The sequence below is a fragment of the Bacillus sp. FSL H8-0547 genome (genome assembly GCA_038002745.1).
GTDB lineage: Bacteria > Bacillota > Bacilli > Bacillales > Bacillaceae > Bacillus_P.
This window is the reverse complement of sequence record JBBODD010000001.1, coordinates 3,503,002-3,557,700: the sequence shown is the minus strand read 5'-3', so window position 1 is coordinate 3,557,700 and position 54,699 is coordinate 3,503,002. Positions and strand designations below refer to the sequence as shown.

The 54,699-nt window shown below is 44.4% G+C and carries 67 protein-coding genes, 1 other RNA gene and 1 riboswitch (2 of these 69 cut by a window edge); of the genes, 22 read left to right on the top strand and 46 right to left on the bottom strand.

What is annotated here, in order from left to right; all coding sequences use genetic code 11:
• A protein-coding gene (locus tag MHB63_17865; protein ID MEK3808390.1) for a formate--tetrahydrofolate ligase crosses the window boundary here: on the bottom strand, positions 1-1,633 show its 5' portion. 44 nt of this gene lie to the left of the window's left edge; 1,633 of the gene's 1,677 nt are visible here — the first part of the coding sequence; its start codon is at positions 1,631-1,633; the stop codon falls past the left edge of the window.
• 139 nt (positions 1,634-1,772) lie between these two features.
• On the opposite strand from MHB63_17865, the gene metA reads away from it, so the two are divergent.
• From metA to MHB63_17850, 3 genes are all read left to right on the top strand, one after another.
• The gene (metA, locus tag MHB63_17860; protein ID MEK3808389.1) at positions 1,773-2,681 is read left to right on the top strand and encodes a homoserine O-succinyltransferase; all 909 of its coding nucleotides are present in this window, start codon (positions 1,773-1,775) and stop codon (positions 2,679-2,681) included.
• A 331-nt stretch (positions 2,682-3,012) separates the two neighbouring features.
• A complete protein-coding gene (locus MHB63_17855) occupies positions 3,013-4,158 on the top strand; it encodes a diglucosyl diacylglycerol synthase (GenBank protein MEK3808388.1) in 1,146 nt (381 codons plus the stop codon).
• A gap of 43 nt (positions 4,159-4,201) precedes the next feature.
• Entirely contained in the window at positions 4,202-5,209 is a 1,008-nt protein-coding gene (locus tag MHB63_17850; GenBank protein MEK3808387.1) for a metal-dependent hydrolase, read from the top strand.
• Positions 5,210-5,257: 48 nt separating this feature from the next.
• On the opposite strand, the gene MHB63_17845 is transcribed toward MHB63_17850, so the two are convergent.
• Complete coding sequence (locus MHB63_17845) at positions 5,258-5,956, bottom strand: AIM24 family protein (GenBank protein MEK3808386.1); 699 nt, start codon at positions 5,954-5,956, stop codon at positions 5,258-5,260.
• Complete coding sequence (locus MHB63_17840) at positions 5,953-6,651, bottom strand: class I SAM-dependent methyltransferase (GenBank protein ID MEK3808385.1); 699 nt, start codon at positions 6,649-6,651, stop codon at positions 5,953-5,955. The genes MHB63_17845 and MHB63_17840 overlap by 4 nt, the downstream gene beginning before the upstream one ends.
• Positions 6,652-6,789: 138 nt before the next feature.
• Here MHB63_17840 and MHB63_17835 point away from each other — a divergent pair, with 138 nt between their 5' ends.
• Both MHB63_17835 and MHB63_17830 read left to right on the top strand, forming a co-directional pair.
• Positions 6,790-7,017, top strand: coding sequence for a DUF3892 domain-containing protein (locus MHB63_17835; GenBank protein MEK3808384.1), 228 nt, complete (start codon positions 6,790-6,792; stop codon positions 7,015-7,017).
• A 12-nt stretch (positions 7,018-7,029) separates the two neighbouring features.
• Positions 7,030-7,185: a hypothetical protein gene (locus tag MHB63_17830; GenBank protein ID MEK3808383.1), complete on the top strand. Its 156-nt coding sequence runs from the start codon at positions 7,030-7,032 to the stop codon at positions 7,183-7,185.
• Between the two features lie 435 nt (positions 7,186-7,620).
• Here MHB63_17830 and MHB63_17825 read toward each other — a convergent pair whose 3' ends face one another.
• From MHB63_17825 to MHB63_17815, 3 genes are all read right to left on the bottom strand, one after another.
• Positions 7,621-7,803 carry a hypothetical protein gene (locus MHB63_17825; protein ID MEK3808382.1) on the bottom strand — a complete coding sequence of 61 codons (183 nt, stop codon included), beginning with the start codon at positions 7,801-7,803 and terminating at the stop codon, positions 7,621-7,623.
• 73 nt (positions 7,804-7,876) lie between these two features.
• Positions 7,877-8,143 (bottom strand): phosphocarrier protein HPr, encoded by a 267-nt coding sequence (locus tag MHB63_17820; GenBank protein MEK3808381.1) that lies wholly within the window; start codon positions 8,141-8,143, stop codon positions 7,877-7,879.
• Positions 8,144-8,212: 69 nt separating this feature from the next.
• Entirely contained in the window at positions 8,213-8,464 is a 252-nt protein-coding gene (locus MHB63_17815; GenBank protein MEK3808380.1) for a hypothetical protein, read from the bottom strand.
• Positions 8,465-8,701: 237 nt separating this feature from the next.
• Between MHB63_17815 and cspD the strand changes: the two genes are divergently transcribed.
• On the top strand, positions 8,702-8,902 hold the full coding sequence (gene cspD / locus MHB63_17810) for a cold-shock protein CspD (GenBank protein ID MEK3808379.1): 201 nt from the start codon (positions 8,702-8,704) through the stop codon (positions 8,900-8,902).
• 57 nt (positions 8,903-8,959) lie between these two features.
• Here the strand turns inward: cspD and MHB63_17805 are convergent, their stop codons facing one another.
• A complete protein-coding gene (locus MHB63_17805) occupies positions 8,960-9,166 on the bottom strand; it encodes a hypothetical protein (GenBank protein MEK3808378.1) in 207 nt (68 codons plus the stop codon).
• Positions 9,167-9,357: 191 nt separating this feature from the next.
• Here MHB63_17805 and MHB63_17800 point away from each other — a divergent pair, with 191 nt between their 5' ends.
• Complete coding sequence (locus MHB63_17800; protein ID MEK3808377.1) at positions 9,358-9,624, top strand: DUF2564 family protein; 267 nt, start codon at positions 9,358-9,360, stop codon at positions 9,622-9,624.
• Positions 9,625-9,662: 38 nt separating this feature from the next.
• On the opposite strand, the gene MHB63_17795 is transcribed toward MHB63_17800, so the two are convergent.
• Together MHB63_17795 and MHB63_17790 are read right to left on the bottom strand one after the other, a co-directional pair.
• Positions 9,663-9,848 (bottom strand): zinc-finger domain-containing protein, encoded by a 186-nt coding sequence (locus MHB63_17795; GenBank protein MEK3808376.1) that lies wholly within the window; start codon positions 9,846-9,848, stop codon positions 9,663-9,665.
• Positions 9,841-10,509, bottom strand: coding sequence for a reverse transcriptase-like protein (locus MHB63_17790; protein ID MEK3808375.1), 669 nt, complete (start codon positions 10,507-10,509; stop codon positions 9,841-9,843). The genes MHB63_17795 and MHB63_17790 overlap by 8 nt, the downstream gene beginning before the upstream one ends.
• 275 nt (positions 10,510-10,784) lie before the next feature.
• Between MHB63_17790 and MHB63_17785 the strand changes: the two genes are divergently transcribed.
• The 3 genes from MHB63_17785 to MHB63_17775 are packed head-to-tail and all read left to right on the top strand — an operon-like array spanning position 10,785 to position 12,769.
• Complete coding sequence (locus MHB63_17785) at positions 10,785-11,462, top strand: queuosine precursor transporter (protein MEK3808374.1); 678 nt, start codon at positions 10,785-10,787, stop codon at positions 11,460-11,462.
• 12 nt (positions 11,463-11,474) lie between these two features.
• Positions 11,475-11,876, top strand: a complete 402-nt coding sequence (locus tag MHB63_17780; GenBank protein ID MEK3808373.1) for a reverse transcriptase-like protein — start codon at positions 11,475-11,477, stop codon at positions 11,874-11,876.
• Complete coding sequence (locus MHB63_17775) at positions 11,873-12,769, top strand: DMT family transporter (protein ID MEK3808372.1); 897 nt, start codon at positions 11,873-11,875, stop codon at positions 12,767-12,769. Before MHB63_17780 ends, MHB63_17775 begins: the two co-directional genes overlap by 4 nt.
• Before the next feature lie 27 nt (positions 12,770-12,796).
• Here MHB63_17775 and MHB63_17770 read toward each other — a convergent pair whose 3' ends face one another.
• From MHB63_17770 to MHB63_17745, 6 genes are all read right to left on the bottom strand, one after another.
• Positions 12,797-13,075 carry a DUF6123 family protein gene (locus MHB63_17770; GenBank protein ID MEK3808371.1) on the bottom strand — a complete coding sequence of 93 codons (279 nt, stop codon included), beginning with the start codon at positions 13,073-13,075 and terminating at the stop codon, positions 12,797-12,799.
• A 22-nt stretch (positions 13,076-13,097) separates the two neighbouring features.
• A complete protein-coding gene (locus MHB63_17765; protein MEK3808370.1) occupies positions 13,098-13,754 on the bottom strand; it encodes an NAD(P)H-binding protein in 657 nt (218 codons plus the stop codon).
• Between the two features lie 100 nt (positions 13,755-13,854).
• On the bottom strand, positions 13,855-14,754 hold the full coding sequence (locus tag MHB63_17760) for a 5'-3' exonuclease (GenBank protein ID MEK3808369.1): 900 nt from the start codon (positions 14,752-14,754) through the stop codon (positions 13,855-13,857).
• A 798-nt stretch (positions 14,755-15,552) separates the two neighbouring features.
• Complete coding sequence (locus MHB63_17755) at positions 15,553-15,678, bottom strand: hypothetical protein (GenBank protein ID MEK3808368.1); 126 nt, start codon at positions 15,676-15,678, stop codon at positions 15,553-15,555.
• Positions 15,679-15,746: 68 nt separating this feature from the next.
• Positions 15,747-16,022 (bottom strand): YpbS family protein, encoded by a 276-nt coding sequence (locus tag MHB63_17750; protein MEK3808367.1) that lies wholly within the window; start codon positions 16,020-16,022, stop codon positions 15,747-15,749.
• A 177-nt stretch (positions 16,023-16,199) separates the two neighbouring features.
• Complete coding sequence (locus MHB63_17745) at positions 16,200-19,775, bottom strand: dynamin family protein (GenBank protein MEK3808366.1); 3,576 nt, start codon at positions 19,773-19,775, stop codon at positions 16,200-16,202.
• A gap of 228 nt (positions 19,776-20,003) precedes the next feature.
• On the opposite strand from MHB63_17745, the gene MHB63_17740 reads away from it, so the two are divergent.
• Positions 20,004-20,396 carry a sporulation protein gene (locus tag MHB63_17740; protein ID MEK3808365.1) on the top strand — a complete coding sequence of 131 codons (393 nt, stop codon included), beginning with the start codon at positions 20,004-20,006 and terminating at the stop codon, positions 20,394-20,396.
• A 209-nt stretch (positions 20,397-20,605) separates the two neighbouring features.
• Here MHB63_17740 and MHB63_17735 read toward each other — a convergent pair whose 3' ends face one another.
• From MHB63_17735 to MHB63_17720, 4 genes are all read right to left on the bottom strand, one after another.
• On the bottom strand, positions 20,606-21,232 hold the full coding sequence (locus MHB63_17735; protein MEK3808364.1) for a metal-dependent hydrolase: 627 nt from the start codon (positions 21,230-21,232) through the stop codon (positions 20,606-20,608).
• 107 nt (positions 21,233-21,339) lie between these two features.
• Positions 21,340-21,861: a DUF2812 domain-containing protein gene (locus tag MHB63_17730; GenBank protein ID MEK3808363.1), complete on the bottom strand. Its 522-nt coding sequence runs from the start codon at positions 21,859-21,861 to the stop codon at positions 21,340-21,342.
• A gap of 3 nt (positions 21,862-21,864) precedes the next feature.
• A complete protein-coding gene (locus tag MHB63_17725) occupies positions 21,865-22,185 on the bottom strand; it encodes a PadR family transcriptional regulator (protein ID MEK3808362.1) in 321 nt (106 codons plus the stop codon).
• Between the two features lie 154 nt (positions 22,186-22,339).
• Positions 22,340-22,975, bottom strand: a complete 636-nt coding sequence (locus tag MHB63_17720) for an FMN-dependent NADH-azoreductase (GenBank protein MEK3808361.1) — start codon at positions 22,973-22,975, stop codon at positions 22,340-22,342.
• Positions 22,976-23,183: 208 nt separating this feature from the next.
• On the opposite strand from MHB63_17720, the gene MHB63_17715 reads away from it, so the two are divergent.
• Positions 23,184-23,471, top strand: a complete 288-nt coding sequence (locus MHB63_17715) for a hypothetical protein (GenBank protein MEK3808360.1) — start codon at positions 23,184-23,186, stop codon at positions 23,469-23,471.
• Positions 23,472-23,743: 272 nt separating this feature from the next.
• Here the strand turns inward: MHB63_17715 and MHB63_17710 are convergent, their stop codons facing one another.
• The 4 genes from MHB63_17710 to MHB63_17695 all read right to left on the bottom strand — a co-directional run bounded on the left by MHB63_17710 (position 23,744) and on the right by MHB63_17695 (position 26,856).
• Positions 23,744-24,304: an isoprenylcysteine carboxylmethyltransferase family protein gene (locus MHB63_17710; GenBank protein ID MEK3808359.1), complete on the bottom strand. Its 561-nt coding sequence runs from the start codon at positions 24,302-24,304 to the stop codon at positions 23,744-23,746.
• Entirely contained in the window at positions 24,304-25,404 is a 1,101-nt protein-coding gene (locus MHB63_17705; GenBank protein MEK3808358.1) for a 3-oxoacyl-[acyl-carrier-protein] synthase III C-terminal domain-containing protein, read from the bottom strand. The genes MHB63_17710 and MHB63_17705 overlap by 1 nt, the downstream gene beginning before the upstream one ends.
• 185 nt (positions 25,405-25,589) lie before the next feature.
• Positions 25,590-26,126, bottom strand: a complete 537-nt coding sequence (locus tag MHB63_17700; GenBank protein ID MEK3808357.1) for a GNAT family protein — start codon at positions 26,124-26,126, stop codon at positions 25,590-25,592.
• 76 nt (positions 26,127-26,202) lie between these two features.
• Positions 26,203-26,856 (bottom strand): MtnX-like HAD-IB family phosphatase, encoded by a 654-nt coding sequence (locus MHB63_17695; GenBank protein MEK3808356.1) that lies wholly within the window; start codon positions 26,854-26,856, stop codon positions 26,203-26,205.
• Positions 26,857-26,961: 105 nt separating this feature from the next.
• Between MHB63_17695 and MHB63_17690 the strand changes: the two genes are divergently transcribed.
• Complete coding sequence (locus MHB63_17690) at positions 26,962-27,720, top strand: L,D-transpeptidase family protein (protein MEK3808355.1); 759 nt, start codon at positions 26,962-26,964, stop codon at positions 27,718-27,720.
• A 67-nt stretch (positions 27,721-27,787) separates the two neighbouring features.
• Here MHB63_17690 and MHB63_17685 read toward each other — a convergent pair whose 3' ends face one another.
• From MHB63_17685 to MHB63_17620, 14 genes are all read right to left on the bottom strand, one after another.
• The gene (locus tag MHB63_17685) at positions 27,788-29,098 is read right to left on the bottom strand and encodes a nucleobase:cation symporter-2 family protein (protein ID MEK3808354.1); all 1,311 of its coding nucleotides are present in this window, start codon (positions 29,096-29,098) and stop codon (positions 27,788-27,790) included.
• The gene (locus MHB63_17680) at positions 29,095-29,685 is read right to left on the bottom strand and encodes a xanthine phosphoribosyltransferase (protein MEK3808353.1); all 591 of its coding nucleotides are present in this window, start codon (positions 29,683-29,685) and stop codon (positions 29,095-29,097) included. Before MHB63_17680 ends, MHB63_17685 begins: the two co-directional genes overlap by 4 nt.
• 90 nt (positions 29,686-29,775) lie before the next feature.
• Positions 29,776-29,877, bottom strand: a riboswitch (purine riboswitch).
• A 148-nt stretch (positions 29,878-30,025) separates the two neighbouring features.
• Positions 30,026-31,549, bottom strand: coding sequence for a carboxypeptidase M32 (locus MHB63_17675; GenBank protein ID MEK3808352.1), 1,524 nt, complete (start codon positions 31,547-31,549; stop codon positions 30,026-30,028).
• A gap of 864 nt (positions 31,550-32,413) precedes the next feature.
• A complete protein-coding gene (locus tag MHB63_17670; GenBank protein MEK3808351.1) occupies positions 32,414-34,351 on the bottom strand; it encodes an ATP-dependent DNA helicase in 1,938 nt (645 codons plus the stop codon).
• 142 nt (positions 34,352-34,493) lie between these two features.
• Positions 34,494-34,691: a hypothetical protein gene (locus MHB63_17665; protein ID MEK3808350.1), complete on the bottom strand. Its 198-nt coding sequence runs from the start codon at positions 34,689-34,691 to the stop codon at positions 34,494-34,496.
• A 55-nt stretch (positions 34,692-34,746) separates the two neighbouring features.
• Positions 34,747-35,898, bottom strand: coding sequence for a class I SAM-dependent RNA methyltransferase (locus MHB63_17660; protein MEK3808349.1), 1,152 nt, complete (start codon positions 35,896-35,898; stop codon positions 34,747-34,749).
• 446 nt (positions 35,899-36,344) lie between these two features.
• Positions 36,345-36,735, bottom strand: an RNA gene (gene rnpB, locus MHB63_17655) — RNase P RNA component class B.
• 69 nt (positions 36,736-36,804) lie between these two features.
• Complete coding sequence (gpsB, locus tag MHB63_17650) at positions 36,805-37,110, bottom strand: cell division regulator GpsB (protein MEK3808348.1); 306 nt, start codon at positions 37,108-37,110, stop codon at positions 36,805-36,807.
• Between the two features lie 76 nt (positions 37,111-37,186).
• Positions 37,187-37,753, bottom strand: a complete 567-nt coding sequence (locus tag MHB63_17645; GenBank protein ID MEK3808347.1) for a DUF1273 domain-containing protein — start codon at positions 37,751-37,753, stop codon at positions 37,187-37,189.
• 64 nt (positions 37,754-37,817) lie between these two features.
• Positions 37,818-38,240, bottom strand: coding sequence for a spore coat protein (locus MHB63_17640; GenBank protein ID MEK3808346.1), 423 nt, complete (start codon positions 38,238-38,240; stop codon positions 37,818-37,820).
• 94 nt (positions 38,241-38,334) lie between these two features.
• Positions 38,335-38,430: a hypothetical protein gene (locus MHB63_17635; GenBank protein MEK3808345.1), complete on the bottom strand. Its 96-nt coding sequence runs from the start codon at positions 38,428-38,430 to the stop codon at positions 38,335-38,337.
• Between the two features lie 154 nt (positions 38,431-38,584).
• A complete protein-coding gene (locus MHB63_17630) occupies positions 38,585-39,829 on the bottom strand; it encodes a ribonuclease H-like domain-containing protein (GenBank protein MEK3808344.1) in 1,245 nt (414 codons plus the stop codon).
• On the bottom strand, positions 39,820-42,105 hold the full coding sequence (locus MHB63_17625) for a DEAD/DEAH box helicase (protein ID MEK3808343.1): 2,286 nt from the start codon (positions 42,103-42,105) through the stop codon (positions 39,820-39,822). Before MHB63_17625 ends, MHB63_17630 begins: the two co-directional genes overlap by 10 nt.
• 103 nt (positions 42,106-42,208) lie before the next feature.
• Positions 42,209-42,712, bottom strand: coding sequence for a PTS glucose transporter subunit IIA (locus tag MHB63_17620; protein MEK3808342.1), 504 nt, complete (start codon positions 42,710-42,712; stop codon positions 42,209-42,211).
• 202 nt (positions 42,713-42,914) lie between these two features.
• Here MHB63_17620 and MHB63_17615 point away from each other — a divergent pair, with 202 nt between their 5' ends.
• The 4 genes from MHB63_17615 (at position 42,915) to MHB63_17600 (ending at position 43,921) form a co-directional block, all read left to right on the top strand.
• Positions 42,915-43,319, top strand: a complete 405-nt coding sequence (locus tag MHB63_17615; protein ID MEK3808341.1) for an Hsp20/alpha crystallin family protein — start codon at positions 42,915-42,917, stop codon at positions 43,317-43,319.
• A 61-nt stretch (positions 43,320-43,380) separates the two neighbouring features.
• Positions 43,381-43,536 carry a hypothetical protein gene (locus MHB63_17610; GenBank protein ID MEK3808340.1) on the top strand — a complete coding sequence of 52 codons (156 nt, stop codon included), beginning with the start codon at positions 43,381-43,383 and terminating at the stop codon, positions 43,534-43,536.
• Positions 43,536-43,787, top strand: coding sequence for a sporulation protein (locus MHB63_17605; protein MEK3808339.1), 252 nt, complete (start codon positions 43,536-43,538; stop codon positions 43,785-43,787). The genes MHB63_17610 and MHB63_17605 overlap by 1 nt, the downstream gene beginning before the upstream one ends.
• Positions 43,787-43,921: a hypothetical protein gene (locus MHB63_17600; GenBank protein MEK3808338.1), complete on the top strand. Its 135-nt coding sequence runs from the start codon at positions 43,787-43,789 to the stop codon at positions 43,919-43,921. Before MHB63_17605 ends, MHB63_17600 begins: the two co-directional genes overlap by 1 nt.
• Before the next feature lie 23 nt (positions 43,922-43,944).
• Here the strand turns inward: MHB63_17600 and MHB63_17595 are convergent, their stop codons facing one another.
• Both MHB63_17595 and MHB63_17590 read right to left on the bottom strand, forming a co-directional pair.
• Positions 43,945-44,247, bottom strand: coding sequence for a phage holin family protein (locus MHB63_17595; GenBank protein ID MEK3808337.1), 303 nt, complete (start codon positions 44,245-44,247; stop codon positions 43,945-43,947).
• Positions 44,248-44,281: 34 nt separating this feature from the next.
• Positions 44,282-44,731, bottom strand: a complete 450-nt coding sequence (locus tag MHB63_17590) for a YppG family protein (protein MEK3808336.1) — start codon at positions 44,729-44,731, stop codon at positions 44,282-44,284.
• Positions 44,732-44,903: 172 nt separating this feature from the next.
• Here MHB63_17590 and yppF point away from each other — a divergent pair, with 172 nt between their 5' ends.
• Positions 44,904-45,083, top strand: a complete 180-nt coding sequence (gene yppF, locus MHB63_17585) for a YppF family protein (protein MEK3808335.1) — start codon at positions 44,904-44,906, stop codon at positions 45,081-45,083.
• A 112-nt stretch (positions 45,084-45,195) separates the two neighbouring features.
• On the top strand, positions 45,196-45,372 hold the full coding sequence (locus MHB63_17580; GenBank protein MEK3808334.1) for a hypothetical protein: 177 nt from the start codon (positions 45,196-45,198) through the stop codon (positions 45,370-45,372).
• A 115-nt stretch (positions 45,373-45,487) separates the two neighbouring features.
• Here MHB63_17580 and MHB63_17575 read toward each other — a convergent pair whose 3' ends face one another.
• Both MHB63_17575 and MHB63_17570 read right to left on the bottom strand, forming a co-directional pair.
• On the bottom strand, positions 45,488-45,859 hold the full coding sequence (locus MHB63_17575; protein MEK3808333.1) for a DUF1798 family protein: 372 nt from the start codon (positions 45,857-45,859) through the stop codon (positions 45,488-45,490).
• Positions 45,860-45,917: 58 nt separating this feature from the next.
• The gene (locus tag MHB63_17570) at positions 45,918-46,166 is read right to left on the bottom strand and encodes a hypothetical protein (protein MEK3808332.1); all 249 of its coding nucleotides are present in this window, start codon (positions 46,164-46,166) and stop codon (positions 45,918-45,920) included.
• Positions 46,167-46,359: 193 nt separating this feature from the next.
• On the opposite strand from MHB63_17570, the gene MHB63_17565 reads away from it, so the two are divergent.
• On the top strand, positions 46,360-46,464 hold the full coding sequence (locus MHB63_17565) for a spore protein (protein ID MEK3808331.1): 105 nt from the start codon (positions 46,360-46,362) through the stop codon (positions 46,462-46,464).
• Positions 46,465-46,907: 443 nt separating this feature from the next.
• Here the strand turns inward: MHB63_17565 and MHB63_17560 are convergent, their stop codons facing one another.
• Entirely contained in the window at positions 46,908-47,879 is a 972-nt protein-coding gene (locus tag MHB63_17560) for a DUF2515 domain-containing protein (protein MEK3808330.1), read from the bottom strand.
• A gap of 146 nt (positions 47,880-48,025) precedes the next feature.
• Here MHB63_17560 and recU point away from each other — a divergent pair, with 146 nt between their 5' ends.
• The gene (gene recU, locus MHB63_17555) at positions 48,026-48,619 is read left to right on the top strand and encodes a Holliday junction resolvase RecU (GenBank protein ID MEK3808329.1); all 594 of its coding nucleotides are present in this window, start codon (positions 48,026-48,028) and stop codon (positions 48,617-48,619) included.
• A 44-nt stretch (positions 48,620-48,663) separates the two neighbouring features.
• Entirely contained in the window at positions 48,664-51,342 is a 2,679-nt protein-coding gene (locus MHB63_17550; protein MEK3808328.1) for a PBP1A family penicillin-binding protein, read from the top strand.
• A 75-nt stretch (positions 51,343-51,417) separates the two neighbouring features.
• Here MHB63_17550 and MHB63_17545 read toward each other — a convergent pair whose 3' ends face one another.
• From MHB63_17545 to asnS, 4 genes are all read right to left on the bottom strand, one after another.
• Complete coding sequence (locus MHB63_17545) at positions 51,418-51,951, bottom strand: YpoC family protein (GenBank protein ID MEK3808327.1); 534 nt, start codon at positions 51,949-51,951, stop codon at positions 51,418-51,420.
• Positions 51,944-52,606 carry an endonuclease III gene (nth, locus tag MHB63_17540; GenBank protein MEK3808326.1) on the bottom strand — a complete coding sequence of 221 codons (663 nt, stop codon included), beginning with the start codon at positions 52,604-52,606 and terminating at the stop codon, positions 51,944-51,946. The genes MHB63_17545 and nth overlap by 8 nt, the downstream gene beginning before the upstream one ends.
• Positions 52,607-52,628: 22 nt before the next feature.
• Complete coding sequence (locus tag MHB63_17535; protein ID MEK3808325.1) at positions 52,629-53,333, bottom strand: DnaD domain-containing protein; 705 nt, start codon at positions 53,331-53,333, stop codon at positions 52,629-52,631.
• 179 nt (positions 53,334-53,512) lie between these two features.
• Positions 53,513-54,699, bottom strand: the 3' portion of a protein-coding gene (gene asnS, locus MHB63_17530) for an asparagine--tRNA ligase (GenBank protein MEK3808324.1). Its footprint extends 106 nt past the window's final position; the window shows 1,187 of its 1,293 coding nt (coding positions 107-1,293); its start codon lies off the right edge, out of view; the stop codon is at positions 53,513-53,515.

The following is a 54,699-nucleotide window of genomic DNA, read 5'->3' as shown; positions in this document are numbered from 1 at the left end:
CGAGTGCCGCAGGCTTTTTCGGGAGTCCGGGCATTGTCATAATATCCCCTGTTAAGCATACGATGAACCCCGCTCCAATTGAAGGCTTCAGCTCTCTAATCGTAAGCGTGAAATCTTCCGGCCTTCCGATCAGTTCAGGCTGATCAGAAAGTGAATACTGGGTTTTTGCCATACAAACAGGGAGATGGGACCAGCCGTACCCGTCAAACTCCTTAAGCTGCTTTTTGGCTTTTGACGAAAATTCCACCGCTTTTGCCCCGTAAACGGTTTTTGCCACTTTTTCAACTTTGGCTTCAATACTGTCGGCAAGCTCATACAAATGCGAAAACTGATTTTTGTTTTCTGCAATCGTCTGAATGACTTTTTCAGCAAGTTCAATTCCCCCTGCGCCGCCTTTTTCCCATACTTCGGAAAGAGCTGCAGGATGGGAATGGTCTGCGCACCAGGTAAGGAGCGCATCGATTTCTTCATCGGCATCGGATGTAAAACGGTTAATGGCAACCGTATATGGCAGCCCAAACTGCTGGATGGATTCAATATGTTTTGCAAGATTCGATGCTCCTGCAAGCATCGCTTCTTTATCAGGCTCCTGAAGCTGGTCCTTATTTACTCCGCCGTGCATTTTAAGAGCCCGGACGGTCGCTACGATGACTACTGCGGCAGGTTCAAATCCTCCTGCCCGTGTTTTAATGTGGAGAAACTTCTCTGCGCCGAGATCTGCTCCAAATCCAGCTTCTGTTACAACATAATCGCCAAGCTTGGCAGCCATTTTTGTTCCGAGAAGGCTGTTGCAGCCGTGGGCGATATTTGCAAACGGGCCGCCGTGAATGATCGCGGGCGTATGTTCAAGCGTCTGAACGAGGTTAGGCTTCAGGGCGTCTTTCAGCAAGAGCGCAAGCGCTCCCTCGAATCCAAGCTCTCCGACTGTGACCGGCTCCTTGCTGTATGTAAATCCTACAACGATCTCAGCAAGTCTTTTCTTTAAATCGCCAAGGCCTGATGCAAGACAGAGAATGGCCATAATTTCCGATGCGACCGTTATGTCAAAATGATCTTCTCTCGGAGTTCCGTTAACAGGGCCTCCAAGCCCGACAATGACATTTCGGAGTGCCCGGTCATTCAAATCCATGACCCGCTTCCACGTAATCCTTCTTGGATCAATCCCTTTTTCATTTCCCTGATGAATATGATTGTCAAGTAAAGCTGACAAAGCATTGTTTGCCGTTGTAATGGCATGAAGGTCTCCAGTGAAATGCAGGTTGATGTCCTCCATCGGAATTACTTGTGAATAGCCCCCGCCTGCAGCTCCCCCCTTAATTCCCATCGTCGGACCGAGTGAAGGCTCTCTCATGGCAATAACTGCTTTTTTCCCAAGCAGATTCAGCGCCTGGCCAAGGCCCACTGTTACCGTCGATTTGCCTTCTCCGGCAGGTGTCGGATTAATGGCGGTAACAAGGATGATTTTCCCGTCCGGAGCATCCTGCTTTCTTTTAAGAAGGTCAAGTGACAGTTTCGCTTTATATTTTCCGTATTGCTCCAGTTCATCTTCTAAAATATCAAGTTTTCCCGCAATTTCCTGTATTGGTTTTATCGCAGCTTCCTGAGCGATTTCGATGTCTGATTTATGTTTCATTTTTAGCACACAGCGCCCTACTTTCTGCTTAATAGATTGATTTCACGCACAATTGTAACACAAAAGCAAATTGAATTATTATTCCAAACTTTCTATAATAGAGAAAACTCTGAAATGTACAGAAAGTTGAGGTTCATTCATGCCTATAAATATTCCATCTGACCTTCCCGCAAAAGAAATTCTTGAAAAAGAAAACATCTTCGTCATGGACGATAAGCGAGCGTATCAGCAGGATATCAGACCGCTGAACATTGTGATCCTGAATATTATGCCCGAAAAACAGAAAACAGAAGTACAGCTGCTGAGGCTTCTCGGAAATTCCCCTCTTCAGCTGAACATTACATTTATGAGGCCTGAAACCCATACATCCAAAACAACGAAGGAAGAGCATCTGCAGCAGTTTTACACGACTTTTTCAAAGATCCGCCACAAAAAGTTTGACGGAATGATTGTAACAGGCGCCCCGATCGAGCACCTTCCTTTTGAAGAGGTTTCCTACTGGGACGAACTGAAGGAAATCTTTGAATGGACAAACAAGCATGTCACGTCCACTCTTCATATATGCTGGGGTGCTCAGGCAGGACTTTACTATCACTACGGCGTAAATAAATATAGTCTGGAAGAAAAATGCTTCGGTGTATTTGAACATGTCATTTGTAATGATTCTGTAAAAATTGTCCGCGGATTCGATGATCACTACTATGTGCCGCATTCCCGGCATACGGATATAAAGAGACAAGATATTGCGGCAGTTGAAGAACTAGACATTATAAGCGAATCGAAAGAAGCAGGCGTATGTCTTGTAGCGTCAAAGGATGCAAAGCACGTCTTTTTGACCGGCCACCCGGAATATGATCTCCTAACCCTGAAACAGGAATATGAGCGGGACCGGGCTAAAGGACTCCAGACGGGAGTTCCGGCCTCTTATTTTCCAAATAACGATCCGTCTGAAAAACCTGTTCAAAAGTGGAAATCCCATGCCCATCTCCTTTTTGCGAACTGGCTGAACTACTGCGTGTATCAGGAAACGCCTTACGAGTGGGAATGAGAAAGAACAAAAGCGCAAGCTCCAAGGCCCGCTCCGATAGGCAGATAAGAATCCGTCGGAAAAGTCCGGTTCCTGCCTTTTTTGACGGATTTGTTCTGACAGAGGATCTAGGCGCTGGAGCTTGCCGATGATAACTTTGTTATGTTATCCACAGCCTTTTATTCCTTAGCAATGGAAAAAAAACATCACACGAATTGGCTTTATTTGTTAAAATTAAGGTGAATTTAATTTAATTTTTATCTAATCTTTATATTTTGTAAATATTCCTGTGATACGCTTTTAAAAGCAGGACATAAGCGTCCTGTTTATGATTATAGTTGAGGTGAATGCATTGTTAAAAAAACCGAAAGTGTTAATTTTAACCGCAAAATACGGGAACGGACATGTTCAAGTCTCAAAAACACTTGTTAAGCAATGCAAGGACATGGGAATTGAGGAAGTGGTTGTTTCTGATCTGTACGCTGAATCGAACCCTGTTTTTACAGAAATCACCCAATACCTTTATTTAAAAAGCTTCACAATCGGCAAACAGTTTTACCGTATGTTTTATTACGGCGTCGATAAAATTTACAACAAGAAACTGCTGACGCTGTACTTCAAGCTCGGAAATAAACGGCTTTTTGAACTGATTGAAAAAGAGCAGCCCGACCTGATCATCAATACATTCCCGATTATCGTCGTGCCTGAGTACAGAAGACGCACTGGCCATATTATACCAACCTTTAATGTGCTCACTGACTTCTGCCTTCACAAAATCTGGGTTCACCAGAACATCGATAAATATTATGTGGCAAGCAAACGGGTGAAAGAAAAGGTCATGAGCCTCGGCATTCATCCTGCTTCCGTCAAGGTGACAGGCATCCCGATCCGTTCCGTGTTTGAAGAAAATCTTGATAAAAATGAAATCTGCCGCAAATACGGGCTTGACCCCAATAAAAAAATTCTGCTTGTCATGGCAGGCGCCCACGGTGTTCTTAAAAACGTAAAAGAACTGTGCGAGTCGTTTCTTGAAGACCAGGATCTGCAGACGGTCGTCGTTTGCGGAAACAATGCGGTTTTGAAAGAAAACCTTGAAACGATAACCGGCAAAAATGTAAGAAACCTAAAGCTTCTTGGCTACGTCGAAAGGGTCGATGAGCTGTTCAGAGTCGCATCCTGCATGGTAACAAAACCAGGCGGAATCACGTTAAGCGAGGCCGCAGCTGTCGGTGTTCCCGTTATTCTTTTCAAACCTGTTCCCGGACAGGAAAAGGAAAATGCACTCTTTTTTGAAGAAAACGAGGCAGCTGTTGTAGTCAACCGCTCAGAAGAAGTGTATGAAACTGTCAGCAGCCTGTTGAAAGACGACAAGAAACTTAAGAGAATGAAACGCAACATAAAGCGTCTGCACCATCCGAACTCATCCTTAACCATTATGGAAGATATACTCAGAGAAGCTTCTCTTTTTAAAGAGAACAAATTTATTAAGGCTCAATAAGACCTTCCGGATGAAGGGGAATACACCCCCGGAGGCTAAAAAAATGGATACAAGCACGCACATCATCATGGGTTTCGGCCTTGCAGGACTCGCATACATCGACCCTGCTGTCGGACAGAATCCCGAACTTGCTGCGGCTGTAATGGCCGGCACCGTTCTTGGATCAAATGCACCGGATTTTGATTACGCGGTCAGAGTTTTTAAAGGTAAAGGAATGTACACCGAGCATCACCGCGGGTTATCTCACTCTGTGCCCGCATGGTTTATTTGGAGTTTTCTGCTCACTGCCATTATTCTCATTTTTTCACCTTCCTTATCGGGGCAGGACTGGATGCACCTTGCCGGCTGGACGTTCGCTGCGGTGCTGGTTCACGTCTTATTTGATCTTTTTAACGCATACGGCACTCAGGCAGCACGGCCATTCACAAAAAGATGGCTGTCTCTGAATTTCATCCCGCTGTTTGACCCGCTGATTGTCTTTTTGCATATTGCCGGCTTTTCATTATGGGCCGCTGGAGAGAGCCCTGGTCTTACTTTTTCTGTTATTTACACAATCATATTTGTTTATGTCATTGAACGATTCTTCAGTTCCAGAAGGGCTCTTGCACGAATCAGAAGCGAACTCCGTGAGTCTTCTGTTTTGACTGTCGTCCCTACAATCCGCTGGTCAGTATGGCAATTTGTGTCCGAAACAGAAACAGGCTTTACCTCAGGTGAACTGCGCTCAGGTCAGGTCAGGCCGGTTCATTCGTTCGAAAAAACAAAGCATGAGCTTATATCAGCTGCTGAAAAAGATCAAAACGTGCAGCACTTCCTGAAAAACTCAAAACATGTGCACAGTATTGTCATTCCTAATCCATCCGGATATGAAGTCCGCTTTTTTGACCTCCGTTTCCGGACGAAAAATCATTATCCCTACATGGCTGTCTGCCTGTTGGCCCGGAACGGAGCGATCCTCTCATCACAAACAGGGTGGATTCATCAGACAGGAAAGCTGCATAAAACCCTCCTTCCCCAGAACTCCTCAGGGGCGGCAGGTCTCGACGCATGATAAAACCCCCGGAATTCCGGGGGTTTGTTTTATATTATTTTGGCCGCGTCAGCCTGATGTCGTTTGACTGTAATAGACCTCTTCAAATGGCTGAACCACAACAAAGCCTTCTCCTTCGAACTTCATCTGTATAGACTCTCCGCTTCCTCTACCGAATAAGGTTTTCAGCGAGATATCGGTAACGAACTCCGGAGTCAAACTCCCTGACCAGGCGACAGTTGCATTCGGGTCGGTATAAACCGGATCACCCGGCTTGACAATCAGTGTCAGCGGTTCATAGTGAGAGGTAATCGCAAGCATTCCCCTGCCTTCAAGCCGCACGTTAAAAAGTCCCCCTGAAAGCATGCCCGCAATCTTCCTCATCATTTTGATATCCCATGAGATGGAAGGTTCAAACGCAAGCAGGTCATTGCCGTTCACAAAAATGGATTCTCCCTGCAGATTTATAATGGAAATCTTTTTTCCCTGGTCAGCTACATACAGCTTTCCTGCTCCAGTCGCTTTCATAAGAGCCGTGCCCTCGCCTGTAAGCGCCTTTTTAAACATTTTCCCAAGGCCGTGCTCAAGAATTCCTTCACGTTCATATTTGATCTGACCGCGGTAGGAGACCATTGCTCCGGCTTTTGTCCAGACTTGGCCATTCAAATTGATCTCAAGCAGCCTCTCCGTCTCAAGCTCGAACAGTCCCTGCCCTTTGTCCTGCTGCTCTGTTTTCTCCACAAATTCTTGAATGCTGTATCTGTTCATCGCTTATCCTCTCCCTTTTTCTGAAGCATAAACAGCCATAAAAATGAAAGTGACTGCTTTAATTCCGCAGAAAGTTTATGGACCATATCCTCTGTCACTCCCCGTTTGTATACACCCTGACTGTCAATCAATTCCCAGCCATTTTCAAGCGCCAGCCTTTCAAATTCCCACGGCATCATAGTGTTGCAGATGACATCTTTTCCATATAGCCTCTCGTAGCTGTTTTCTCTCGGATGCGCTGTCGGTCCAAGAACCGCAATGCACAAATAGCCTTCCTTTTTAACGACCCTCTTTAATTCCTGTAATCCGGCAAGCGGATCTGCTGTCCATTCAAGACAATTAATCGTCAGCAGCGCATCGGCCTGTCCGTCACTGAATGGCAGCGACATGATGTTTGCCTGTTCGAAGACAAGCCTGCCTTCTTTTTCATGCTGCTTTGCAAGCCTGATCATTTCAGGGGACAAATCAGCTCCTGTCACCTTCATGCCCTCCTGCATTAAAAGGAACGACCCATATCCGTCCCCGCAGCCGATATCGATCACAGTCGATCCTTCTGGTACATACTTTTTGAAAAAAGGGATAACCTTGCTCCTGCTTCCGGTATCCCACATATCCTTGCTGCTCTTATTCCAGAATGCAGCCCGTTCGTCCCACTTCTTTTCTGCTTCTTTTTCCCAGTCATATGTATTTACCACTTGAATCAGCTCCAGTTATCAGCATTCCTTATACATTTCTAGGAAATCAGCCAAATTCCTCTCTGCCGAATAAAAGTCACCAAAGAATAAAGACTAATAAAAGCAGATCTCTCTCTGCATGTGAAAGGAGTGCTTACAATGGAGAAGGAAACATTTATTGCTGTTCAGAAAAACAGCGAAGGCGACCTGTCCGCTTTTAAAACCTCTGGCGGCAGAATTCTTTCCTACGAACAGGCGCTTGCTGAAGCAGGAAGCGGCAAGATTGAAGGTGTCAGCACCTTTAAAGGAAAAGGCGGAGGCACATACATCCGAAGCAACCCTGACAACAGCAAAGCAAATAACCTTGACGCACTTCCACTATTTTAGGAGGAAAACACAATGACAAAAAAATACAACAAACAAGGCAGCGCAAACGGCAACTCCCCTGAAAAAGGACACTTCCAGGAAGAATTCGGCCAGGAAATCATTTCAGGAGACAACAGCAAGGGAAACAAACGCAACAAAGACCAGAAATCAAAGACTTCCGGGAAATAAGGATGATGAAACCAGCTGCCGCGGCAGCTGGTTTTCTTTCTGCATACTCTATTTTATGGCGCTTTTCACAGGCGTGATGCCACTTTTCTTCTCTTATGGAACCTGTTTGTGGCGCTACTCACCGGTGTGATGCCACTTTTCTTCTCGCATGGAACCTGTTTGAGGCGTCACTCACCGGAGTGATGCCACTTTCCTTCTTGCATGGAGCCTGTTTGTGGCGTCACTCACTGGAGTGATGCCACTTTCCTTCTCGCATGGAACCTGTTTGTGACGTCACTCACCGGAGTGATGCCACTTTCCTTCTCGCATGGAACCTGTTTGTGGCGTCACTCACCGGAGTGATGCCACTTTTCTTCATGTTAAAACCATTTGGAGGCACCACTCACCCGAGCGACGCCTCTCTTTTGCTGAAACCAATTTAATTTATATGCAACTTTACTTTTCAGGATCAGCCTGCTCATTTCTCCCTCTGTCAATCGTAATAGCCGCTGTTTCATTGTTCATATAGAGCGGGACTTGCATTTTGTCCCCGTTGTCATAGAATGCTTCATTGATGCCGTCATTGGCGCGTGTTGGTTCTTCACTTCCAAGGTAAGATGGGTATTTTTTATCCTTCATCTATTTCGCCTCCATTCAGGTATAGTATCTCCTGCCATTAAAAAAATCTCCTGTTTCCAGGAGATTTTCATGATCAGGCGCCAAGCTGTTCTGCAATGATGACACGCTCTACTGCTTCGATGGCTTCTTTTTCGTCGTCGCCTTCGGCTGATACGGTAATGGTTGTTCCTTTTCCAATGCCGAGTGACATAACACCCATAATTGATTTTAAGTTAACCTTGCGTCCGTTCGCTTCCAGGTTCACATCTGCTGTAAAAGAGTTGACTGCATTGACAAGAGATGTTGCAGGACGTGCATGTATGCCTGACTCGCTTGTAATTTCAAATTTCTTCTGCTGCATCTTTCTTTCCCCTCTCCTCATTCTACAAAGAAATATTATAATCATTTTTGACCAAAAGGGAACTGTTTTTTAAGCAAGCTTAATGATTTCTTCATTGGTAATGTAGCTGTGCAGATAAATGGTGCAGATTTGCGTGTTCTTTTTTTCCACGATGATGGTGTTCTGAAGGGCATCTTTAATGAGAATCAGTCTTTCATGCTCGAAGTCAAGCAGTGATTCAAGCGTCTCGAGCTGGCTGCATGCCTGCAGAAAACGGTCATCGCTCATTTTTCGGTCTTTTTTAAAAATAACCTGCATGTTTCCAATGTTTGTTTTGTACACGTTTCCCACATCCCTTTACAAGTTATTCCACCTATAAATAAAATATCTGAAATTTCCGTAAAAATCTATAGGCAACTTGACGACAAATTTCCAATAGTGTATATTAAAAGCATCATTTAGCTAATAGTTAGTGAAACATCGTTTTTCCAAACTTTGTTTGCGCATACATATTCGCTGATTGATAAAATATTTCCAGGTAGCAACACCTGTGCTACAGTATTAGGAGGATAAAGTACTATGCAAAACGGTAAAGTTAAATGGTTCAACAACGAAAAAGGTTTCGGTTTTATCGAAGTTGAAGGCGGAGACGATGTATTTGTACATTTCTCAGCTATCGAGGGAGACGGCTACAAGTCTCTTGAAGAAGGACAGGAAGTTTCTTTCGAAATCGTTGAAGGCAACCGTGGACCACAAGCTGCTAACGTAGTGAAACTATAATTACAAACGTACATTATAATTGATCATATACGAATGCAAGAAAGAGGCTGAGATATCTCAGCCTCTTTCTTTCGTTAAATCCTGGCTGACAATTAAAAATTCCACAGCCTTTAAGTTTTGCTTCAGCTTCCCTTCGATTCTTTTTACCTCAAACTGATTAAACACGCTGCCGTTTTTTGCCATGAACAAAAGCATATCTAAATCGCCATATATTTCGTAAAAAGCCTGCTTTATATCATCATTGATTTTGATTGTTGTCTTCATTGCTGTCACCCTCCCCTGCGGCATAGTCAAAAAGGTTCATCCTAATCTACAGTTATTCTTCAATAAAGAACAAATTCCTTCTTTTTAACGAATTTTTATTTTAGAGAAATTTCTTCCAGTTTCTTTCGTCCTATTTTTTCGATGTATATTTTAAGAAGGTTGTCGAACGATAAAGATGTGGAGGTGAGGACTTGGATCAAATTAATCACACAGGTCTTATCAGCGGTTTCAACAACTTAAAGCAGCTTGAAATGGCAGTTGCTGCTGCACAGAAAATGACGGGCTCTGCAACGATGAGCATGGATCCGGAAGCTATCCAGAACGCAGAAAAAGCTTTGCAGGATGCAAAAGCCATTTACCAGACAGCCGGAGAGACAGGCGTTGATCAGCCGTTTTTAAGCAATCAGCAAGAGCTTTTGCTGCAATGCGAGCATCAGCTCAATGAAGCGAAAAAATAAAAAAATCCGCTGAATTCAGCGGATTTTTCTCTGTTTTTCTATACAAGTTTTTTGCCGTACTCCTTCATCTTTTGCCCTACTGTGCATTCTCCGATGCAAAATGCATGGGCCGCTTTTTTCCCGCGTTCTTTTCTGAAGAGCTTTTTGAGAAGACAGTCTGAGCAGTATGTATCATTCAGCTCATCTATATCATGGACGATTTGTTTTTTGTCTCTCTCATTCATCTTGATCACCAGCCGTCCATTCACTTGCAACCTTTATGCCGCCCAGCCCCTGTCCTGCAAGTTTGTCTGCCTCGGCATTGTCTTTTCTGGCGACCGGAACGCAGATTGGGCGTATATTTCTCTTTTTGAGTGCTTTTTCTATTTTATCAAGCCAGCGGGAGTATGCTTCTTCATAGCAGGGCCACTCTCCTGAAAGCTGATTGAGAACGACCTGGGAGTCTCCTTTAAATGTGACGTCCTGATGCTGCACGCCAAGCTCTTCAAGCTTTTGGACCAGGAAGTAAAAGGCCATGTATTCTGCTTCATTGTTAGAAAGAGCTTCCGCTTTTTCGCTGTATCTCATTCTTGATCGTTTTCCGTTTATTGTATAGTAAATCACGGCGCCGAGTCCCGCTTCTTTTGACAGCTTATTATAATTTCCGTCAAAAAAAGCTTCTACATCAGTTGGCTCATGCACAACTTCGAGTTTAAGTTTCTTAAGTTCTTTGAGTGTCCATGAAGTGCCTCTGGAATCAATAAATTCAAGTGTCTGGGCTCTCCCTGTTTTTTCGGCATCTTCTCCTATGCTGATGGCAGTCTCAAGATCCGTTTCATCCGAGCTGAACAGGACGCTCTGCTTTTTCGGGGTTTTATACATCCATTGAATGTGATATTTCACCATTTTCACTCCTGACTTCATGGTTCCTTGTTATAAGTAGTCTTGCTTGTACCGGCAATTGTATTCAATATGCTATAATCATATTCGGCTTAATACAAAAGCGGAAGCGCCTTGGTCAGATCAGATAGGCAGATAAGAATCCGGCGGAAAAGTCCGGGTTTGACTTTTTTGACGGATTTGTTCTGACAGAGGATTTAGGCGCTGGAGCTGGACGCAGTAATAATTTTCTAAACAGCCAAAAAAAACCTTCCTAAATTATATCAGCAAGGAGATTTTATATGCCAAACGAATTACTGTGGATCGGATTTGCATTCATTAATTTTATCATTGTTCTGCTATTTTATAAACTTTTCGGCAAAAGCGGATTATTTGTCTGGATCGGTTTTTCGACCGTTGCAGCCAACCTTCAGGTAGTCAAAACGATCGAGATCTTCGGATTAACGGCTACGATGGGGAATATCATGTATGGTACTGCCTTTTTAGTAACAGATATCATCAATGAAAAATACGGTGAAAAAGAAGCAAAAAAAGCCGTCTGGCTGGGTTTTGCAACATTAATTTCCCTTACTGTTATTATGCAGGGTGTACTCATGTTCCAGCCTGATGAAACGGACATTGCACAAGGGGCATTAAAGACGATTTTTGATATGATTCCCCGTATTGCCATCGGCAGCCTTGCAGCCTTTATTATCAGCCAGTATGCAGATGTGGCGATCTACTCATGGCTCAGACGAAAGTTTCCATCTGACAGGCTGCTGTGGATCAGAAACAATGGGAGCACAATGATCAGCCAGCTTCTGGACACCCTCATCTTCACGTCAATCGCCTTTTTGGGCGTCTATCCGTTTGATATCTGGATTCAGATTTTTATTACGACTTATCTGATTAAATTTGTCGTTGCTATTATTGATACACCATTTGCTTATCTGGCCAAAAGAATAAAACCTGCTGAATGAGGAGAGGAAGAAATGATTGAAGTTTATGTGGATGGTGCCAGTGCCGGAGACCCGGGCCCTTCCGGAGCTGGGATCTTCATAAAAGGACATGGCAAGGGCGAGCAGTTTGCAGTGCCTCTTGGAAAAATGACAAATCATGAAGCTGAGTATCATGCATTGATAAAAAGCCTTGAAATTTGCCTGGAGAAAGGTTTTTCCATCATTTCCGTAAGAACTGACTCCCAGCTTGTTGAGCGGGCTGTAGAAAAAGAGTATGTGAAGAATCCTTCTTTTGTTCCGCTGCTTGAGAGAGTTCTAGAGCTAAAAAAAGGATTTGATCTCTTTTTCATTAAATGGATTCCAAGTAAGCAGAACACGGTTGCTGATGAGCTGGCGAGAAAAGCGATCCGGATGAACGGAAGCGATGACGGATGAAGCTTAAATCATCTCTCACAGCCGACATCAGCCTGCTTCTTGTGGCATGCATATGGGGGTCTACTTTTGTCATTGTTCAAAAAGCGATTCAGTTTATGCCCCCTCATTTTTTTAACGGCGTCCGGTTTTTCCTTGCTGCCGTGCTTGTTGCTCTAATTGGCAGGAAAATGACGCGTCTGGTCCCTTCGAAACGTTCAGTTGCCGCCGGTGTCACATTGGGAGTGTTACTCTTTCTCGGCTACGCTTTCCAGACAGTCGGCCTTTTGTATACGACTTCTTCTAAAGCAGGATTTATCACGGGTCTGAGCGTAATGATTGTTCCCCTGCTTTCCATCTGGATTCTTAAGGAAACGGCAAGGAAAACGGTTTATGCCGCAGCGGCGGTTGGCACAGCAGGTCTGTATTTTCTGACATTCAGCGGCTTTTCATCGTTCAACCAGGGTGATTTGCTCGTTTTCTGCTGCGCCCTTGCTTTTGCTCTGCATATTCTGTTTACGGGAAAGTTCTCTGGTCAGCACGATGCCTGGCTTTTGACCATCGTCCAATTGTTTACTGTTTCTGTTCTGAGTTTTTCAGCGTCCGGCCTTTTTGAAAGTGTTCCGGATGCGGGAAAAATGCTGACTGCGGACGTGCTTTTAGCCCTGTTCATTACAGCCTTTTTTGCAACAGCTTTTGCTTTTTTTGTTCAGACAAAGCTTCAGCAGTATACGACAGCATCCAGAGTTGCCCTCATATACGCATCAGAGCCTGTATTTGCAGCGCTTACTGCCTATTTCTTCGCAGGTGAGCGCCTCTCTTCAGCCGGTATCTTCGGCTGTGTGCTCATTCTTTCTGCGATGCTGATGGCAGAATGGAAGCCTGCGCGAAAAAAAGAATCGATTGCTTCCCATTGAAAAAATCCCGGAGATCTCCGGGATTTTTCAGTTTAAAATGTTCAGTTCCCTTGCTACCCGCATCGCCTGGCTGCGGTTTCTTGCCTTTTCTTTTGTCAGTCTTTCAAGAAGAGAGACGAAAAAGGCGCCGTCAAATTCTTTTTGCGCTTTTAATGTCAGCTCGATTGCAGCTATGACCAGCTTATCTTCTGCGCCTGTATAGTGCTTTCCGAATTCGATAAATCCGAGGGCATCTTCTTTAAAGTGAAACCCCTTATCCTGTAAATGCTGCAAATAATCTGTCACTGATTGTATCGTATGTAGCAAGCATACCCCGCCTTAGCATGTTCTAATAGCCAATATCCTTAATTTCATCAGATTGAAATGTGATAACCAGAGGATCTTTATTCTGTGCTTCTTTCAGCATAGCTTTTGCAACCGTTTTCGCATGTATAGGCTTCATCGATTTTAGTTTGCCTATAAAGACAAAACCGAAAAGTTTAAAAAGCCACTCACCCAGTTTTTCCCCCATCCGGAATTCCTGTCTGTCTCCAAGCAGAAGGGACGGCCTGAACAGAATAACTGACGGGAGGCCGAGGTTTCTGAGTGCATCCTCCATTTGTCCTTTTACGCGGTTATAGTAAAAGAGCGAATCTCTGTCAGCACCTATTGCAGAGACAGCCAGAACCCGTTTCACTCCCTGCTGTTTTGCAAGCTTTGCCGCCTCCACTGAATATTCGAAATCAACTTTATAGAAAGCTTCTTTTGATTTTGCTTTTTTCATGGTTGTGCCAAGACATAAGAAGAGGTCATCCACCTTAAATTCACGTTTGCTGGCTGAAAGATGATCAAAGTCAACAACAATGTTCTTATGCTTATCATGTTTGCGGTCCAATGCTTTCCTTGTAACCGTCTTCACTTCTGAATAATGCTTTGATGAGAGCAGCAGCTCGAGCAGCTCCGTGCCGATGAGGCCGCTTGCCCCGACAATCATTGCTTTCTTCATGATTTGTCACTCCAATCTTCTTCGGATCATAAAGGAAACGGGTTCAAAAGCAAAGGGCTTGCTCCCGTTTTGGGGCCGGTTATGTAAAAGAGAAGAGAGGTCACATTGCCTCTCTGGAATTCAATGCATCTGATAAAAAGCCATGCAGTCCTCTAAGCTCCATTTCTTCAATTAAACGTGCAGCACGGCTGTGCTCTGCATCAAATAAAGCTTCTTCAAGGCTGCATTCAACAGGTACATCGCACGCTATTTCTGCAAGCCGTCTTGAGAGATGCAGCATGTCCAAATCCTGCTCAATTTTTGATCGCTGTGCGTTCGTCAGCTCTTCAAGCCGCTCAAGCAGAACATCAATTGACTTGTATTTGGCAATCAGCTTGTAGGCCGTTTTCTCTCCGATGCCTTTAACTCCGGGATAGTTATCGCTGCTGTCGCCCATCAGTCCTTTTACATCCACAAGATGAGCTGGAAGTATGCCTGTTTCTTCTGTAAAGAAATCCGGCGTATACACTTTATATTGGCCAATTCCTTTCTGCATTAGAACGACCTGTATATTTTCATCAAGCAGCTGAAGAAGATCACGGTCGCCAGTCAGAATGGATATATTCATTTCAGCAGAATAAAGCTTTGCAATGGTCCCGATGCAGTCATCCGCTTCATACCCGGCAAGACCGACATTCGGAATGTTAAAAGCTTCTGCAGCCTTTTTTGCAAGGTCAAATTGCGGAAGCATTTCAACAGGAGCTTCCGGACGGTTGGCTTTATAGTGATCAAATAGCTCTGATCTGTATGTTTTGCTGCCCATATCCCAGCAGCAGATGACATGCGTCGGCTGAAAATGTTTAACGGATGCGAGCAGATGCTTCAGGAAGCCGTTTACTGCATTTGTCGGCACGCCCTTGCTGTTTATCATAAAGTTGCCGTAAACGCTTGTGGCGTAGAATGCTCTGAATAAGAGAGCCATGCCGTCGACGATCAGCAAATGTTCTTTTTTATTATTCATATAGAGATCAAACTCCTATTCCTAAAAAATACGCTGTCTCTATCATACCATAATTATGTTCGTGGGAAGAAAGGGAAAAACATGAAAAGAGGATGGTACAAAACATTAGCGCAGAGGTTATTCCGCAGGAAACACTTGTATCTTAAGCTATCTGAACATTGGCTGCTCATTATACCCTACTGAAGAGCATGTTTCTTATTCCATTTGAGAACCGGCCGCTGATTATACCTTACGAAAGAGCGTCTTTCTTATTCCATTTGAGAACCGGCCGATGATTATAACGTACGAAAGAGCGTCTTTCCTATTCCATTTGAGGACCGGCTGCTGATTATACCTTACGAAAGAGCGTCTTTCTTATTCCACTTGAGGATCGGCTGCTGATTATACCGTACAAAAGAGCGTCTTTCTTATTCCATTTGAGAACCGGCCGCTGATTATACCGTACAAAAGAGCGTCTTTCTTATTCCATTTGAGCACCGGCTGCTGATTATAACTTACGAAAGAGCGTCTTTCCTATTCCATTTGAGGACCGGCCGTTGATTATACCGTACGAAAGAGCGTCTTTCCTATTCCATTTGAGGACTGGCTGCTGATTATAACGTACGAAAGAGCGTCTTTCCTATTCCATTTGAGAACCGGCTGCTGATTATAACGTACGAAAGAGCGTCTTTCCTATTCCATTTGAGGACCGGCTGTTGATTATACCGTACGAAAGAGCATGAATGAAAAAGGGTGAATTTGAGTAGTTTTAACTCAAATTCACCCTAATTTATTTCTGTTCAGATTTCCCGGATTTGGTTATTTCTCTTTTTTGCTGTTCATTTTTTTCACTTCAGTTTCTGCGTATGAAGCGAATTCTTCATTATAGCCCTTGGCATTGTTGTTGCGCTGTGCGTTGGCATTCCCTTTTTTCGTTTTTCCCAAAGCTGACACCTCTTTTCAGTTAGGTTAGCTTTAGTATCTTCAGGGAGCAGCTGCCTGACACGAAGAAGTTATTGGCTGTCCTGGCCGAACTTTCTTTGCACATATTCTTTGACCATTTCCTCTGTAACGTGCTGTCTCGTTGGAATAATGCCCCCTTTAGCAAGTTCATTGATTTCAGCTGTGACTTCATTTATTCCATTCACTGAAAAAGGCTCGGATTGTCTGCACTGCAGAACCGCTTTCTCAATCAGCGCCTCTCTTTTCTCCTCTAATGCTGCAAACTTTGTAACGATGGCATTTTGCTTTTTGCTGTGTGCCGTAATGGCTTCATGTACGTTGCTCATCTTGTTGATCTCCTCTTTTTTCCATTAGTTTTTTTACTGATTCCTTTGGACTCCAGCAGTCAAAGGAATAATCAGGTTTCGTTTCAAATCCGAGCCGGCTGCAGCGGTAAATCATCCGCCCTTCAGCCTTGAGGCTTTGAAAATGTATGCAGGCTGCGCATACCTGATAGGGTGACTTCATGACTTGACACCTGCTGCAGAAAGAATCTTCTCAAGCACCTCATTACTCCGCTCATAGGCCGAGACATCTTCAAGCGTGTATGCTGACAGAAGCGCTTCATAAAATGACTCTGTCTGGAGGACAAGATTCCCGGTAAGCTCCTTGCTTGCTTCTCTCAGCTTTTCTCCATAATAAGCCTTAAACTGATTTTCGCTCTCCGTCAGCTGAATTGAAACAGGATGAGCAAGCTTTTCCTGAAGCTCTTCACTTATTTGCTTTTTCTCGTTTTTCTCAAAAAAAGCCTTCGTATTTTTAAATTTCTTCAGCGGCTGTTTTTCTTCATTTGTTACATGTTCTTTCAAAGACGTTCTGATTTTAGGCGTTTCAATCTTTTGTAAATCAGGCATGGAAGTCCGGAGCTGTCCGTTGTGCATCAGCATTTCTCTTGCCGCCTGTTTAAATGCATCAGATAAAAGACCGTGCACGTACTTCTCAAGTCTCAGAGTAACGGCCTGCAATTCCTGCAGAACATAAAACTGAAGGGAAGCAAGAAGATCCTGATAGCACTCGTCCAATACTTCTTTCGGGGATTTGGAACCGCCAAATGCTCCCGGATGAAAGGCTTCTTTGAACAGATCCGGAAACCTGAGCATCGTCCGCTGCTTCACATAGAACAGCTGCTCTTTCACTTCCTGCTCCAGCTGTTTCTCCCTGAGATTTTGCGTTTCTGCATTCAGCATGGACAGCACCTTTTCTCTTTGAGCTGTCAGCGTCTTTATTTCCCGTTCTCTTTTCTCCTGATTGCTGTCTGCTGCATCAAGGACCGACTGCAGCTGCTGCTTTGCAATCGAAAGCTCAAGCTTTGCAGACTGAATCATGGAAGCTGAAAGATCATGGTTCATAAAGTGATGGAATTCCTCTTTCATCACCCCGAATTCAGATTGGAGAGGATCTGCCGTTTTAGCAAGCTCCTGCATGCTTGATATTCCGTAAAGGCGGGGACGCCTGATTTCGTGAGTCAAAAGCTGGTCACGGATATAGTCTTTCACCAGATCAATTTCTTCTTTGCTTCCTGCAAGGTCAATGGCATTGATGATAAAAAACATTTTATCCATCGAGAAGGTGTCTTTCACCCTTCCAAGCTGCTTCAGAAACTCTCTGTCTCCTTTTGAAAACGGATGATTATAATAGGTGACAAACAAGATGGCGTCCGCATTTTTAATGTAATCGAATGCGACTTCGGTGTGCCTTGAATTAAACGAATCCGCTCCAGGAGTATCGACGATCGTAATTCCGCTTTGCGTCAGGGGGCTGTCAAAATAAATGACAACTTCTTCAACCGTGCATGCTTTTTCCTCATTTGACACATAGTCTTTATATTCTTCCCTGTTTACGGCAATCGTTTTGCCGCTGATTGTACCGATCACAGACAATGCCTTTTGATAGAGGGGCAAAAGCGACTTAAGTCTCTCGCTGTCCCCTTTCATAACAGCAAGTTTCTTGCGGGCATCCTCGGCTGAAACTGCCTCTATAGAGAAAACATCCGCAATCTCCTCCAGAAATGCACGTTCAGTCTTAAATGTCACTTCAATCATCCCGTGCGGTTTATCCTTTGTAACAGGTTTGATTTTATTAATTGCAGCCGTTGTCGGTGTTGGCGATGAAGGCAAAAGCTTTTCACCAAGCAGCGCATTTGCAAAAGAAGATTTTCCTGCACTGAATGCTCCAAACAGGGCAACAGTAAACGACTTGTTCTGAAGGGACTCTGCTTTTGCCCTTAAGGAGGCTGAAAGCTGCTGAAAGCCCGGAATACCGGTCAGTACATTTGATGCTGCAGCGATCTGGTCTGCAAAAAATGCCTGATCAGCCTTTTGATCCTGAACATGTGTCTTTTCAGCAGATACCTTCTCAACCTTCCGGTTAACTGCGTTCTTTTGCTCAAGCGTTCCTTCTGAGGCAGCTTTTTCCGGATGCTCCCTTATCCACTCGGCAAGGTCGAGTTCAGGAAGCTTTTCCTGTGAGGCAAGCTCCATCACGTCATTTTTCAGCTGTTCAAACCCAATCAGTCTGCGGTACAGTTCGTTTAATGCTTCAAGTTTCTCTTTTCGTTTCGATACGTCTGAGAATAATGCTTGAAGCTGAGCATCGTTTTGATCTTTCACATGCTGTTCCATCTGTTCGATCAAAGGCAGCACCTGTTTTTTTGTCTCTTTTTTTACCGATTCACTTAAATCATTGGAGTAGGTGAGCGTATACTGCGCGTTGGCCGTAGCCCCTTTTTGAACGGAACTGTGCAAAAGGGCAGCATCTGTTGTGATTGAAAAATCCTGAAGCTTCTGCAGAAAATCAGGGCTGCTGATCTCATGCTCTGCTGCTTTTTTCTTCAGCAGTTCATTCACGTGCCAGGCAATTTGAGACTGCAAATGGCCTGAAATGTCCTCAAACAGTTCCGTTTCCCGTTTTTTCTGTTCTTCTGCTGTTTTCGCTTTTGAGAAGAACAGCCCCACTTTAAATCCCGGCAGTGACGCTTCAATAAACCTTTCAGCCTTTGATCTTGTCTCAAATGGAATCAGATTGGCATTTTTAAGGATATAATCCAGCTGATCACGCAAGTCTGCTGAAACAGAGCTGATGCTGTCAGAAAGCGTCTTAAATGCAGCTTGGGATGCGTCCAGTCCTTTTTGAACACTGCTGATTTGCGAGAGCAGTTCATCTGCTGAAATATCCTTCATTTGAAGATCTTCTTCCTTCTGGCCGAGATAGTCTGAAGTTAATGAGATCAGTGTGTTTTGGGCATTCTCTTGTACAAGACCCTCATTAATGATCATTTGGCTGATGAGATTTTTTACGGAAGAAAGCTGATTATGCTCATGGTCTAAAGCCGTAAGTGACGTATAGAAAACATGGTCTGAAGGCAATCCCGCAGCTTCGAACGTCATTTCAATCTGAGCCCTGAATGCAGAGAAGGCTACTTCCTCTTCCCTGTGTTTATCAACTTGATTCACAATTAAATAAATCTGTTTGCCTTTATGTATCATTTCGTGGACAAATGCCACATTTTCTTCGGATTGAACGTGATTGTAATCTGTCACATAAAACACTAAATCTGCGAGATGCAGAGCAGATTCAGTCGCCATGCGGTGAGCGGCGTCCGTGGAATCAATTCCAGGCGTGTCCATGATCACAACGTTTTCCTGAAGGGACAAATACTCATCTTTTATCTCGATTTTTAAGACCTCACTGCCCTGCCTGCAGTAGTCCTTCACTTGCTGAATGGAGTAGGATCCCTTCAGCTTGATCAGGTTTCCTTTCGTGTCATGCAGGATGACAGATTTTTCACCCTTTTGAAGCAGCACGACATTTGCACTTGTCGGAATCGGGCTTGTCGGCAGAACCTCTTCGCCGAGCAGCGTGTTGATCATCGTTGATTTTCCTGCTGAAAAATGGCCTGTAAAAGCAATGTGCTTCGTATTCTTTTGAATTTTATAGAACAGCTCGATCAGTTTATCGGCTGTTTCAGGTTCATCCTGTATTTTGTTCCATACAGCAGCTGTTCTGGGAAGCAGATGCTGTTTTAACGTTTTCGTACTCATTCCCTAAACCCCTTTGTCTGGCGTATATTGCTATTTTACTTGATTTTTTCCCTTTTTCCCATCCTATTATAAGAATCTTTAAACAGTTACAGCCGTTTTTGAAACTTTTCTCTTGCGGAGACGTAAAAAAGACAAACTTTTATTGAAATTATGGTTGAAAAATTACAATAAATACGTAAAATAATCAATGATAACAGATGGCCGCTCGGCCGGAAGGTGGGTATTTTCTTGTTACTTGGAAAAGTGCTGTGCAAATTTGGTGTAGGATCTGCCAAAATCGATCTTGTCCTTAGAAAAGATACATACTGCATTGGCGATATGATTAAAGGTGAATACATTATAAAAGGCGGGGTTGCTGAACAGCGCCTTAAAAGAGTGGAGTCAGATCTCGTGCAGACACACGCAGAGAATGATACGGAACGGGTAATCAACACAAAGACCATTTTTTCATCCGCGGTCATTTCAGCACAGGAAGAAAAAACAATGAATTTTTCTTTTGAGCTCCCTCCTTCCCTGCTGCCGACAGACAGCCATATTTCCTATAAATTTATTACCCGTCTAATCTTTACTGACGGCATCAGCAGCGTTGACCACGATGAAGTCATTATTCAGCCAGGCTGAACCTTTTAAAATCAGAAATGCAGTCCGGATGCGGACTGCATTTTTTCAATGTCACAAAAAATATAAATAATAGCAAATTAATCCTCGGCAAGCGGAAGCGCCTAAATCCTCTGTCAGAACAAATCCGTCAAAAAAGGCGGGACCCGGACTCTTCCGACGGATTCTTATCTGCCTATCGGAGCGGGCCTTGGCGCTTGCGCTTTTGTTCTTTAAAACTCCTTCGATGAGAACGGCAGAAAAAATTTAACTCCGCGCCTGTTAAAAGGCAGCATTTTCATATCTGCAATCAGATGACTCGCATACCCTGCAGTACCTGCGTAAAAAGCTCCCTGAAGCCCTGTTGCCTGTTCAAATTGTGAGGCTATAACTGCGAAAAACAAAAGCCCGGCAATACTGTGCGTATAGCTTCTGTGAGGGACAAAAGAAGCTATGATCATAAAGACGCCAAGCAGAATGACCCATGTTTCCTGCAGGGAGAAACCTCCTGCAGCAATTCCCGCCCCTGTCATCGTCAGCATATGCCTCTGCCTGATAAAAGCAGACAGCACGATAATTGCCGCTCCTGCTCCCATGCCAGTCCAGATCTCATTTCCCTTTCCTTGAAAAAAACTGTACATAATCATTAGAAATCCCGCGACCTGCGCGACACTGCGGATAAAATGATGTGAAAATGTCAGTCTGTTTCTAAGCTTGCCGTCAATATCAGCATCAGGCATTAAGGCTGTGAGTCCTCCGAGCGCAGATAAAATGAGCGTCGCTTCCAGATCTGCTCCGACTGCACTCGCAGCCCCGAAACCTGCTGCCGCTCCTATCGCCATATGTGATGTTCCATCCATGCTGTACTTTCTCTCCTTTAACGTTCATCCCTACATTCTAATACAAAAAAGCCCTGCTTGGAGGACTTATGTGGAAAATCATTCTTTTAGCTCACACAAACACAGATTTACAGGTTCTTTCTAACAGATGCATACCGAATTTGCAGAGTAATAAACGTCAGGGCTGCAGGAACAGCCAGAGCAAGTGATGCCGGAAAGATAAACCGCTGGATAATGACTGACTCCTGCATTAAAAAGACAGACGCAATGGCAAGCAGCGAGAGGAAACAGGCAATCGATCCAAACCAGTTTTTCATCACGGCATATTTTTCTGCTTTAGATTCATCCTCTGTATGAATAGGCGGAGTTCCCTCTTCTGCTGAAAAAACATGGACGCTTCCACTTGATGTAACAGGCTCCCAGCCCGCAGCCCTGAAAACGTTATAATACTCCTCAGCTTCATCTTCCTTTACATTCTGATAGTCAAGACTGTATATCAGATGCTGAGGATTGGATTTTTTAAGCGTATAGCCCATAAAGGAGAATTTTTCAAGCACCCAGCCCTTTTGGGCCATTTTACTGAGTTTTTTCATTTCCCGTTCTTCTGCAAAAGCCAGACCTGCTGAAGGCATATATCTTCTTTTTTCCATCGATCAGACCTCCTTATTTTTCTTAAAAGCATGGAGTCCATGTGCAGCCATCCTCTGTCTGCGGCCTATCTCGAGCTCCAGGAGTTTCCGGCCCTTTTCCGTTGCTTTGTAAACTTTCCGTCTGTCGTTCTGACTGGCAGAAAGCGAAATAATTTCAGCATCAAGCAGCTTTTTAGTCAGCGTATAAAGCGTGGCAGGGCCTATTATAAATTCTCCGTCTGTCAGTTCTTCGATATGTTTCATAATGAGATATCCGTGCTTTTCTTCAAGCAAAGATAAAACAATGTAATAAGCTGGATCTGTAAGCTGTTCCATTTCCATCATCGCATTCCTCGGCAATGTATCACCTCTTTATATCATGTATCAATATATCGTTTAATGATATATCTATTAATAATATAATAATGGTATTTCCTGTTTGCTGTCAATCTTTTCTAATAAAAAAAAGAACCCCCGGCTGGAGATTCTTTTTACTGTCTTAGAATGTATGTGCAAGATCTTTCGCGCGTGCGATCCCGTCTTCTTTGATTTGCTGTGCTTTGTCAGGCATTGCTGCATGTCCTTCAATGAACAGGCCTTCAAATGAAGGAACACCGAAGAACTGCATCATGATGCCGAGGTAGCGGTGGCCCATTTCCATCTCAGCAGCAGGGCCTGTTGAGTAGATGCCTCCGCGCGCCTGAATGTGAAGAGCCTTTTTGTCTGTCAGTAATCCGACAGGTCCCTGCTCTGTATATTTGAACGATTTGCCTGCAACAGCCACAGAGTCAAGATAAGCTTTCATAACAGGAGGGAAAGAGAAGTTCCAAAGAGGTGTTACGAAAACATATTTGTCAGCTGAAATGAATTGTTCGCTCAGCTCAGACAGGCGTCCGACCTTTGCTTTTTCTTCAGCTGAAAGTTCTTCAAAGCCTTTTCCCGTCTGCAGTTTTCCCCAGCCGCTGAAAACATCTGCATCGATATGCGGAATGTTTTCTTTATAAAGATCAATGTGAACAACCTCATCGCCTGAATTTGCTTTTTTGTACTCATCTAGAAATGCTTTTCCTGCTGCCATACTGAAAGACGCTGTATCGTCGTGCGGATGCGCAGTGATGTATAAAACTTTTGACATGTTAGTCACCTTTCCTTTTTAAAAGTTTGATCCCGTTTTATTATTGTTTAAATCCATGTGATTAAAACAATAATTTAAGAATCTCTAAATTGAATATCTTCAATTCGAGATAATAATATCGAATCCGGCGAATTTTGTCAAACATAAAGCTTACAGAAATATTATTTGCCGCATTCTCTCATACTAAAAAAAGAAAGGATGGAGAGAAATGACAGAATTTCCGATTATCCATACAAATTTCTGGGATGCGGTCATTGCCGTTCCTGCTGTTGTGGTTATTACGCAAATCGTTAAGCTGATCTTTAAGATTCCTCCGCCATTTGTCCCTTCTGCTGCGGGACTCACCGGGCTGTTTATCGGTCTGTTCATCAGCCATCCCAGCCACTTTTCAACAGGGCTGTTTATGGGATTCTTTTACGGAAGTGCTGCTGTAGGAGCCTATTCCTCTCTTAAAACTTCGCTGAAAGCGTATCGCAGGTATGAAAAAAAGACATAAAAAAACTGCCGAATCAGGCAGCATGAGGTTAAGAAGCAGTATTCACTTTTTTCAATATGTAGCCAATCAGTGTGCTGTAGGCCAAAACCGTTCCTAATACGAGTGTCATTTCCATCGTCTCACACAACCTTTTCACTGAGAATGATTATTACCTTCACTCTACCACGAATGAAAATCATTTTCAACAGGGATTTATGTACACGATTTAAAATGATGATGTTCATTCATTCTATTTGCGGCATCTATGCTTAGATTATGCCCGACTAAAACTGTTATTCCTCCCGTTTTCGGGGGACAAATCTCTTTTTCCATGAAAAAGATGAAGCGTAATCTGCCGTATGTTCGGCAAGCGCTTTTTCCTCAGCGGGGATTCTGATAGACAGAATGACTGCGTTGAGCAGGGTAAATATTACAGCTGTAGCATATGCCTGAAATAGAATCGGCAGAAACAGGATTTCAACAGCAACAACCAGATAATTAGGATGCCTCATATACTTGTACGGTCCTTTTGCCACAACCTCAAGATCTGGGACGATGATGATTTTCGTATTCCAGTACGGCCCAAGACTGAACACAGCCCAATAACGGATAATCTGCGTGAGCACGATAATCGGAAGAATGACCATCCATAGCGGGGAGAGCTGTTTATTAAAAAGCAGCACTTCAAGAAGGAACGAGAGCAAAAACAGGCTATGCAGCGCTACAATCCACGGATAGTGACTTCTGCCATGTTCTTGCCCTCCCAGATCCAGCAAGCGTTTTTCGTTTCGCTTTGCCATCACAAGCTCACTCAGTCGCTGAAGAATAATAATCATCAGGAAAAAGGCGAAGATCATGATACCCGCTCCCATTCCGCTAAAAGCAGCTCTGCACAAAATCCAGGGCCAAGCGCTGCGATGATGCCAAGATCCCCCGGGTTGACGCGGCTGCTTGTCATGTACTCATCAATCACATACATAACCGTTGCAGACGACATATTTCCGTGCTGCCTTAAAACATTTTTTGAGACGGACAGCTGCTCCTCGGTGAACCCGAGACTTGCCTGATACGCATCAAGCACTTTCTTTCCTCCGGGATGTGCGAGGAAATGCTGAATGCTTTTGAGTGAAACCCCCTCATCAGCAAGGTAATTCTCCACCGTACCCTTCAGCCAGTTTCTGATAATAGACGGAATATCTCTTGAAAAAATCACATAGAATCCGTTGTTTTTAATTTCCCACCCCATCACATCTTCAGAATCTCTCATAAACACTGATCGTGTCGACCGTGTTTTCGGAAGGACAGAGAGAGCAGATAAATGAGCCATATCAGCGTTTTCTCCCGCAAGAAGAGTACATGCAACGCCGTCTGCAAACAGCGATGTGCCGATAAAATTGCTTTTGGACAGATCGTCATGCTGAAAGGTCAGGCTGCAGAGCTCGACACAGACAACAATGACTTTCGCGTCCGGATAAGCCTTGCAGTAGTCATGAGCCCTCGACAGACCTGATGCGCCGCCTGCACACCCGAGCCCCCAGATCGGCACTCGTTTCACTGACTCTTTAAACGGGAGATTGTTGATGATTTTGGCATCTATGCTCGGAGTAGAAATTCCGGTACTCGATACAAAGAAAATCGCGTCAATTTCTTCACAGCCAATCTCTCTTTTTAAACAGACGGGGTTTTGCAGGCAGCTTATAATCGCCTCCGTTCCAAGAGCTACAGCCGCCTCAATGTATGTATTGTTTTTTTCCTGAAAAGTGTGCTGAGTCCTGTACCAGCTCATGTCTTTAACAAATTGCCGTGACTCTATGTCACCATTTTTAAAAGCAGGCAGCAGCCGGTTAATATCTTTAAACGTCCCTTCAAAGAGTTCTTTTGCAAATTCTACAGTCGCGTCCTGCTGCATCCTGTTTTCCGGTATGCTCTTGCCGACTGATAAAAGATAGGCCATCCCATCCACCTCATTTTTTTCTGTTAAAGGTTACTTTTTCCAAATAAGGTGGTATTTATGTAAAAACGGATAAAAAAAAGCTCTTCCCTGATCAGGGAAAAGCAACGTTTTAAAGGAGTTGTTGTTGTGCTCTTTTATTATATCGCGAAAAGCTGGTTTGAACAGACATGATTGGATGGAAATTTTTAAAAGAAGTAGGCCATATGAATCTCATCATCATACTTCCCGTTCAGAACGGCCTGTTCACGCTGTACTCCCTCTATTGTAAAGCCGTATTTTTCATAAAGCTTTACCGCTACTTCATTGGAAGCAAAAACCGTCAGACAGAGTTTGTGAAGGTTATTCTTTCTGCACCAGTCAAGTGTTGCACTCATGACTTCCTTGCCGATGCCAAGGCCCTGTGCAGAATCTGAAATCCATGTCCGGAACAGACCGGTATGTCTTTTCATTTGAAGCTCTCCCCGCAGAACTCTTGCGATGCCGACAACCTTCCCCTGCATTTCAACACCGAGGTAAAAGTTATCTTTCTCTTTCATTTCTTGAATAAAGGCTTTTTCTTCTGCAAGGGAACGCGGATTTTCTTTTTGTATGTACGTTCCCGAGTCAATGATGCTCTGTACGGATTCGATAATGTCAGCTGCATCCTCTTCCCTTACAGGCCTCAATGTAACCTCTTCTCCATTTTTTGCAGTAAAAACCCTTTTGTTATCTTGAGTAATCATTGAAGTTCAGCTCCTTGACGTTAGTATATCTCTGCGCTCAAGAAGTAACACATTATACAGGCTGTTTCCCGATTTTTCAAATGACAAGTACTCCGCGTCCGCGCAAATACGTTTCTACATCTAAAAACGTGTCTGCTTCAATGTAGGCAACTCCCTTTTTGTCAAGGAGCCCGCACAGCGCGTCCTTTGCGAAGGTTACATCTGCAAAGGCTGCAGGATGGGAATCAGGTTCGCTGTCTCCGTAAAAGTAAACCGTATCATAAGTTTCTTTCAGCTTCTGAATGACTTTTGATTTATCAATTCCGTATCTTTCGGAATAGCTCCAGTCATTTTTATCAATTTCCAGATGGATGTTTTTGCTTTTAAAATGACCCTTATTTGAGATGATCTCAACGTTTTCGGCGCCAAGCGCGTCAAAAATGTGCTTAATATAATAATCTGTTCCTGCACTTAAAATATAAAAGTCACCGCCGTTTTGTTGGACACGCTCAATAAATGGTCCGATATAATCGTCAAGCGGCAAGGTCAGAATGGTTTTAATCAGCTCTTCCTCTTCAAGGTGAATCGAGGAAAAGACACGGCTTAAAAAGTCAATATCCAGCATCTCCCCCCGCTTCCACTGCTTGAACAGCGCTTCTCCTTCAGGGAAAAATTCCTCTATCACAAGGTGATAAAAATCTTTTTTAGAGATCGTCCCGTCAAAATCGGATACAAATGCCCATTTTTTCATTGTAAACCCTCCATTGATTTAATTTCCCCTTCTGGAAATATATAGATTTCTCTCATCATATCATGTAGTAATTGCTTTCAATTACTAACATCAAAGGAGAGACACATGAAGAAACTATTCGTTATTTTCACCGCCGCGCTATTTATTTTTTTCGGCGCAGGCATCAGCAAAACAGAGGCAGCAGGAAGTGACTTTATTATTATTAACAAGTCTAAAAATCAGCTCGCATTTTATCAGAACAGCAAGCTCAGCAGCGTGTTTAAAGTGGCGACCGGCAAAAAGCCCTCCTACACTCCTGAAGGAACCTTTAAAGTTGTCAGTAAGATTATGAACAGACCTTACTACAAGCTCGGCATTCCAGGCGGTGACTCGCGCAACCCTCTTGGAAACCGCTGGCTCGGCATCAACGCCAGAGGCACGTGGGGCACAACGTATGCCATACACGGTAACAACAATCCAAGCTCCATCGGGCAGTACATCAGCAACGGATGCATCAGAATGTATGATAATGAAGTGGAATGGCTGTACAGCCAGGTGAAAATGAATACACCTGTTATCATAACATCTTCCGGCAGTTCGTTTGATGCCATTGCCTCATCAAAAGGATTTAAAGTGAGCGGCAGCAAAGCCGTATCATCTAAACCATCCGGATTTACGGGACAAAATCTGAAAAAAGGAAGCCGGGGAAGCGAAGTCAAACATCTCCAGCAGCTTCTCACCTCCAAAGGGTTCAACACCCGCGGCATTGACGGGATTTTCGGAAACAATACCGATAAAGCAGTGAGGTCTTTTCAAAAAAGCAAAAAGCTGTCATCAGACGGCATAGTCGGCCCGGCTACAAAAAAAGCTCTAAGTATGTATTAAAAAAGCCATACCCTGAAGATGTTCAGGGTACGGCTTTTCTTTTGGACATTATCTTGCATCAGAAGAATTAAGATGCATGTTTTTCGTTCAGACGAACGGCTTCGCTTTTTTCTTCTTTTCGTACAACATTGAATACAATATTCAGCAGAATGGCTGTCAGGCTTCCTGCCACAATGCCATTGTTGGTCAGGATTTTAACAGACTCGGGAAGAGTGGCGAACATATCAGGCACGGCAGTCACTCCAAGTCCCATTCCTACAGAGCACGCGATAATCAGCAAATTTTCCTGTGAAGCAAACTCTACCTTGCTCAGCATCTTGATGCCGTAAGCAATGACCATTCCAAACATGGCGATCATGGCCCCGCCAAGAACGGCTTCAGGAATAATGGTTGTGAAGGCCGCAATTTTCGGTACAAGTCCAAGCACCATGAGCATTCCTGCTGCTGTATAAATGACATTCCTTGATTTAACGCCCGAAAGAGAAATCAATCCTACATTTTGAGAATAGGCTGTATAAGGAAAAGCATTAAAGATTGCTCCAAACAAGTAAGCCACGCCTTCTGCGCGGTACCCTTTCGCAAGATCCTCTTTTGTGATGTTCTTTTTCGTGAGATCTCCAAGTGCATAGTAAACCCCGGTTGACTCTACCAAACTGACGATTGCGACAAGGATCATGGTCAAAATCGGAGCAATCTCAAACGTCGGCGTTCCAAAGTAAAACGGCTTGCCGATCTGAAACCATCCTGCTTCAGAGACAGGCTGCAAATCTACCTTTCCCATAAACGCAGCCGCTGCCGTTCCAGCGATCAGTCCGATCAGGATGGAAACAGCGCGGATGAAACCAGTGAAAAATCTGTAAAGCAGAATAATAAACAGCAGAACACCAAAAGCAAGCGCAAGATTCGACGGAGATCCAAAATCAGCGGCCCCCTGTCCGCCCGCCATATTATTCATGGCAACCGGAATCAGGGTGATTCCGATAATCGTGACGACAGATCCTGTTACAACAGGCGGAAAGAATACAGCCAGCTTGCCAAACACGGTTGAAATCAGAATGACGAAAATTCCTGAAACTAAAATCGCACCATAGACAGAAGATATTCCGTATTCCGTCCCAATGGCGATCATTGGACCAACTGCTGTAAACGTGCAGCCAAGCACAACAGGAAGGCCGATGCCGAAAAACTTGTTTTTCCACACCTGCAGAAGGGTTGCAAGACCGCACATAAATATATCAATGGAAACAAGATAAGTCAGCTGTTCAGGCGTTAATCCGAGGGCTCCGCCTACAATCAGAGGCACGATAATCGCACCTGCGTACATGGCAAGAACGTGCTGAATGCCGAGTGAGAACACTTTAAAGGAATTGTTATTCATCGCACTGCCTCCGTTTCTTCAAGAAATTGCACAGTTCCGTTTTCAAGAGACTCGATTCGTGCAAGAGATTCCACGCGAAAGCCTTTTTCACGAAGCAATTTCCCGCCGTCCTGGAATGATTTTTCGATCACAATACCCATGCCCTCGATTTTTGCTCCGGACTGCTTAACAATTTCGGCAAGTCCCAGTGCAGCCTGGCCATTTGCCAGAAAATCGTCAATGATGAGCACACGGTCTGTTTCTTTCAGATGTTCGCCTGAAACAGCGATCGTGTTTTCTTCCTGCTTCGTAAACGAATAAACAGCTGCTGTGAGAAGCTTGCCCTTTAACGTAAGAGAGCTGCGCTTCCTTGCAAAAACAACCGGCACGTTCAGCTCGAGCCCTGTCATTACCGATGGCGCAATTCCTGAGGATTCAAGGGTAAGAATTTTCGTAATGCCTTCGTTTTTAAATCTTCCTGCAAACTCTTTTCCTACTTCTCTCATTAAAAATGGATCAATTTGATGATTTAAAAAGGAGTCTACTTTCAATACCTGATCTGAAAGCACCTTTCCTTCACGTTTGATTTTTTCCTGCAGCATAATCATCCTATTTCCCTCCAGCTATAAAAAAACGGCATCGTCTCATAGAGTGAGACAATGCCGTTTAGAAGATCGCTTAAAAGAAGCAGGCTGCAAAACAAAGCACTGCTCACTCATAGTCAGATGATTAACGGTCATCCGGTAGAAACTTGCAGGCCATATCCCCGCGATTATATGAGTGTGCACGTTTTATTAGAATAGTAGCATTATAACAGGGTTTATTCGTTATGGGAAGAGTATTTCGCATAAAAAGCGAATAATGAGATGATTTTCATTTTGGATTATTCGTATTTCTCTAAAAACTTTCATGTAAAAAACCGCACGGAAATTCGTGCGGTTCCCTTAATTATTTTGCTGGCTCAAGCTGATACAGTTTCGAGTACTTCGCCTCAAGATGATCAATTAAATACTTGGCGTTCAGGCCTTCTCCTGTTACATCATGGAGGATCTCAAGCGGCTGCTTCATTTTTCCGTGCTGATGAATCTTTTCTGTCAGCCAGTTTTTAATTGTGCCGAACTCACCGTTTTCAACAAGCTGGTCAAAGTCAGGCAAGTCTTTCAGCATCGCATGTTTAAATTGCGCGGCATACATATAACCAAGCGCATAGGACGGGAAATAGCCGAACATGCCGCCGGACCAGTGAACGTCCTGAAGCACGCCTTCTGCGTCATTTGATGGCGTTACGCCAAGGTACTCTGTATATTTTTCATTCCAGATGCGCGGAAGATCCTCTACTTCAATTTCATCATTAAATAAACCCTTCTCAATTTCATAGCGGATCATGATGTGAAGCGGATACGTCAGTTCATCTGCCTCGATGCGGATAAGTGACGGCTTGGATTCGTTGACTGCACGGTAGAAGTCATGGAGCGCTACATCATCAAACTGCCCGTCAGCATACTGCTTAAGCGAATCATAGTAACGGTTCCAGAATCCAGGATTTTTGCCGATGAATTTCTCATAGAAAAGAGACTGCGACTCATGAATCCCCATGGATGTACCGTCGCACAGCAGGGTTCCTTCAAGATCCTCTGAAATGTTCTGCTCATACAGCGCGTGACCGCATTCATGAATCGTACCGAAAAGCGCTGTACGGAAGTCTTTTTCAGCATATTTTGTTGTAACACGCACATCCCCGCGGTTTAGACTGATCGCAAATGGATGGACCGTCTCATCAAGGCGCCCCGCTTCAAAATCGTAGCCGAGCTCTTTAAGGAAAAACTCTGAGATCTGGCGCTGCTTGTCTTTTGAAATCGGCTCATACAAAAAGTGAGTTTCCGGCTGGTTCTGTGACTCCGTAATGCTTTTTACTAACGGCACAATGCGGCTTCTCAGTTCACCGAAAACCCGGTCAAGCACCTCAACGGTTACACCCGGCTCATACTGGTCAAGGAACGTGTCATATTTATTTTCTTTGTAGCCCCAGTACTCCAGAAACTTTTTGTTGGTGTCAACTAGCTTCTTCAAGTACGGTGCAAACAGGCTGAAATCCGATTTTTCCTTCGCTTCTTCCCACACAGACTCTGCTTTGGACTGAAGAATAACGTATTCTTTGTATTCTTCCTGCGGAATCACTTTGCTTAGTTTGTATTCTTTCTCACTTTCAAGAGCTGCTTTGAAGGTGATTTCCGAAACCTCATCCTTCGCGCTCAGAATCTGATCAATATAGGATTTCATTTCATCAGAAGTCTGCATTTGAAATACTTCCGTAGATAGAATGCCAATTGCCTGTGAACGCTGTTCAATCGCTTTTTTCGGTGCACCTGTGCGCAGATCCCAGAACATGAGCGAAATGGCTTCATTATAGCTTTTCATCTTTTGCAGGTACTCTAAAAATGACGTTTCAACGGATTGAATGGTCAATCTGATCACCCCTTATTTAGGTATGTAAAATAGTAGTAATTTTCTAACATTTTTAGATTAAAGGAAAGAAAAGGTCTTTGTCAATGATTTTATAAACTGACGGGTCGGTTTTAATTTTGTTATTGGATGGGTGATTCCGGTTTTTGCTTACCCTCTCAAATCGTTTTGCGGTTTCCGAGGATGCGATTCGCTCGCTTGCTTACCCTCCCACATCGTTTTGCGGTTTCCGGGGGTACGATTCCTGGGCTTGCTTACCCTCCCACATCGTTTCTCGGTTTCCGGGGGTACGATTCGCGCGTTTGCTTACCCTCCCACATCGTTTTTCAGTTTCCGGGGGTACGATTCACGCGTTTACTTACCCTCTCAAATCGTTTCTCGGTTTCCGAGGGTACGATTCACGCGTTTGCTTACCCTCCCACATCGTTTTTCAGTTTCCGGGGGTACGATTCACGCGTTTACTTACCCTCCCACATCGTTTTGCGGTTTCCGAGGGTACGATTCACGCGTTTGCTTACCCTCTCAAATCGTTTCTCGGTTTCCGAGGGTACGATTCACGCGTTTGCTTACCCTCTCAAATCGTTTCTCGGTTTCCGGGGGTACGATTCGCGCGTTTGCTTACCCTCCCGAATCGTTTCTCGGTTTCCGAGGGTACGATTCGCTCGCTTGTTTACCCTCCCAAACCGTTTTTCAGTTTCCGAGGGTACGATTCGCTCGCTTGCTTACCCTCCCGAATCGTTTCTCGGTTTCCTGGGGTACGATTCGCGCGTTTGCTTACCCTCCCGAATCGTTTCTCGGTTTCCGAGGGTACGATTCGGGCTCTCCAGACTCATTTTCCATACAAAAAAAGCGAAGGGACTTCTCCCCTCGCTCTTACAGTTCTTCAGCTGTTACAGGCAATACGGATTTTACTTCTTCAAGTACGCTCAGATCCTGCTTTGTGGAGAGGTAGATTGAAATCTCCCCGCTGTCAGTGCTGGTTCTGATCAGGCGGCCAATGCCCTGTTTCAGTCTCAGCATCATATATGGCATATCCACATCAGCGAACGGATTGGCCGAGCTGCTCCGTTTTGATTCAAACACCGGGTCATTTGGAGGGAACGGCAGTGACCAGATGATCACGTTCGACAGGGATGCCCCTGGAATGTCTAGTCCTTCCCACAGATGCACGGCGCATAATACAGATGTCTCATTATTCTGGAACTCAGAAACAAGCTTGCTTATTTCCTGGTCTCCTTCAAATAAGAAGCGATAGTTTGCCTTGTGGGCTGATGCATAACGTTTAAATACGTCAAGTTCATCTCTCGTGTTAAACAGGACGAGCGCGCGGCCTCCTGATTGTTCAATTCTTTTCATTGTTTCCGCACATTTTACTTCATTGAGGGAAACTGACGCTGACACGTCGAGCAGTGAGATCTTCATGTTTTCTTCATAATCAAACGGCGATTCGACGTTCAATGACAAATAGTCTTTAATTCCAAGACTGCCTGCAATAAAGTCGAACGATCCATGGTTGGACAGTGTCGCTGATGAGAAGATATACGGCTTTTTCTGAGAAAATACTTTCTCTCTCAACACTTCTTCCACTGTTCTTGGCATTATGATCAGGGAGAAATCCTGCTCCCCGTTTTCAATCCAGTGGATGGCACCTTTTTGTTTATTAAAAAGGGAAATGGAAAATTCCATGCTGTCCAAATATTCCTCGACAATCTTCAGTTCGTAGGAATCAATGGTATACATTTCCCCTTCAAATACAAGGGCCTCTCCAATTTCAGCCAGCATCCTGTGCAGTTCAAGCCCCTGTTTCCGCAGCGTATCGTTCATCACAATCTTAGAGCGGTGTGAGCCTTTTACTTCTTCCGATGCTTCAAGCAGGCTGTCGAAAAATTCCTCGTTGATGACGAGCGTGTCTTCAACTAAATGGGCAAATTCTTCTCTGATGTCATTCTGAAGCAGTCTTTCAAGCAAAATGGCAAGCGTGCTGCTTTTCACTCTGTAGGTAAGGGCTTTTTGGGCTGCATATTCAAGAAGATGTCCTTCATCAAAAACAACCGAACTGTGCTCAGGCAGCAATGGCAGCTGTCCTTCACGCTTTCTTGAGTCGTATGTCCAGATATGCTCCATGTAGAAATCATGCGAGCAGACAATCAGGTCGGTTGCTTTCCGGTAGTGCTCGCGTGAAAGCGTCAGCCCGCAGCGATGCCTTTGGTCACATGACAGACAGTCCTGGAAAGAATCATAATTGACATTGCTCCACTCTTCATCTGTCAGGTTAGGATATTCTTTCCGGTCTCCGTAATGATAGAAAGACTGCATACCTGCTTTTTCATGGACAAAGCCCGGAAGCGATTCAAATAGATCAAGATACAGGTCTTCACCTGTACGCTGAATCGTCTGATCCAGTTTTTTCAGGCACAAATACTGATCCTGGGATTTTCCGAGTCTCACATCAATGGTTAGATCCAGATGTTTTCTGAGCTTTGCAATATCCCCTTCATTTTTAACAAGCTGTTCAATCAATGTTTCATCCGCACATGCAATAACAGCCGGTTTTCCGGTGTAGCGTGCATAGCTGATCGCATAGAGCAGATACACCAGTGTTTTTCCCGTTCCTACGCCAGCTTCTGCAAACATGACACTCTTTTCACGGAATGCACGTTCAAGCTGAAACGCCATAAAAATTTGTTCATCTCTAAGTTCAAAGCCTTTTTCAGGCAAAATATCGTAAAATACATCTCCGATCCAATTATTCAGCCCTTCATAGAAGGTTTCATTTTTGGAAACAGCAAATGGCAGACGTGACGTCGGCATGTATCAGATCCCCCGCAATCATTTATACTCAAACAACTATTTTCTCATTTGTCATTCTGTTCGTCAACTGCTGTGAGCTGACTATGCCCCTGAATTAAGGAGCCATGAAAAAAGACAGGCTTTCATAATATGAAAGCCTATCTCAGCGGTCGTACAGCGTATCAATCATTACCTTTTGGTCAATCGCAGAAGCATGTGCCACTGCTTTTAGAAAATCAGCTCTTGCACTGCTCAGTGATGCATGCGCAGCCGCTTCATCTCCGTTTTCAATTAGAGACAAATAAGTAGATGACAGCGCCTTTGATATGAGATTAAAATCATTGTTTCCGCCCAGAATCACTCACTCCTTGAAAAGAAATCAATACTGTTTTCAGTGTATTCAAGGAGCGAGACTTCTATACCTCTTTTCGTTCTCTCGGCGGGCGTTTTCCCCAATACTGATAATAATCAGTTTCGATAAACCCGTTAAAGAGCTTGCGTTTTTTCGTAGCCTGCCTGCCGTAAAAATCTTCAAAGCCTTTATGGGAGGTCAGCATGTAGACAGACCAAGTTTCATGAGGGAGCAGAGCCCGTCCCATGCCTTTATACAATTGCTCAACTTCTTCTTTTTCTCCCAGACGTTCGCCGTATGGAGGGTTTCCGACTATAACGCCGTATTCTTTGCGGGTCGTGAAATCACTGACCTGCATTTGTTTAAATTGAATAATGCCGCCAAGACCAGCCTCATCCGCATTTTCCTCTGCAATCGAAATCATGCGGTGGTCAATGTCATAGCCCGAAATATCGAGCTCCAGATCATAGTTTGCAAGATCTTCTGCTTCTGTGCGTGCTTGGTCCCAATGACTTTTGCCGATGATATCCCATTGTTCGGAAACAAACTCCCGGTTAAAACCAGGGGCAATGTTCTGTCCGATTAATGCCGCTTCTATCGGAATCGTGCCCGATCCGCAGAAAGGGTCTACAAACGGACGGTCAGGCGTCCAGTTTGTGAGCATCACCAGAGCAGCAGCCAGTGTTTCCTTAAGTGGCGCCCCTCCCTGGTCAAGCCTGAAGCCGCGCTTGTGAAGCCCTGCGCCGCTTGTATCAATCGTCAATGTCGCCGTATCTTTTAGTAGAGCAATTTCCACTTTATAAAGCGGACCTGATTCTTCGTACCACTCTGAAGCAATCTTGTACTGCTGCTTCAATTTTTCGGCAATTGCCTTTTTCACGATACGCTGACAGTCAGGCACACTGTAAAGCTTTGATTTTACCGATTTTCCCGTGACTGGGAATTCTGCCTGGCGGGGAATAATTGCTCCCCAGTCAAGAGCCTTTGTTTTTTCAAACAGATCGTCAAAAGAGTAGGCTTTAAACTCGCCCACTTTCAGCTTTACGCGGTCAGCTGTGCGAAGCCATAAATTCAGTCGGGGAATATCTTTTGGATCCGCCTCAAATGTCACTTTGCCGTTGTCGGTCGTGCATTCATATCCAAGATCCCGCACTTCTTTGGCAACAAGCGCCTCAAGTCCCATGGCAGCTGTTGCAATTAATGTCACCTTACTCATTTGCATCACCTTCTAAATCAGACTGCAGGATAAGCCTGCAGATCCATTTTTATTTCATTCTATTTTGTGCATAGTATACGCAGCTCAAACTTCCAGTAACCGTGCGGGCGATTCCGCTTTTCTCATTGTCCAGCTCCACCGCCCAACTCCTCCGTCAGAACAAAATCCCCCCAAAAGTCAAAAGCGTACTTTTCGGGTGATTTCTTTTCTGCCTGTCGGAGCTGAACGGGCGATTCCGCTTTTCTCATTGTCCAGTTCCATCGCCTAACTCCTCGGCCAGAACGGCTCCGCCAAAAAAAGCAAACCCGGCTTTTTCCGGCGGATCCTTTTCTGTCCTTCGGAGCTGAACAAGGCGATTCCACTTTTCTATATGTAAATAAATGAAAAGCTCTCATCACATTTGAAGAGAGCCTGTTTTAAACATGTTAAGTTTACCTGAAATAACGTTCTGTAAGCCATGTTTTGTCCCTTTGTACTGCAAACGGCCGGTATCACCTCGTACTCCGGTGGTAATCATCTATCTACGGAAGCTTAAAGCTTCCGGCCTTCTCCTTGTTCAGTTCCTAAGAGAAGGTGCCCCTACCTATATTTGGGTTTCTCGCTCGAGGGGTTTACCGCGTTCCACTCCTCAGGTTTCCCTGAGGACTACGTCACTGTGGCACTTTCAAGGTAGCAGAGCCATATCCGAAGACTTAGGCCCCTTCCCTGCCGTCAGCCGGATCACCCGGCTGCCCTAGCTTATGACTTCGCTAGGCACGAACACTACGGGCATCTCAGCACCGTGCGAGCATGGACTTTCCTCTACAGCCCTAAAGACTGCAGCGATTACCTGAACGTTATTATTTGTTAAGAGCAAATACTAGTATAGTTAATTACAGACAGGATTGCAAGAGCAAATAATGGAAATCAATCGTAAAGCTTGCTTCCGAATACGTGCTTCTCAAGGTTCGATAAACGTTTCAGAATATCAAAGTTTGTCGTGTTTGTCTGTACAGGCTGAACTTGCTTGCGGTTGAATGAGTCTTCAAGCTGTTTTGTCAGACGCAGGTTTTCCTGCTGAAGCTCTTCAATTTCCTGATGGAATGTTTCATAATCCTTGATGATCAAATCAAGAAACTTATCCACGTCTTCCTGTTTGTAGCCGCGCATTCCCTGTTTAAATTCTTTTTCTAAGATTTCTTTCGCTGTTAATTTAATTTTATCGGAAAGCATCTCTTTCACCTCGTCACACTGAAATCATCTTTTCATATTTTTTCATAGTTCTGATGCAGTTGTCAATTTTCTTCAGTTATTCGCCTGTCCAAAAATGATCCTTGCTTTGCTCTTCTTCCACAATGAGCTGCAGATCTGCAAAAGAAATCGTCATGATGGAGTATTCGCGGGACTCTGCCTTTTTTCTGGCCGTCTCGAGCAAATATTTTGGAGACCCAGGGTTTTCTTCGTCATAAACCAGCAGGAGTCCTTCACTTTTTGAAACAAAAAATTCATTTTTCAGTCTGAACTGATTTGGATTATCATATTTTCTTTTTGTGATGCTGTCAACAAAGTCGGCCGATGACACAATGTATTCGTAATATTCTTTATTGTCTTCATTCCATTTTTCTTCCTGCTCCAAAAATGGAGTCAGAATGCCGAGCTTTAGTTCATCATACTCTACCTGCAAATCAAAGACAACCTCTGCAGCCCAGAGCTCTATTCCGAGCTGGCCGCTGATCAGCACCCACTCGAGTCCTTCTTCTGCAAGGGGCCGCAATGATTTTTCAATGGCTTTTTTTATGTAGGCGACTCCCGGGTCATCATTTTTAAAGATGCCGAGTTCAAAAGGTTTGTATCCGGATACCGTGATGACCTTCATTTTGTATGTCTCCCTTCAAAGAAGATAGGAGCTGACATGTTTCATCAGCTCCTAAGGTGAGGTATTAACGGCCGTAAGGACTCATAGGAGGTCTTCCGCCGCCGCAGTTGAATTGTTGGTTTGAAACAGAGTTTACCATAGAATTTGTTTGAGGGAAAAAATGCTTGTGCTGAATGTTCTGGTGGTTAACGACAGTTGTGTGAGTCGGGTGGATATGAGGAACAACTGTTGTAGAGAAAGTATGCTGCACGCAGCACTTTGTCGGATGAACAATCGGCGGACACATTTTGACAGGTCCCATCGGCATCATCGGCATTTGAGCACCGGCCACCATATTTGGAGCTGGCATGTTAGGTCCCATTTGTGCACCTGCCACCATATTTGGAGCTGGCATGTTCATTTGAGCGCCGCCTACCATATTCGGCATGTTCGGCCCCATTTGAGCGCCGCCCACCATATTCGGAGGCATGTTGTTATTTGGCATCATGTTTGTTTGTCTCCTTTCCTTCATTTCTTATCTGTCTTACAGTGATAGTCTATGAAGCAAGGAGTGTACATGTACTGATGCAATAACCTATTTTTTACAAGAATGCATAGAAACTGTCTTTGAAGTTTGAAAAGATGAAGACTGTTGCAAATAAGACGATGAAAAACAAGTAGAAGATGCCTTTGTACATGTTCGTGCTCACCCCGGTTATTAATGTTTACAGTCCCTAATTTTACACGCATCTTCACCGTTCTACAATTACTTGAATGCCCATCTTAAAAATTTCACAATATCGACAAATTTTATGCGAAAAAGAGCGGATTATGCGGTTCCCCGGGGAATAATTACCCCATTTTATTCCCCAGCCGTTTCATTCTTTTTAAAAGCTCTGCCTTCTCTTTTTGTGAATCGGTTTTCAGCGCCTGATCCTTTTCCTTTACTGCAAGATATGCGGATGTGGCAAATGAAAGGGCCTTTTTTGCATCTTTCGCCTTGTGCTCATAATACTTTGCCGCTTCAACTGATGCCTTTATCTTATATTTCAAGCTTCCGCCTTCCGCACAAGAGAGGAATATCGGCAGTGCTTCTTCCATCTTATTGTTCTTTTTCAGCTGCATCGCCATCTCGAATTTCGCTTCAAATTCCCTCTCTGAGCCTGATTCTGCTGCAGATTTAAATGTGTCGAAGGCTGCCGCCTTTTCGCCTGCCGACAGCAGCCAGCGCGCGACTTCATATTGCTCAATGCCGGTTGCTTCGACAGAGGGAAACAAAATTCTGTGTGTGAGATGCGTGTAGAGAGTGATGAGTGAAAGAATATCCATTTCATTATGAGTCAGCACACCGCTGATGTGATCTGGATCCTCTGACTGAACATAGCTGAAATACAGCATGGGAGCAAGATAGCCCGGAACATCATGCTCCCTCTCGATTCCAAGAATCTCCTTCTCGACATGACTCAATTTAACCGACTCAAGCCTCGTTTTCCAAAGCCTTCTGGCAGCATGAAAAAGATCGAAATGGCCGAAGGACGGTAGCTTCGGCACCTGATCTTTAATCAGCGTATGCCGCGTTTTCACCTGAGGCCAGTCAAAGGCTTTACCGTTATAAGTGACAAGGGTTTTCGTATTGACCCGGCTCAGAAAACTTTGATAAAGCGCCACTTCATTTCCCGGTTTCGGCAGAAAATGCTGAACGACTTTAACTTTATCCTCAAACACCTGCGCATGGCCAAGCAGAAAGATCGTATTTCCCGCCCCGCCCCCAAGACCTGTCGTTTCTGTGTCAAAGAAAAAGAGATCCTGCGATTGATGCTCTTTAGAAGAAAGCGGATGAAGGCTGTCTCTCTCATTCCATAGGGAAACCGCTCTATGAAATTCACCAAGCTGATAGAGGCCGTGCTGAAAAGAAAGATCATATGTCCTTTCCCTTACAAGACAGTACTCACCATCAAACCAGAACGGTTTTGTATCAAGTGACTCCCACTTTGAAAGGTGCGGCACTTCTCCTTCAGGCTCCCTTTTGACAGTCTCTGGTTTCTCTTCCAGTGACATATGTGATTTTAACCGGTTTAGCTTTCCTTTTAACGACAAGAATCTTCTGCTCCTTTAAGACCGTTTAATAAGTAAAGGGTATCCTTCTTTTGATGGTCGGATCCTTCCAGGCCCGTGCACGACGGACAGCCTGTTTCACAGGGGCATCCGCTGATCATGGCATTCGTTTCACCGAGCACGATTTCCATTGTTTCAAATACTTTCCCCGCAAGACCGACTCCTCCGGGATATTTGTCATAGAGAAAAACGGTAGGCTGGTCATTATGCGTCGCCTTCATTTGCGGAACAACGCTTATATCAGACGGGTCACACATGACGCTGATCGGCACAATATGCTTCAAGGCATGCGCCAGACCGAGAAGGGCTTCTTCAAGCCTGTCTTTCTTCAGCATTCCGGCAAGTTCATCCGAAAGACTGATCCACGCAGCATTTGTGTGCAATTCTTCTTCCGGAAGGTGGATGGGGCCCGATCCGATATTCTCATGTGTGTCAAACTTGATTTTTTTAAAAATGGTCGCCATAGCCTGAACCGTAACATCCCCGTATCCTAGATGGTGGGTATCTTTTGTTCTCGTTTTGTCTTCTTCAAGCACTTTCAGCTGCACGGCAAGATTTGCATCTGTAAAATAATCGACATCCACTTCTCTTACAAAGGCTTTTTTCTCTTCCCAGTCGAGCATCTCCACCTGATACTGAATGCCCTGATGAAGGTAGATCGCCTCATCATGAAGCAGGGTCATGGCGCTGAATCTGTCCATCTCCCCGATGACTTTGACGTTTGCAACATCCGACTGGTCAATGATGATAACATTTTCCTGCGAAGCCGAGCGCAGACTGATGTTGTGGGCCGGGAAAGAATCGTTCATCCAGTGATATTTGTCTCTATTAAAATAGAGAACTTTCTCTTCTGTCAGAAATTCCAGAATCTCCTCGATATCCAATTGTCCGAATGATTCATCCTTTTTGAAAGGCAGTTCAAACGCTGCACATTTAATATGATCCACAAGAACAATAAGATTGTCAGGATTAATAATGGCCGTTTCCGGATTCTGCCTGAAAAAATAATCCGGGTGCTGAATGATGTACTGATCAATTGGGGTCGATCCCGCCACCATTACAATCAGGGCTTCCCCGCTTCTTCTGCCGGCACGGCCCGCCTGCTGCCAGGCACTCGCGATGGTTCCCGGATAGCCTGTCATAATGCAGACCTGAAGCTGTCCGATATCAACCCCTAGTTCTAGGGCATTTGTGCTGACAACGCCAAGGATCTCTCCGTTCCTCAGCCCTTTTTCAATCTCGCGCCTTTGTTTAGGCAGGTATCCTCCCCTGTAGCCGCGTATCGTCTTCTTTCCAAGCTCCCCTTTGATCAGCTCCTGCAAGTACGTCAAAATAATCTCCACACGCACCCTGCTCCTTGCAAATACGATTGTCTGAATTTTATTTTTAAGAAGTTCGGATGCTATCTTTCTTACTTCCAGTGTAGCGCTTTTCCGGATATTCAGCGGCTTGTTGACGATTGGAGGATTGTAAAAAAGAAAGTGCTTTTTCCCCGAGGGGGCACCGTTATCATCAACGAGCACTACGTCTTCCCCAAGCAGCTCTTCTGCAAGCTCCTTTGGATTGGCAATCGTTGCTGATGTGCAGATAAAGACCGGATTGCTACCGTAAAAACGGCAAATGCGTTTTAGCCTGCGGATCACATTTGCGACATGGCTGCCGAATATTCCCCTGTAAATATGAAGTTCATCAATAATGATATACTTCAAGTTTTCAAAAAGGGAAACCCATTTTGTATGATGGGGCAAGATTGCTGAGTGAAGCATATCAGGATTTGTCATGACAATGTGACCCGCCTTCCGGATGACATTCCGGATTGTCGGAGCAGTGTCTCCATCGTAAGTGTATGAATTGATTGGAACTCCAAGCTCTGTAATCAGCTCATTCAATTCGCTTTTCTGGTCCTGGGCAAGTGCTTTGGTAGGAAACAAATAAAGCGCCCTGCTGCTTTCATCTTGAACGATCTGCTGCAAAACCGGAAGATTGTAGCAGAGCGTTTTTCCTGAAGCAGTCGGAGTGACGGCAACAAAGCTTTTTCTGCTGCGTGCAAGCTCATAGGCTGTAGCCTGATGGGTATAAAGAGACCCTATGCCTCTTGCTGCAAGCGCCTCTCTTAATCTGATGTCAACAGAAGACGGCATAGCGGCTGTTCTTGCTTCTCTTGGTTCTATCGTATGAGCATGTACAATCTGCTCTTTAAATTCTTCATCGCGTTTTAAAAAATCAATAATTTCTGACAGTGACTGCTTTCTTCGCACTCTGATCACCTCTTTCTCCATTTTAACAGAATAGATGTTCGATTTTAAGTAAAACAGACGACAACATAAAAAAAGCAGGCTCAATGCCTGCTTTGTTCAGTACTTATTTAACCTTAATATCAAATACTTTATCTTTCCCGCGGTTCACCTGACCTGCAGGCGCTTTCTGGACGCTTTCTACAATATCGCCATTTGTGATGATGATTGGAGTGATCGTGCTTGCTGCTTTTTCTTTGATCAGATCAAGATCAAACGAAATCAGTTTATCACCCGGCTTGACGCTGTCTCCTTCTTTGACAAACGCTTCAAAACCTTCTCCGTTCATCGCCACTGTTTCAAGGCCGATGTGAAGAAGAATTTCCATTCCCGTCTGGCTTCTGATGCCAATCGCATGTTTTGTGTGGAAGAGCTGAATGATCTCTCCCTCAACAGGTGACACCAGGATGCCTTCTGAAGGTTCGATCGCCATTCCGTCGCCCATCATTTTCTGGGAGAAAACAGGATCCGGAACTTCTTCCAATTGCAAAAGCTTTCCTGTTAATGGTGCATATACCGTTTCTTCTGTCTGTTTTTCCGTTTTTTTACTGCCGAATAGTTTTTTAAGCATGGCTATTGCTCCTTTTCTGCATTGAATTCTACTTTAGAAATACCCCTGTCTCCCTGAAATTAAACGCTTCTCACTTCACCCGTCCCTTTATAATTATCATCATTTAACCATAAAACGCCTGAATCAAGCAACCAATTTACAGCGCCATGCATATTTTAGCCTAAAAGCAGTCACTATCCTCATTCAAAAGGAGACACGGCAGATGAGTGAAAAAAAGCACAACCCATTATATGAACTTGCGGAGCAGTTCTTCGGAGACAGTTCATTCAAACAGAACGTACTGGAGTTTGAGAAAGTATTTCAGGAGCAGATAAATACGGCTTATATGAAAATATCTTCATGGGAAGAGGATAACCGCTATTTTGTAAAAGCCGAGCTTCCCGGCATGAAAAAAGAGCAGATCACAATTGAATTTCATGACCTGTGCCTGACCCTGACCGTCAGCCACAAGGAAGAATTAAATCTCAGTCATATAAATGGATCTGCTTATTCGCAGACGAGGAAACAAGTGACAAAAACCATTCTATTGCCTAAGGCGCCGACGATGGATGAAGTGGATGCCTCTTTTCATAACGGATGCCTGCTCATATCCTTTCCGCTCAGCTGACCAGATTTTAACACCATAAAATCCCCCCTGCTTATGAAAACTACTAACAGGAGGTGCTTTTATGAAGCAACATGAAAAAAGAATCAGCGCAGAGCCATCCGGGTCTCCGATGCTTGTCATAAAAACAAATCTGGATGAAGGTGCTGCCGCGGAAAATCCATACGCTTACGGCAGTGATCCAAGAAAAGTGAAAGAATTCTTTGAGGATCCGTCCTGATGGAACAGTCACTGTCTTATTTAAGAGAGGCCCTTTCCAATTATCTGGAGGAGCATGAAATAAGCAGGCATATTTATTTCAAGCTCTCCAGGGAATCATTTACTGACGAAAAGCAATTCATCAGAATGCTTTCTGAAAAAGAGCAGATGTTCTTAAATAAAATGCTCCCGTATGAAATAAAGCATGCGATGGGTGAGCAGGACTATGTCAGGATGAATCAGCTGAATGACGTTTATGAGGAACTGCTGTAATGAGAAAAGATACCGGACTTCAATCATTCAGCACTACGAATGCAGAGGAAGTTAAAAAACTTAATGCCGCTTCAGGCTTGTCCTATTCTGAAGTTAAAAAGAGGCTGGCAGAAAGACTAAATGAAAAGAAGTGAACAGCAGGCAAAGACGCATAAGGTTATGCGTCTTTGTTTTCGCCGTCCCCATTTCGTTCGAGAACAGATTGTTTATACGCCTGATGAGTGGTGATGGCCGCTCCTGCCGCGATAAATCCGTTGGCAATGCTGCTGACTGAAAAACCCAGTGTGAAAATACTTGCGATAATGCCAGCTCCGAGCAGGATCCAAACAATCATCCAGTCCTGCACATTAGGAGTTCGTTTTAAAGCATACCCTAAAATCATGAGGGCCGGAACGACAATCACGAGCTGGGGATGAACATTAATCTGATCAAACAGACCTGAGAGCGCTGCAGTAACCATGCTTATCCACCTCGTTTATCAGCTTTCATGCAGCCTAAACTTTAAACATTGATGTGACCCCTTTTACAAGAGAACTCATCTGATTAACAGCTCCCATCATCTGCCCTGCCGTATCCATTACTTTGTTGAAATCCATCTGTCCATCCGGCTTTTTAAACTGGGACATCACTGTAGAAATGCCTCCCTGCTGATTTTTAGCAGCAGGTACCGGTTTTGGGTATGGATTTGCATACATTGCCTGCGGCATCATGTTCTGCTGGGGCTGCTGCATCATAAACCCCTGTGTCTGATAGCCGTATGACGGCATCTGGGACTGCTGATAGAAGGCTTGATTTTGCTGCACTTGCTGATAGGTATGCTGACTTTGAGGCAAATATGCAGGATTTTCATATGGTGTATAGCCCTCATATGGATAGTAATAGCTGATTCTCTCTTCTTTTTTTCTTCTGCGGTTTTTAAACGAACTCATTTCTTGAGAATACATAACAGAACTCCTTTCAGCATAATGGGCTATTTCATACATATGCAGAAGAAAAGGCTGCTGTGCGTGTCTAAAAGAAATTGTCAACTCTTGTCGGAAGTTTAAATTATTTGAAAAATCGAGATAAAAATTTCCCGTGATACCATTAAGGCAAGGGAATGGGAGGAGATACACGATGAATCTGCAGAGCATACAATCCGCTTTTTTAGAAACAAAGAAGTATGAACCGACCAGCATCAGCGAATTAATGAATTTTATCAAAACGCTTTATATCAAGGGTGAGATGACCATCAGCGAATACAGGACTGCTGTCATGTACCTTGAAGCGTCAGAATTAGAAAAGATAAGCAATTGATGATTGGGAGGGGACACCCTCTCTTTTTATTGTGTTATTTTCCATACATAGCAGCACCCCACCTGAAACATATTAAGAAGGATTCACCATTTCGATTATGGAGGTCATTATGATGGGAAGAGGCAATCATTTCAACCATAAGAAAAAAGGACAGGATTTAACACTGTCTAAAAAAGGACAGCCTGCCGCTGCAAAACATTCAAAAGATGTTGAATATGCAATTGAACCTGTCGCAAGCGAAGGAGACCGCGCTGTAACGTTTCAGGAAGCGCGTGAAATAGACGAATAAACGTCATTAAGGGTGTCCGGAATATTCCGGACACCCTTTTCACCCGAGAAAAATTCTGCCATGATCCTGTCTGTGTATCTGCAGCCTGAGGTCTTAAGGCAAAATAAAAAGCCCCTCATTGTAAGGAGCTGTGTGCCTCCAGGCGGTCCATAACAGATTCAATTGTATAGTCAATGGACTGTTTCATGTTCTTAAATCGGATGGCTTTGGAATCTTTGTAAAACGACTGAAGCACAAGCTGCTCAAAATTTTCTTCAGCTGAATCAATTTGAGCCGGAAACAAATATTTTGGTTTTGCTTCATCTCTCCATGCAAGCACGTCTCTTTTCCACTCGCTCATTACTTTCATCGCATCCTCAAAAGCAGGCTTTACTTCGTGAAAAAAATCAACGTCCTCTTTCTTTTTACTGTCATTCTCAAAACGGCGGACACATTCGTCCGTTATATATAGAAGCTTTTCGGAATTTTCAAGAATTTTCGTTTTCATGCTGTAACCCCTCTCTGGGGTATCTTACCAGACATAAGCATGAAAAGCCAGATTCCTGCTAATAACTGAGCCGGTAGCTTGGTTTTACCCGGGATGTGGGATCTTCCCTGCTTTCTTCTCCATTTGCCTGCAAAACCGTTTCTTCCGTCTTCACTGAAATGCTCTTTATGCTGCGCTGAAGATCTTCTTCGCTCTGCAAAATGGTTTCCGATACTCTCTTTTGTATGGCAAGTTCTAATTTCGTCATCTCTTCATCGAGTTCCATTAAAAGTCTTTCCACAACCATTTTCGGCACGAGGTGTTCCATCCTAACTCCTCCTTTCAATCTACTCGTATTATTCGCGGGCCAAAACGCTCCTCCCTTCATGGATGACAAAACTAGTTCACTTTCGGCAAAGAAAGAAGAAATGATTGGATATTACTGTTTTTTCGACATCTCCCCGCGACAAGCTGCATGAAATCGATTCCCATGCAAACACTACACTCAGGAGGTGTCTAACATGGCAAAAGAAAACAAAAAGAACACACAAAAAGAGCAGCAGCAAGCCCCGTCAAAAAATGACCTCGACAAAAAGCTGGGTGGGCCAAACAGGCCTTCGACGTAAATCGAAAAGCGGAATCGCCTTGCTCAGCTCCGAAGGACAGAAAAGGATCCGACGGAAAAAGCCGGGTTTGCTTTTTGCGGCGGAGCCGTTCTGTCCGAGGAGTTAGGCGATGGAGCTAGACAATGCGAAATGCGGAGCCGACTGTTCAGGCCTGACAGGCAGATAAGAAATCACCGGAAAAGTCCGGGTTTGACTTTTCCGGTGATTTTGTTCTGAGGGAAGGACTAGGAGGCGAAGCTGGACAATTCGAAAAGCGGAATCGCCTTGCTCAGCTCCGAAGGACAGAAAAGGATGCGACGGAAAAAGCCGGGTTTGCTTTTTACGGCGGAGCTGTTCTGGCCGAGGAGTTAGGCGATGGAGCTAGACAATGCGAAAAGCGGAGCCGACTGTTCGGTCCTGCAAAATGTATGAAATCAAAAATCCCCTTTGCATAGGGGATTTTTTTATGTCTTCTTTCTCTTCGCCTTTACATACTCATTAGCCAGGGCCAGAGCGTGCAGCTGATTCTCCTTTTTTACAAGCCAGTCTGTCAGATCGATCGTTTGAGGCTCCGGTATCGGTCTGTACCACCTGGCAAGCTGCTGGCCATGAAACCATTTTCGTTTCTTTTCGTCTAATTGATGGGAAACGAAAGGAAAGGCCGTTCTTAAATACGGGGTCATCCGCTGCCTGCTCATCGGCTCATAATCTGCTCTTGAGCCGGTATGGATTGTCCTTGCTGCGAAAGTCAAAAACTCACCGTAATAATCAGGATGAAAAAGAAGCCATGCAAGGGAACGTCCGAGCCGGATTCTGCTTTTCAGCTTTCTGAAATCATGTACGGAGAATCCGTAAAGTCTGCCGCCCTCTCCGGGAAAAATGACCGTGCTGAAGTGAAACAGATCCTGAAAAAGAAAAAACGGTGTTCCGAATACTTTTCGTTTAAAGACAGGTCCCTCTATAACGGGTTTCTGGATAAGATGCTGTTCATTTATGATGAGAGAAGTGAGCAGCCGCTCCCTGTCCCCTCTTTCCCAAAACAAGTTCCATTCTTTTTTCATAAAGGCAGAAACATAAAACGCATCAAGAAGGTGGAACAGGGGTTTCCCTGCTGTTTTTGACCATTCATAAATCATCAGCTGCGGATACGCATCCGAAAAAATCAGCCAGTTGGCATCCTCATAGGTCAGAAAGAGGGCTTTCCTTGTTTTCTCGTCCAATAATTTTTGAAACCAAACGCCCTTCAAATCCGTCATACAGTAGCCTGCATTCCGAGAGACCATGCTTGCAAGAAAGGACCATCTGATTTCGGGGTGACGGAGAAAAAAGTCCTGATAGCTTTGTGTGCGCGAAATGTTGTCGTAATTTTTTTTGCGCACCGTATTCTTTATAAGTGCTATAATATTCTTTTCATCTATATGGCTGCCGCCTGTCATCAGCATTCGCCTCCCTGTTTTAAGCTTGCCCAGGGAATCCGGAACTACGCGCGGCGGCTGTTAACAAAATCGAAACTTTTTCACCATGTCTTTTTTCATTTTTTTGATATGATAGGTAGTAGTTTTACCTGAGGAGGGAAGAAATGATTTTTCGTTATCCTAACGGAAAAACGTACAATCCTGGTGCTGTTCCGGCTAAAAAGCGTGAGGCTAAGGAATCCTACAGTAATAGAGGGATGACTCTTGAAGAGGATTTGAATGAAACCAATCAGTTCTATCTAAACAGAGCGATTGCCGTCATTCATAAAAAGCCGACTCCTGTGCAGATTGTAAATGTTGATTTTCCGAAAAGGAGCGCAGCGGTTATCCGTGAGGCCTATTTTAAACAATCCTCTACGACAGACTATAACGGGGTCTATAAAGGAAAGTACATTGATTTTGAAGCGAAGGAAACGCAGAGCGATACGTCTTTTCCGCTGAAGAATTTCCATGAGCATCAGATCCGCCATATGAAAATGGTCATTGACCATGGAGGCATTTCGTTTGTGATTCTGTCTGCCTTCGGAAGTGTGTACTTGATGGAAGCAGCCGTTCTATTTGCCTTTTGGGAAAGAAGAGAAAACGGAGGCAGAAAGTCCATCTCAAAAAAAGAAATTGAAGCATCGTCCCACTTGATACCGCTTGGCTATCAGCCCAGAATTGATTATATTAAAGTATTAGAAAAGCTTTATTTCCATTAATTCGCCGCAGCGCGGATCTTGTAATGAAAGGTTGGAAAAACGCAATGTCAGATCAATATAAAAGCCGCGAGGAGCGCCGCAGGGCCCTTGCGCAAACAAGTAAAACAAGCAAAAGCAATTCGAAAAAACCGAACAAACCCGGCGGCGGGTCCTTATGGAAACGCATCCTGTTTATCCTGATATCGATCGGACTGATCGGCATGATTGCAGGCGGCGTAACGTTTGCGGTTATCGCAGCGGGAGCCCCGAAGCTTGATGAGAAGAAACTGAAGGATTCCTACTCATCCACCATTTACGATAAAGAAGGCAATGAAATTACGGAAGTAGGCGCTCAAAAGCGAACCTATATTTCCTACAATGACATTCCTAAAGTACTTGAAGAAGCTGTTCTTGCAACGGAGGATGCCCGCTTTTATGAACACAGCGGCGTAGATGTGATCCGCCTTGGCGGTGCAGTCGTGGCCAACGTTACACAGGGATTCGGTTCCCAGGGCGGAAGCACGATCACCCAGCAGGTTATTAAAAACTCTTTCTTCACTCATGAAAAAACGATTACCCGCAAGGTTCAGGAGCTATGGCTTGCTTTTCAGCTTGAGCAAAAGTACTCAAAGCATGAAATTCTTGAGATGTATTTAAATAAAATTTACTATCATCCTCAATATTACGGAGTCGGGAAAGCCGCTGAAGGCTTTTACGGCAAAGAACTGAAAGACCTTGAGCTACACGAGGCAGCCATGCTTGCCGGGATCCCTCAGAGCCCGACAAACTTTGACCCGAGAAAAAATCCCGAGTCAGCTGAAAAAAGACGAAACATCGTCCTGAATATGATGGTGAAACAAGGCTTTATTACAGAGCAGGAAGCAGAAGAAGCGAAAAAAGTTCCTGTTCAGTCTACCGTTGTTCCTGAAAAAGAAAAATCAAATCCATACAGTGCGTATGTCGAGCAGGTCATTGAAGAAGTGAAAGAGAAAACGGATATCGATGTAAGCTCGGCAGGTGCGAAAATCTATACGACAATTGATACAGATGCACAAAAATACGTAGAAGATCTTCTTAATGGAAATGATGTCGGCTTCCCTGATGACAACTTCCAGGCAGGCATCACGCTCATTGATACAGAGTCCGGCGAAATCCGCGCAATCGGCGGCGGACGCAACCAGAATGTCGGAGACTTCAACTACGCAATTGATACGAGAAGACAGCCGGGTTCGACTATTAAACCTGTCCTGGATTACGGTCCGGCCATTGAATATCTGAAGTGGTCCACATATGAACAAATTAAGGATGAACCATATACCTATTCAAACGGCGTCAAAATCAATAACTTTGACCGCAGCTACAAAGGACAGATGTCCATCCGCGACGCCCTGGCACAATCGCGTAACATCCCTGCTCTGAAAGCTATGCAGGAAGTCGGAATTGACAAAGCCCGTGACTTTGCCGCAGGACTTGGCATTCCGCTTGAAGAAGAAATCCCGGAAGCATACTCTATTGGAGGATTTGACACGGGAGTATCCCCTCTTCATATGGCCGGAGCATTTGCAGCGTTCGGCAATAACGGCATTTACACAGAGCCTCATGCCGTAACAAAAGTTGTCTTAAGCGACGGAACAGAATTTGATCTTTCTCCTGAAGCTGAAGCTGCAATGAGTGATTACACCGCTTATATGACAACAAGCATGATGATTTCTGTTGTTGAAGAAGGAACAGGTACAGCAGCAAGAGTTCCCGGCGTTACAGTTGCAGGAAAAACAGGAACGACAAACTTCTCTGAAGAGGATAAAGAAAGATACAACGTTCCATCCGGCGGTGCGAAAGACAGCTGGTTTGTCGGCTACACTCCAGAATACGCTGCTGCAGTATGGACCGGTTATTCAAAAAATGATGAAAAAATGCATCTGAATAAAACGGATCAGCAAATTGCGAAGAAACTTTTTAAAGAAGTGATCTCAGAAGTATCAAGCGGAAACGGCAAAGATTTCAAAAAACCGAACTCAGTTGTTAAAGTTACAGTTGAAAACGGCTCTAACCCGCCGAAGCTTGCAAGTGACTATACTCCTGACAGCAGGAAAATCAGTGAATACTTTGTAAAAGGCACAGAGCCGACAAAGGTTTCCGAGCAGTATAAGCGTCTTGCTAAACCATCAGGATTTAAAGTGGAATATGATCAGACAGCCAATCAGATTGTGCTGAGCTGGGATTACAAAGAGGATCTGAAAGACTCTGTCACCTTTGAGATCAGCCAGTCCGTTGACGGAGGTCCTGCCCAGGTGATCAATCAGACGAAAGACACCGGCATGGCCATCCCTAACCCGGTTCCTGGATCAACGTATAAATTCCAGATTGCAGCGGTCAGCGATGACGACGGTTCTAACCGAAGCGACTCTGCCGCAGCAGCAATACAAATTCCTGAAGCAGTCATAGAGGAGCCTGCAGAACCGGAAGAGCCGGAAGAAGAGCCAGATGAAGGTGAACAGCCTCCTGAGGAAGAATTCCCTGGCGGTGAACTTCCGGGTGAAGGTGAGCCTGGTGAAGGCGAGCAGCCTCCTGGCGAAGGGGAACAGCCTCCTGGTGAAGGCGGACCTGGAGATGGTGAAACACCTCCTGGTGAAGGCGAAACACCTCAGGAGCCCGCTGAACCTCTGATCCCGCTTCCGCCTGGCAACGGGAACGGAAATGGCAATAATGGAAACAATGGAAATAATGATGATGATGATGATTGATAAGAAAAGCACAAGCGTCTGTTAAACAGTAGACCTGCACATGCAGGTCTACCTAAAACAAAAAACGCAGGAAAATCATTCCGATTTTCCTGCGTTTTTTTGTTTGTATTTTTTTAGTGTCATTATTTTTGAAAACTGCTTTTCGCACTCCTGAAAGAGCTGATCAAGCTGAACAAAAGAATGATACTGTTCTGGCCTTATAAGGATATAGTTCAGTCTTTCATGTACATTCATTGGCTGTACGTCAAAAGAATTCCAGTCTGTGTTCCTGAGATCTAAATGCCCGACCGGTTTGCCGCTGCTCCAGTAAAGACAGCAAATGAATAGGGAGACCCCGTCAATCATGTCTTTCCTTGAGGCTTTTTTCTGACTGGAACGGAAGCCGGATGCAATTGTTTCCTTAAGTGCATCCCACCTTTTCATAATGGCGGAAACCGATTGATCTGCATGCTCCCAGGGTCTCCACAGCACCTGCTCTCCTGCTTTCAGGCAGATGTCATAGTAAAAGGGATTAATGGCCAGCACATGTTCCAATTCACTATGAAAAGCTTCTTCAAAAGGACCGAACGGCTCATGGAGAAAATCCCGGGGCACACTGCCGCTATACATTTCTGACCGTCCCTTTTTTGATGCGCTTCTGCCCTTCCCTGCACATATGTAAAAGCGGACATTGTGAGCATTTTGGCGCCTGGGCCCTGCAGTGATATCTGCCGAAAAAGATCAGTCTGTGGTGGGTCAGAGACCATTCTTCCTCAGGCACTTTCCGCATCAGGGTTTTTTCAACTTCCAGAACAGAATCTTTCCACCTGCAGATCGCAAGCCTTTTGCTCACCCTTTCTACATGAGTATCAACAGCAATGGCAGGTATGCCAAAAGCTACGGAAACGACTACATTTGCCGTCTTCCTCCCTACACCGGGAAGCTTGGTCAGTTCATCGCGGTCTTCAGGAACTTTTCCGCCATACTCATTGATAAGCAGCGTGCACAACTTTTGAATGTTTTTAGCTTTATTTCTGTAAAGTCCGATGGACCGGATGTCATTTTGGAGTTCTTCAATGGGAACTGCAAGATAATCTTCCGGTGTCTTATATTTTTCAAACAGGCTCTTCGTCACTTTGTTTACAAGGACATCTGTACACTGGGCAGAAAGAGCAACTGCTATGACAAGCTCAAATGGATTGCTGTGATTTAATTCGCAGTGGGCGTCCGGAAACATGTCTCCGATCGTATCCAGTGCTTCTCTGATTTGTTTCTTGTTCAGCATAACATCACCTGTTCATTTTCATTTAACTTTCCAGCCAGTTGTAAAAAGGCACTTTCCGTTTGTACTCTTCTTCAGACTCCGGCTGTTTTTGCGGCTGCACTTGATGCTGCCTGAACCGTTTCCCGTAGCTTCTTGCCTGTTCAATCGTTCTGATGCCGTTCTTTTTCCATTCAAAAAGAATCCTGTCAATGTATCTGAAGTTCAGTTTGCCCGAAATCACCGCTTCTTTAAGGGCTGCTTTAATAATAACGGGATCATGATAATCCTGATCCATCCAAATAGACAGCGTTTCGACTTCAAATGGAGACAGGGGCCTTCCAAATTCACGTTCAAATACAGGATACAGGTTTATATTTTCCTGTTCCTGCTTTTCCTCAGATTGAACCTCCTCTTTTTTCAGCAAATCATCATACAATTTGCCCCAAAGCGGTTTTAGGGAATAACGTTCATATTTTATGGAAGCCTGCTCATATTCTTCAATATCAATAAACCCTCTCTGCAGCAGACTTCTTAAAAGAGACGTGCAGGCAGATGTCTGGATGGTCATGGAATTTGATAATTCGTCCGGTGTAGGAAACTGATTTCCGTTTTGAAGATGCAGATTTACCTGCAGAAGCAAAACCAGCTCCTCTTCTTTGAGGCCTAACCGGAAGTAATTGGATATAAGCGCTGAAGGCACAGTCAAATAGCCCTGTTCCTGCATGGCTGTAAATTGTTCTTTATTCATCACGGGTCACCTCACCTCACTTAGTATAACACGGCCGGTCTGTAAAACGGCGATGGTCTTTTAAACCAATTTCCAGACAGGACCGGAAGGAAAGAGCAGCTGCAAAGCGCCGGATTCAATACTGGCAGGAAAACAAAACATGAGCCTCTATAGAGACTCATGTTCGCCCGTTTTGCTGATTAAGGGTAAAGTCTGTTTAACAGACGAGGGAACGGAATGGTTTCACGTACATGCTCAACGCCGCTGATCCATGCTACTGTTCGCTCAAGCCCAAGCCCGAAGCCTGAATGCGGCACTGATCCGAATTCACGGAGCTGCAGGTACCACTGATACGCTTCTGGTGAAAGATCATGTTCTTCAATACGCTGTTTCAGCAGCTCATGATCATGAATACGCTGTGATCCTCCGATGATTTCACCGTATCCTTCAGGTGCAATCAGGTCTGCACAAAGGACAACGTCGTCGCGGTCCGGAGCAGGCTGCATGTAGAACGGTTTAATGCCTGTCGGGTAATGTGTAATAAATACCGGCTTATCAAAGCTTTCAGCAATGGCAGTCTCATGCGGCGCGCCGAAATCATCACCCCACTTGATATCGTCAAAGCCTTTTTCGTTCAGGAATTTGATCGCATCATCGTATGAAATGCGCGGGAACGGTGCTTTAATTTGCTGAAGCTTTTCAGTATCGCGCCCAAGAACCGTCAGTTCAAGACTGCAGTTTTCAAGGACACTCTGAACAACGTATGACACGTAGTTTTCCTGAACCACAAGGTTGTCTTCAAAATCATAGAATGCCATCTCAGGCTCAATCATCCAGAATTCAATCAGGTGGCGTCTTGTTTTTGATTTTTCTGCACGGAATGTCGGGCCGAAAGAGAACACTTTTCCAAGAGCCATTGCAGCTGCTTCCATATACAGCTGGCCGCTTTGTGAAAGGTAGGCATCTTCATCAAAGTATTTTGTTGCAAACAGCTCTGATGTACCCTCGGGCGCGCTTCCTGTAAGGATTGGAGGATCTACTTTTGTAAATCCTTCTTTGTTGAAAAATTCATAAGTTGCACGGATAATTTCGTTTCTGATTTTCATCACAGCATGCTGGCGTTTTGATCTCAGCCATAAATGACGGTGGTCCATCAGGAACTCAGTGCCGTGTTCTTTAGGTGTGATCGGATAATTAACAGATTCATGAATGACTTCAATGCCTGTTACCCCAAGCTCATAACCGAACGGTGAGCGCTCGTCCACCCGCACAACTCCGGTTACAAAGATAGATGATTCCTGTGTAATTGATTTGGCTGTCTGGAACACAGCCTCGTCCACTTCTGCCTTTACGACAACGCCCTGAATGAAACCAGTTCCGTCACGCA

What these genes read in the sequence shown, in the direction of transcription:
- metA (MEK3808389.1), top strand. Translation starts at nt 1,773, where the DNA reads ATGCCTATAAATATTCCATCTGACCTTCCCGCAAAAGAAATTCTTGAA.
- MHB63_17850 (MEK3808387.1), top strand. Translation starts at nt 4,202, where the DNA reads ATGGATACAAGCACGCACATCATCATGGGTTTCGGCCTTGCAGGACTC.
- MHB63_17845 (MEK3808386.1), bottom strand. Translation starts at nt 5,956, where the DNA reads ATGAACAGATACAGCATTCAAGAATTTGTGGAGAAAACAGAGCAGCAG.
- MHB63_17835 (MEK3808384.1), top strand. Translation starts at nt 6,790, where the DNA reads ATGGAGAAGGAAACATTTATTGCTGTTCAGAAAAACAGCGAAGGCGAC.
- MHB63_17830 (MEK3808383.1), top strand. Translation starts at nt 7,030, where the DNA reads ATGACAAAAAAATACAACAAACAAGGCAGCGCAAACGGCAACTCCCCT.
- MHB63_17825 (MEK3808382.1), bottom strand. Translation starts at nt 7,803, where the DNA reads ATGAAGGATAAAAAATACCCATCTTACCTTGGAAGTGAAGAACCAACA.
- MHB63_17820 (MEK3808381.1), bottom strand. Translation starts at nt 8,143, where the DNA reads ATGCAGCAGAAGAAATTTGAAATTACAAGCGAGTCAGGCATACATGCA.
- cspD (MEK3808379.1), top strand. Translation starts at nt 8,702, where the DNA reads ATGCAAAACGGTAAAGTTAAATGGTTCAACAACGAAAAAGGTTTCGGT.
- MHB63_17805 (MEK3808378.1), bottom strand. Translation starts at nt 9,166, where the DNA reads ATGAAGACAACAATCAAAATCAATGATGATATAAAGCAGGCTTTTTAC.
- MHB63_17795 (MEK3808376.1), bottom strand. Translation starts at nt 9,848, where the DNA reads ATGAATGAGAGAGACAAAAAACAAATCGTCCATGATATAGATGAGCTG.
- MHB63_17790 (MEK3808375.1), bottom strand. Translation starts at nt 10,509, where the DNA reads ATGGTGAAATATCACATTCAATGGATGTATAAAACCCCGAAAAAGCAG.
- MHB63_17785 (MEK3808374.1), top strand. Translation starts at nt 10,785, where the DNA reads ATGCCAAACGAATTACTGTGGATCGGATTTGCATTCATTAATTTTATC.
- MHB63_17780 (MEK3808373.1), top strand. Translation starts at nt 11,475, where the DNA reads ATGATTGAAGTTTATGTGGATGGTGCCAGTGCCGGAGACCCGGGCCCT.
- MHB63_17775 (MEK3808372.1), top strand. Translation starts at nt 11,873, where the DNA reads ATGAAGCTTAAATCATCTCTCACAGCCGACATCAGCCTGCTTCTTGTG.
- MHB63_17765 (MEK3808370.1), bottom strand. Translation starts at nt 13,754, where the DNA reads ATGAAGAAAGCAATGATTGTCGGGGCAAGCGGCCTCATCGGCACGGAG.
- MHB63_17760 (MEK3808369.1), bottom strand. Translation starts at nt 14,754, where the DNA reads ATGAATAATAAAAAAGAACATTTGCTGATCGTCGACGGCATGGCTCTC.
- MHB63_17750 (MEK3808367.1), bottom strand. Translation starts at nt 16,022, where the DNA reads ATGAGCAACGTACATGAAGCCATTACGGCACACAGCAAAAAGCAAAAT.
- MHB63_17745 (MEK3808366.1), bottom strand. Translation starts at nt 19,775, where the DNA reads ATGAGTACGAAAACGTTAAAACAGCATCTGCTTCCCAGAACAGCTGCT.
- MHB63_17735 (MEK3808364.1), bottom strand. Translation starts at nt 21,232, where the DNA reads ATGGATGGAACATCACATATGGCGATAGGAGCGGCAGCAGGTTTCGGG.
- MHB63_17730 (MEK3808363.1), bottom strand. Translation starts at nt 21,861, where the DNA reads ATGGAAAAAAGAAGATATATGCCTTCAGCAGGTCTGGCTTTTGCAGAA.
- MHB63_17725 (MEK3808362.1), bottom strand. Translation starts at nt 22,185, where the DNA reads ATGATGGAAATGGAACAGCTTACAGATCCAGCTTATTACATTGTTTTA.
- MHB63_17720 (MEK3808361.1), bottom strand. Translation starts at nt 22,975, where the DNA reads ATGTCAAAAGTTTTATACATCACTGCGCATCCGCACGACGATACAGCG.
- MHB63_17715 (MEK3808360.1), top strand. Translation starts at nt 23,184, where the DNA reads ATGACAGAATTTCCGATTATCCATACAAATTTCTGGGATGCGGTCATT.
- MHB63_17705 (MEK3808358.1), bottom strand. Translation starts at nt 25,404, where the DNA reads ATGGCCTATCTTTTATCAGTCGGCAAGAGCATACCGGAAAACAGGATG.
- MHB63_17700 (MEK3808357.1), bottom strand. Translation starts at nt 26,126, where the DNA reads ATGATTACTCAAGATAACAAAAGGGTTTTTACTGCAAAAAATGGAGAA.
- MHB63_17695 (MEK3808356.1), bottom strand. Translation starts at nt 26,856, where the DNA reads ATGAAAAAATGGGCATTTGTATCCGATTTTGACGGGACGATCTCTAAA.
- MHB63_17690 (MEK3808355.1), top strand. Translation starts at nt 26,962, where the DNA reads ATGAAGAAACTATTCGTTATTTTCACCGCCGCGCTATTTATTTTTTTC.
- MHB63_17685 (MEK3808354.1), bottom strand. Translation starts at nt 29,098, where the DNA reads ATGAATAACAATTCCTTTAAAGTGTTCTCACTCGGCATTCAGCACGTT.
- MHB63_17680 (MEK3808353.1), bottom strand. Translation starts at nt 29,685, where the DNA reads ATGATTATGCTGCAGGAAAAAATCAAACGTGAAGGAAAGGTGCTTTCA.
- MHB63_17670 (MEK3808351.1), bottom strand. Translation starts at nt 34,351, where the DNA reads ATGCCGACGTCACGTCTGCCATTTGCTGTTTCCAAAAATGAAACCTTC.
- MHB63_17660 (MEK3808349.1), bottom strand. Translation starts at nt 35,898, where the DNA reads ATGAGTAAGGTGACATTAATTGCAACAGCTGCCATGGGACTTGAGGCG.
- gpsB (MEK3808348.1), bottom strand. Translation starts at nt 37,110, where the DNA reads ATGCTTTCCGATAAAATTAAATTAACAGCGAAAGAAATCTTAGAAAAA.
- MHB63_17645 (MEK3808347.1), bottom strand. Translation starts at nt 37,753, where the DNA reads ATGAAGGTCATCACGGTATCCGGATACAAACCTTTTGAACTCGGCATC.
- MHB63_17640 (MEK3808346.1), bottom strand. Translation starts at nt 38,240, where the DNA reads ATGATGCCAAATAACAACATGCCTCCGAATATGGTGGGCGGCGCTCAA.
- MHB63_17635 (MEK3808345.1), bottom strand. Translation starts at nt 38,430, where the DNA reads ATGTACAAAGGCATCTTCTACTTGTTTTTCATCGTCTTATTTGCAACA.
- MHB63_17620 (MEK3808342.1), bottom strand. Translation starts at nt 42,712, where the DNA reads ATGCTTAAAAAACTATTCGGCAGTAAAAAAACGGAAAAACAGACAGAA.
- MHB63_17615 (MEK3808341.1), top strand. Translation starts at nt 42,915, where the DNA reads ATGAGTGAAAAAAAGCACAACCCATTATATGAACTTGCGGAGCAGTTC.
- MHB63_17610 (MEK3808340.1), top strand. Translation starts at nt 43,381, where the DNA reads ATGAAGCAACATGAAAAAAGAATCAGCGCAGAGCCATCCGGGTCTCCG.
- MHB63_17605 (MEK3808339.1), top strand. Translation starts at nt 43,536, where the DNA reads ATGGAACAGTCACTGTCTTATTTAAGAGAGGCCCTTTCCAATTATCTG.
- MHB63_17600 (MEK3808338.1), top strand. Translation starts at nt 43,787, where the DNA reads ATGAGAAAAGATACCGGACTTCAATCATTCAGCACTACGAATGCAGAG.
- MHB63_17595 (MEK3808337.1), bottom strand. Translation starts at nt 44,247, where the DNA reads ATGGTTACTGCAGCGCTCTCAGGTCTGTTTGATCAGATTAATGTTCAT.
- MHB63_17590 (MEK3808336.1), bottom strand. Translation starts at nt 44,731, where the DNA reads ATGTATTCTCAAGAAATGAGTTCGTTTAAAAACCGCAGAAGAAAAAAA.
- yppF (MEK3808335.1), top strand. Translation starts at nt 44,904, where the DNA reads ATGAATCTGCAGAGCATACAATCCGCTTTTTTAGAAACAAAGAAGTAT.
- MHB63_17580 (MEK3808334.1), top strand. Translation starts at nt 45,196, where the DNA reads ATGGGAAGAGGCAATCATTTCAACCATAAGAAAAAAGGACAGGATTTA.
- MHB63_17575 (MEK3808333.1), bottom strand. Translation starts at nt 45,859, where the DNA reads ATGAAAACGAAAATTCTTGAAAATTCCGAAAAGCTTCTATATATAACG.
- MHB63_17570 (MEK3808332.1), bottom strand. Translation starts at nt 46,166, where the DNA reads ATGGAACACCTCGTGCCGAAAATGGTTGTGGAAAGACTTTTAATGGAA.
- MHB63_17565 (MEK3808331.1), top strand. Translation starts at nt 46,360, where the DNA reads ATGGCAAAAGAAAACAAAAAGAACACACAAAAAGAGCAGCAGCAAGCC.
- MHB63_17560 (MEK3808330.1), bottom strand. Translation starts at nt 47,879, where the DNA reads ATGACAGGCGGCAGCCATATAGATGAAAAGAATATTATAGCACTTATA.
- MHB63_17550 (MEK3808328.1), top strand. Translation starts at nt 48,664, where the DNA reads ATGTCAGATCAATATAAAAGCCGCGAGGAGCGCCGCAGGGCCCTTGCG.
- MHB63_17545 (MEK3808327.1), bottom strand. Translation starts at nt 51,951, where the DNA reads ATGTATAGCGGCAGTGTGCCCCGGGATTTTCTCCATGAGCCGTTCGGT.
- nth (MEK3808326.1), bottom strand. Translation starts at nt 52,606, where the DNA reads ATGCTGAACAAGAAACAAATCAGAGAAGCACTGGATACGATCGGAGAC.
- MHB63_17535 (MEK3808325.1), bottom strand. Translation starts at nt 53,333, where the DNA reads ATGAATAAAGAACAATTTACAGCCATGCAGGAACAGGGCTATTTGACT.